This window comes from Enterococcus thailandicus (assembly GCF_001886265.1).
GTDB classification, from domain to species: domain Bacteria; phylum Bacillota; class Bacilli; order Lactobacillales; family Enterococcaceae; genus Enterococcus_B; species Enterococcus_B thailandicus.
Map to the genome: position 1 here is coordinate 1 of NZ_JXLE01000005.1, position 57,671 is coordinate 57,671.

General features: G+C 35.6%; 52 protein-coding genes, 1 tRNA gene, 1 pseudogene and 1 other annotated feature (1 of these 55 running past the window's edge). Of the genes and pseudogenes, 44 read left to right on the forward strand and 10 right to left on the reverse strand.

The features are described 5' to 3' along the window. From RV17_RS04395 to RV17_RS04410, 3 genes are all read left to right on the forward strand, one after another. Positions 1-647: replication initiation factor domain-containing protein (locus tag RV17_RS04395; RefSeq protein ID WP_143139924.1), on the forward strand; the 647-nt coding region annotated here is incomplete at its 5' end. A 141-nt stretch (positions 648-788) separates the two neighbouring features. Beyond that, entirely contained in the window at positions 789-992 is a 204-nt protein-coding gene (locus RV17_RS04405; protein ID WP_002295027.1) for a DUF3173 domain-containing protein, read from the forward strand. Between the two features lie 59 nt (positions 993-1,051). Then, a complete protein-coding gene (locus RV17_RS04410; protein ID WP_002295028.1) occupies positions 1,052-2,254 on the forward strand; it encodes a site-specific integrase in 1,203 nt (400 codons plus the stop codon). A gap of 668 nt (positions 2,255-2,922) precedes the next feature. On the opposite strand, the gene RV17_RS04415 is transcribed toward RV17_RS04410, so the two are convergent. Continuing rightward, the gene (locus tag RV17_RS04415) at positions 2,923-3,822 is read right to left on the reverse strand and encodes a helix-turn-helix domain-containing protein (RefSeq protein ID WP_071868636.1); all 900 of its coding nucleotides are present in this window, start codon (positions 3,820-3,822) and stop codon (positions 2,923-2,925) included. A 408-nt stretch (positions 3,823-4,230) separates the two neighbouring features. On the opposite strand from RV17_RS04415, the gene RV17_RS04425 reads away from it, so the two are divergent. The 9 genes from RV17_RS04425 (at position 4,231) to RV17_RS13805 (ending at position 13,735) form a co-directional block, all read left to right on the forward strand. Next, positions 4,231-4,932: a thioredoxin family protein gene (locus RV17_RS04425; protein WP_071868637.1), complete on the forward strand. Its 702-nt coding sequence runs from the start codon at positions 4,231-4,233 to the stop codon at positions 4,930-4,932. A 260-nt stretch (positions 4,933-5,192) separates the two neighbouring features. Further along, on the forward strand, positions 5,193-5,441 hold the full coding sequence (locus tag RV17_RS04430; protein ID WP_071868638.1) for a hypothetical protein: 249 nt from the start codon (positions 5,193-5,195) through the stop codon (positions 5,439-5,441). Positions 5,442-6,096: 655 nt separating this feature from the next. Beyond that, on the forward strand, positions 6,097-7,236 hold the full coding sequence (locus RV17_RS04435) for an ArgE/DapE family deacylase (RefSeq protein ID WP_067481560.1): 1,140 nt from the start codon (positions 6,097-6,099) through the stop codon (positions 7,234-7,236). Positions 7,237-8,016: 780 nt separating this feature from the next. Next, entirely contained in the window at positions 8,017-8,838 is an 822-nt protein-coding gene (locus tag RV17_RS04440) for a PRD domain-containing protein (protein WP_071868639.1), read from the forward strand. A 101-nt stretch (positions 8,839-8,939) separates the two neighbouring features. Then, a complete protein-coding gene (locus RV17_RS04445; RefSeq protein WP_071868640.1) occupies positions 8,940-9,704 on the forward strand; it encodes a carbohydrate deacetylase in 765 nt (254 codons plus the stop codon). Positions 9,705-9,763: 59 nt separating this feature from the next. Beyond that, on the forward strand, positions 9,764-11,137 hold the full coding sequence (locus RV17_RS04450) for a PTS transporter subunit EIIC (protein ID WP_231885377.1): 1,374 nt from the start codon (positions 9,764-9,766) through the stop codon (positions 11,135-11,137). A gap of 14 nt (positions 11,138-11,151) precedes the next feature. Then, positions 11,152-12,480 carry a family 4 glycosyl hydrolase gene (locus tag RV17_RS04455; RefSeq protein ID WP_071868641.1) on the forward strand — a complete coding sequence of 443 codons (1,329 nt, stop codon included), beginning with the start codon at positions 11,152-11,154 and terminating at the stop codon, positions 12,478-12,480. An 11-nt stretch (positions 12,481-12,491) separates the two neighbouring features. Next, a complete protein-coding gene (locus RV17_RS04460) occupies positions 12,492-12,950 on the forward strand; it encodes a PTS sugar transporter subunit IIA (RefSeq protein ID WP_067481570.1) in 459 nt (152 codons plus the stop codon). Positions 12,951-13,648: 698 nt separating this feature from the next. Further along, entirely contained in the window at positions 13,649-13,735 is an 87-nt protein-coding gene (locus RV17_RS13805; RefSeq protein WP_353879443.1) for a putative holin-like toxin, read from the forward strand. Between the two features lie 1,035 nt (positions 13,736-14,770). On the opposite strand, the gene RV17_RS04475 is transcribed toward RV17_RS13805, so the two are convergent. After that, on the reverse strand, positions 14,771-16,384 hold the full coding sequence (locus RV17_RS04475; RefSeq protein ID WP_071868642.1) for an FAD-dependent oxidoreductase: 1,614 nt from the start codon (positions 16,382-16,384) through the stop codon (positions 14,771-14,773). A 578-nt stretch (positions 16,385-16,962) separates the two neighbouring features. Further along, positions 16,963-18,897 (reverse strand): ABC-F family ATP-binding cassette domain-containing protein, encoded by a 1,935-nt coding sequence (locus RV17_RS04480; RefSeq protein WP_067481574.1) that lies wholly within the window; start codon positions 18,895-18,897, stop codon positions 16,963-16,965. Between the two features lie 223 nt (positions 18,898-19,120). Here RV17_RS04480 and RV17_RS04485 point away from each other — a divergent pair, with 223 nt between their 5' ends. Then, positions 19,121-19,774, forward strand: a complete 654-nt coding sequence (locus RV17_RS04485) for a redox-sensing transcriptional repressor Rex (RefSeq protein WP_071868643.1) — start codon at positions 19,121-19,123, stop codon at positions 19,772-19,774. Between the two features lie 485 nt (positions 19,775-20,259). On the opposite strand, the gene RV17_RS04490 is transcribed toward RV17_RS04485, so the two are convergent. Beyond that, positions 20,260-20,619, reverse strand: a complete 360-nt coding sequence (locus tag RV17_RS04490) for a thioredoxin family protein (RefSeq protein WP_067481578.1) — start codon at positions 20,617-20,619, stop codon at positions 20,260-20,262. Positions 20,620-20,815: 196 nt separating this feature from the next. Here RV17_RS04490 and RV17_RS04495 point away from each other — a divergent pair, with 196 nt between their 5' ends. After that, complete coding sequence (locus RV17_RS04495) at positions 20,816-21,772, forward strand: permease (RefSeq protein ID WP_071868644.1); 957 nt, start codon at positions 20,816-20,818, stop codon at positions 21,770-21,772. 11 nt (positions 21,773-21,783) lie between these two features. Further along, positions 21,784-22,620 carry a TIGR03943 family putative permease subunit gene (locus RV17_RS04500; protein ID WP_071868645.1) on the forward strand — a complete coding sequence of 279 codons (837 nt, stop codon included), beginning with the start codon at positions 21,784-21,786 and terminating at the stop codon, positions 22,618-22,620. A gap of 209 nt (positions 22,621-22,829) precedes the next feature. Here the strand turns inward: RV17_RS04500 and RV17_RS04505 are convergent, their stop codons facing one another. Then, the gene (locus RV17_RS04505; protein ID WP_071868646.1) at positions 22,830-23,315 is read right to left on the reverse strand and encodes a threonine/serine exporter family protein; all 486 of its coding nucleotides are present in this window, start codon (positions 23,313-23,315) and stop codon (positions 22,830-22,832) included. Between the two features lie 18 nt (positions 23,316-23,333). Beyond that, positions 23,334-24,083, reverse strand: coding sequence for a threonine/serine exporter family protein (locus RV17_RS04510; RefSeq protein ID WP_071868647.1), 750 nt, complete (start codon positions 24,081-24,083; stop codon positions 23,334-23,336). Between the two features lie 124 nt (positions 24,084-24,207). On the opposite strand from RV17_RS04510, the gene RV17_RS04515 reads away from it, so the two are divergent. The 5 genes from RV17_RS04515 (at position 24,208) to RV17_RS04535 (ending at position 26,476) form a co-directional block, all read left to right on the forward strand. Then, a tRNA-Gly gene (locus RV17_RS04515) sits at positions 24,208-24,278 on the forward strand. A 138-nt stretch (positions 24,279-24,416) separates the two neighbouring features. Further along, positions 24,417-25,142 carry a DNA/RNA non-specific endonuclease gene (locus tag RV17_RS04520; protein ID WP_071868648.1) on the forward strand — a complete coding sequence of 242 codons (726 nt, stop codon included), beginning with the start codon at positions 24,417-24,419 and terminating at the stop codon, positions 25,140-25,142. Positions 25,143-25,448: 306 nt separating this feature from the next. Beyond that, positions 25,449-25,715 (forward strand): IreB family regulatory phosphoprotein, encoded by a 267-nt coding sequence (locus RV17_RS04525; RefSeq protein WP_067481587.1) that lies wholly within the window; start codon positions 25,449-25,451, stop codon positions 25,713-25,715. Continuing rightward, complete coding sequence (gene ruvX / locus RV17_RS04530) at positions 25,712-26,143, forward strand: Holliday junction resolvase RuvX (protein WP_067481589.1); 432 nt, start codon at positions 25,712-25,714, stop codon at positions 26,141-26,143. Before RV17_RS04525 ends, ruvX begins: the two co-directional genes overlap by 4 nt. A 21-nt stretch (positions 26,144-26,164) precedes the next feature. Further along, positions 26,165-26,476, forward strand: a complete 312-nt coding sequence (locus RV17_RS04535; RefSeq protein ID WP_067481590.1) for a DUF1292 domain-containing protein — start codon at positions 26,165-26,167, stop codon at positions 26,474-26,476. Positions 26,477-26,550: 74 nt separating this feature from the next. Here RV17_RS04535 and RV17_RS13640 read toward each other — a convergent pair. After that, a pseudogene (locus tag RV17_RS13640) lies at positions 26,551-26,736 on the reverse strand (tyrosine-type recombinase/integrase); the annotation flags it as partial. Between RV17_RS13640 and RV17_RS04545 the strand changes: the two are divergent. After that, positions 26,709-26,900, forward strand: a complete 192-nt coding sequence (locus tag RV17_RS04545; RefSeq protein WP_071868649.1) for a hypothetical protein — start codon at positions 26,709-26,711, stop codon at positions 26,898-26,900. The pseudogene RV17_RS13640 and the gene RV17_RS04545 overlap by 28 nt on opposite strands. Positions 26,901-27,120: 220 nt before the next feature. Here the strand turns inward: RV17_RS04545 and RV17_RS04550 are convergent, their stop codons facing one another. Further along, positions 27,121-28,020, reverse strand: coding sequence for a helix-turn-helix domain-containing protein (locus RV17_RS04550; RefSeq protein WP_071868650.1), 900 nt, complete (start codon positions 28,018-28,020; stop codon positions 27,121-27,123). A gap of 596 nt (positions 28,021-28,616) precedes the next feature. On the opposite strand from RV17_RS04550, the gene RV17_RS04555 reads away from it, so the two are divergent. The 6 genes from RV17_RS04555 to RV17_RS04580 all read left to right on the forward strand — a co-directional run bounded on the left by RV17_RS04555 (position 28,617) and on the right by RV17_RS04580 (position 35,717). Beyond that, positions 28,617-29,060: a hypothetical protein gene (locus RV17_RS04555; protein WP_071868651.1), complete on the forward strand. Its 444-nt coding sequence runs from the start codon at positions 28,617-28,619 to the stop codon at positions 29,058-29,060. A 185-nt stretch (positions 29,061-29,245) separates the two neighbouring features. Further along, the gene (locus RV17_RS04560) at positions 29,246-29,578 is read left to right on the forward strand and encodes a hypothetical protein (RefSeq protein WP_071868652.1); all 333 of its coding nucleotides are present in this window, start codon (positions 29,246-29,248) and stop codon (positions 29,576-29,578) included. 66 nt (positions 29,579-29,644) lie between these two features. Next, positions 29,645-31,789, forward strand: coding sequence for an ABC transporter ATP-binding protein/permease (locus RV17_RS04565; protein WP_071868653.1), 2,145 nt, complete (start codon positions 29,645-29,647; stop codon positions 31,787-31,789). Between the two features lie 690 nt (positions 31,790-32,479). After that, positions 32,480-33,394, forward strand: coding sequence for an N-acetylmuramoyl-L-alanine amidase family protein (locus RV17_RS04570; RefSeq protein WP_067481631.1), 915 nt, complete (start codon positions 32,480-32,482; stop codon positions 33,392-33,394). Between the two features lie 580 nt (positions 33,395-33,974). Further along, positions 33,975-34,955, forward strand: coding sequence for a hypothetical protein (locus RV17_RS04575; RefSeq protein WP_071868654.1), 981 nt, complete (start codon positions 33,975-33,977; stop codon positions 34,953-34,955). Positions 34,956-35,270: 315 nt separating this feature from the next. Further along, complete coding sequence (locus RV17_RS04580) at positions 35,271-35,717, forward strand: GNAT family N-acetyltransferase (RefSeq protein ID WP_067481636.1); 447 nt, start codon at positions 35,271-35,273, stop codon at positions 35,715-35,717. A gap of 446 nt (positions 35,718-36,163) precedes the next feature. On the opposite strand, the gene rnhC is transcribed toward RV17_RS04580, so the two are convergent. Beyond that, complete coding sequence (rnhC, locus tag RV17_RS04585; RefSeq protein ID WP_067481638.1) at positions 36,164-37,078, reverse strand: ribonuclease HIII; 915 nt, start codon at positions 37,076-37,078, stop codon at positions 36,164-36,166. Positions 37,079-37,279: 201 nt separating this feature from the next. On the opposite strand from rnhC, the gene zapA reads away from it, so the two are divergent. The 8 genes from zapA to RV17_RS04625 all read left to right on the forward strand — a co-directional run bounded on the left by zapA (position 37,280) and on the right by RV17_RS04625 (position 48,029). Next, a complete protein-coding gene (gene zapA, locus RV17_RS04590) occupies positions 37,280-37,717 on the forward strand; it encodes a cell division protein ZapA (RefSeq protein WP_067481642.1) in 438 nt (145 codons plus the stop codon). A 46-nt stretch (positions 37,718-37,763) separates the two neighbouring features. Continuing rightward, positions 37,764-38,312, forward strand: coding sequence for a CvpA family protein (locus RV17_RS04595; RefSeq protein WP_067481644.1), 549 nt, complete (start codon positions 37,764-37,766; stop codon positions 38,310-38,312). 601 nt (positions 38,313-38,913) lie between these two features. Beyond that, positions 38,914-41,274, forward strand: coding sequence for an endonuclease MutS2 (locus RV17_RS04600; protein WP_071868655.1), 2,361 nt, complete (start codon positions 38,914-38,916; stop codon positions 41,272-41,274). 87 nt (positions 41,275-41,361) lie between these two features. Continuing rightward, positions 41,362-41,676 (forward strand): thioredoxin, encoded by a 315-nt coding sequence (gene trxA / locus RV17_RS04605; protein WP_067481710.1) that lies wholly within the window; start codon positions 41,362-41,364, stop codon positions 41,674-41,676. A 143-nt stretch (positions 41,677-41,819) separates the two neighbouring features. Continuing rightward, on the forward strand, positions 41,820-43,598 hold the full coding sequence (gene uvrC / locus RV17_RS04610; RefSeq protein ID WP_067481712.1) for an excinuclease ABC subunit UvrC: 1,779 nt from the start codon (positions 41,820-41,822) through the stop codon (positions 43,596-43,598). A 188-nt stretch (positions 43,599-43,786) separates the two neighbouring features. Continuing rightward, complete coding sequence (locus RV17_RS04615; RefSeq protein WP_067481714.1) at positions 43,787-44,686, forward strand: ABC transporter ATP-binding protein; 900 nt, start codon at positions 43,787-43,789, stop codon at positions 44,684-44,686. Next, positions 44,679-45,941 carry an ABC transporter permease gene (locus RV17_RS04620; protein WP_067481716.1) on the forward strand — a complete coding sequence of 421 codons (1,263 nt, stop codon included), beginning with the start codon at positions 44,679-44,681 and terminating at the stop codon, positions 45,939-45,941. The genes RV17_RS04615 and RV17_RS04620 overlap by 8 nt, the downstream gene beginning before the upstream one ends. 189 nt (positions 45,942-46,130) lie before the next feature. Next, complete coding sequence (locus RV17_RS04625) at positions 46,131-48,029, forward strand: fructose-1,6-bisphosphatase (RefSeq protein ID WP_071868656.1); 1,899 nt, start codon at positions 46,131-46,133, stop codon at positions 48,027-48,029. A 421-nt stretch (positions 48,030-48,450) separates the two neighbouring features. On the opposite strand, the gene RV17_RS04630 is transcribed toward RV17_RS04625, so the two are convergent. Further along, positions 48,451-49,170, reverse strand: a complete 720-nt coding sequence (locus RV17_RS04630; RefSeq protein WP_067483712.1) for a gamma-glutamyl-gamma-aminobutyrate hydrolase family protein — start codon at positions 49,168-49,170, stop codon at positions 48,451-48,453. A gap of 203 nt (positions 49,171-49,373) precedes the next feature. Beyond that, positions 49,374-49,422, forward strand: a sequence feature (sodium ion sensor (DUF1646 type); this cis-regulatory element may regulate processes involved in with the transportation of sodium ions). 110 nt (positions 49,423-49,532) lie between these two features. Between RV17_RS04630 and RV17_RS04635 the strand changes: the two genes are divergently transcribed. The 9 genes in view from RV17_RS04635 to RV17_RS04675 are tightly spaced (at most 21 nt apart) and all read left to right on the forward strand, a layout consistent with a single transcriptional unit that may run on beyond the window. After that, positions 49,533-49,853, forward strand: a complete 321-nt coding sequence (locus tag RV17_RS04635) for a hypothetical protein (RefSeq protein WP_067483714.1) — start codon at positions 49,533-49,535, stop codon at positions 49,851-49,853. Then, positions 49,840-51,837: a V-type ATP synthase subunit I gene (locus tag RV17_RS04640; protein WP_071868657.1), complete on the forward strand. Its 1,998-nt coding sequence runs from the start codon at positions 49,840-49,842 to the stop codon at positions 51,835-51,837. The genes RV17_RS04635 and RV17_RS04640 overlap by 14 nt, the downstream gene beginning before the upstream one ends. Positions 51,838-51,858: 21 nt before the next feature. Continuing rightward, a complete protein-coding gene (locus RV17_RS04645) occupies positions 51,859-52,329 on the forward strand; it encodes a V-type ATP synthase subunit K (RefSeq protein WP_067483716.1) in 471 nt (156 codons plus the stop codon). Between the two features lie 19 nt (positions 52,330-52,348). Continuing rightward, positions 52,349-52,933 carry an ATPase V gene (locus tag RV17_RS04650; RefSeq protein ID WP_071868658.1) on the forward strand — a complete coding sequence of 195 codons (585 nt, stop codon included), beginning with the start codon at positions 52,349-52,351 and terminating at the stop codon, positions 52,931-52,933. Positions 52,934-52,944: 11 nt separating this feature from the next. Then, on the forward strand, positions 52,945-53,931 hold the full coding sequence (locus tag RV17_RS04655; RefSeq protein WP_071868659.1) for a V-type ATPase subunit: 987 nt from the start codon (positions 52,945-52,947) through the stop codon (positions 53,929-53,931). Further along, positions 53,921-54,232 carry a V-type ATP synthase subunit F gene (locus tag RV17_RS04660; protein ID WP_071868660.1) on the forward strand — a complete coding sequence of 104 codons (312 nt, stop codon included), beginning with the start codon at positions 53,921-53,923 and terminating at the stop codon, positions 54,230-54,232. The genes RV17_RS04655 and RV17_RS04660 overlap by 11 nt, the downstream gene beginning before the upstream one ends. Positions 54,233-54,253: 21 nt before the next feature. Continuing rightward, positions 54,254-56,035: a V-type ATP synthase subunit A gene (locus RV17_RS04665; protein ID WP_071868661.1), complete on the forward strand. Its 1,782-nt coding sequence runs from the start codon at positions 54,254-54,256 to the stop codon at positions 56,033-56,035. Further along, on the forward strand, positions 56,028-57,410 hold the full coding sequence (locus tag RV17_RS04670) for a V-type ATP synthase subunit B (protein ID WP_067483724.1): 1,383 nt from the start codon (positions 56,028-56,030) through the stop codon (positions 57,408-57,410). The genes RV17_RS04665 and RV17_RS04670 overlap by 8 nt, the downstream gene beginning before the upstream one ends. Beyond that, positions 57,410-57,671: the 5' end (the start) of a V-type ATP synthase subunit D gene (locus tag RV17_RS04675; RefSeq protein WP_067483725.1), read on the forward strand. The gene runs 377 nt beyond the window's last position; 262 of the gene's 639 nt are visible here — the first part of the coding sequence; it begins with the start codon at positions 57,410-57,412; the stop codon falls past the right edge of the window. Before RV17_RS04670 ends, RV17_RS04675 begins: the two co-directional genes overlap by 1 nt.

Here is a 57,671-nt window from a genome sequence, read left to right on the forward strand (position 1 = left end):
ATGTGTGGACCACTTTTCAAGTGAGTGAATCCCATGGCGGGACGGATATCACAAATAATGAATCAAATGGCGAGACCTTGTATTTAGGCTCAAAGAAGAGTCAATGTCGCTTTTGTTTTTATCAGAAGGATTATGAACAACGAAAGCGACGAGGAATTCCTTTAGAAGAGGCAGAAGTGAAAAATCGCTTTGAACTACGGTATCGAAAAGAGAAAGCGCAAAGCTTAGCAAAGATTATTTCAAGAACCCATGATTTAACCAAACTGTTCTTTGAGTTACTTAATGGAGCAATTTGTTTTTATGACCGTGATCCAAATGATCCAGGGGCAAAAGTTGATAAAAAATGGGCAGCCTTTATTGGCAATCATGGCGCAATCACCATTTCTTTAGAGACAATTCCTCAAAGCTTTGAGAAAAGTATGAATTGGTTAATTCATGGTGTTTCGCCATCGCTAGCTTTTATTGCACAAGTGGATCAAACGTTTCATTCTTCCTTGTTGTCTTTGATTATTGAACAAGGAGAAATGAATCCAAGACAGATTAAACTTCTCCAAAATATGAAGGCAGACCCAGAATATTATCAGGAGGAGGTTGAGTATTATGAACGAAAACTACAAAGTATATCAAATGAGAAAACAAGCTACTAAAAAAGCAAAGTACTGCTTACACAACAAGTTGTGCAACGTACTCCGCCTCGACAAGACGAGTATAACACAACCATTGAATGAGAAACAATTGATTATAAAGAGGATTAATTTAAAAGGAGTAAAGTATCAGGGGGTGAGAGATTGGAAACAAAATGTGATTTCATGGTAAATCGTGCAATTTTGATAGAAATGGGCTTTAAACCTAGTCAAGCTGCACGAATGATTAAAGAGAGCAAAACGTATCTTGCACGGGTTGAAGGAATAGATTTTTATAATAATCGCCAAGTTGGTGTGGTGCCATCTCGAGTAATTGAACATCTTTTTCACATTCAAGTTGCGGAATAAACAGTACAAGCGCGGTACTATTAAAGTAGCTTTTCTCAAGCACAGGGAGGAATGGTACGATGCCAAAAATTAAAAATATTTACCAAGATAAAAAGACAAAAAAATGGTTCTTCCGAGCATATCTGGGCATAGATGAAGATGGAAGAAAGGTTCAGAAGACTAAACGAGGTTATGCTTCACAAAAAGATGCCAAAATTGCTTATGACAAGTATATGGAAACACATGATTTCAACAAGACAGTTCCTAATCAACTGTGTTCTACCAATCAAATGACTTTCGAAGAGTTTTACAAGGATAGGTTTGTAAAATGGTACGAGAGACAGGTGAAGAGTCAAACATATGAGAATGCGCAATTCATATTCGAAAAGCGAATGCAGTTTTTCTATCATTTTCGTGTTCGAGATATTACAAGTCACGATATTGAGGATTGGTTATTTGAACTAAGCCAGACAGAGTCACGCAATTCGCGGAAAAAAGTCAATGGCGAAACGTTATCAAAATCTTATATCAATCGGATTCGGGGACACTTAAAAATTGTATTGGATCGGGCTGTTAAAGAGGGGGTGATTGCTAAAAATCCCGTTGATGATGTTTCTTCACTTCCTTCTGATAATAAGAAAGTTGAGTTTTGGGAACACAGTGAGTTTCTAAAAGTGATGAATGAATTGAAGGACGATAAGATTCAAACCCACCATCGGAAGATTGTGTATGAAATGCTCTTTTATACTGGCATTCGGATTGGAGAACTTGAAGCTTTGTCTTGGTCGAATGTAGATTTCGAAAAAAACACGATAACGATTGAGAAGACACTAATTTATAATACAAAAGATGATTGGTACTTCTCGACTCCAAAAACGAAATGTGCTTATCGAACGATTGGGATGGGAAAGAAACTTTCATTAAAGCTCAGACAGTGGTATGACTTGCAAAAACGTATTGGAAATTTTGAATATGTTGCTCAGTTGGACGGAACATTTACGCCACCTTATTCTTTCGCAAACTGGTTAAAAGAGGCTGCCAAAAAAGCGGGTGTCAAACCGATTAAACTTCACGCGCTACGACATTCTCATGTTGCATTTCTAATTGAGCAGAATATTCAACCGCTATCTATTCAAGAACGATTGGGCCATGCGAATATTCAAATTACTTTAGGAACTTACGGTCACTTATATGCGAAGTCAGATCAACAAGTGGTAAATGCGATTGATAATGTTCAAGAGGGCGCTATTCTTTCGAAAAATGACGATTTATTGCCAGTCTGAGTTTTCCACTACGCTACCAGAAGACATATAAATACTTTCGTACCAGTGTTTTTGGTTGAGTTGCTCCTGTTGAAGATGTACCGCAAATGATGACAAAACTCAGTAAAACTGGCGAAAACTCAAGGCTCAAAAGCCTTTGTTTACGTGCTTTTAAAAGCTCAGTTTTCCAATTTTCTACCAAAAGCGTCTTTTTAGGCGCTTTTTTGTGTTATTTTATTTTTTCTATCACAGTTTTCTACCAGAGAAAAGTGGCTAAAAAGGCTATGATGTAGGGGATAGTTCGATAAATAAAAAAACAATAATCAAAGTTGAATTGATTCTCTCTGAAAAGATTGTAGCAAATATCGTTACAGCTTTTTTATGTATCAGTTGGCGGGGAACCTTAAGACAGAAATACAGACTTAATAAACAGAACTAAAGTCTCTAAATTTTTAGCTTTAGTTCTTCTCTGGCATCCAATTGCTTAGTTCAACTCAAAATGCAGTATATTTTAGTACCTTTCAGCTCATTAGTTTTGTTGATTTTAACAGAATTTATTTCCACTCGGACATTCATTATCTTCTTTTAATTCATTTTTGTTGTTTCAAAGCTTTTATACGTACTTAGTAACTAGCGTAACTGTTTAAATTCACAGTAATCGATCCTATTTTACTATTCACTTTCAATGATTAATCCACAAAAATTATTGGTGTAGTATTGTAAATAAGTTCAAATTTCCTTAAGTCAACTTTGAAGCGTTTAGATAGGCTATGAGAACCTATCATTTTTAATCCTTCAAAATACTCTATTAACTCATTTACTCGTCCAGATTCTTCCGTTAAATGTTTAAAAAGTAATTTATAAAAATTACAGTAAACTTCTGTATCGCCAAAAAATAGAAGTTTGTGACGAACGTCAGTCATCTTCTCTAAATATTTTTTTGCTAAAGTAGTTTCTTTACGTTCGAGCATTAATAAAAAGGCATTGTTATACATACCAATCAATATGGAATGAAAAATCTCATAATCTTTATGTTTTTCTATTTTTTTTTCAACGCCTGATAATCTACCGTTTATGTAATTTGTTTCAAAAATAAATAAAAGCGTAGTAAAGGTTGCCATTTCAAATCGGCCCCACTCATCAACAACTTCCAAATATTTTTTTAACTCGGCTAAATATTTTTTGTCAGAATTATTTAGTTTTCTTTCACTATCTGCTAGTTGATACCAATCAATCGTCTTAACAACTAAGTAATTTCTGATATCTACAATATTGTTTGTCTTTCTAACTTTTTCTCGAAGTGTTCGTAACGTACGTTGGGAATTTGGTTTATCTTCTCTGATTTTCTTTATTAATTTCTTTAAACGCCAATTCTTTTCTCTTACGCTATCTTTGTCTAAATAAAAAACAAATTCATCTAAGCTTAGATTCATTCTTTCCAATAATTCAATTAAAACAAAAAATGGAATCTTTGTTTTGCCATTTTCATATTTTACAAACGTTTCTCTAGTCGTTATTCCTTCTGATAGCTCTTTTTGATAAATTCCTCTTTCTACCCGAAGTTTTCTTAGTAGCTCATGAATTTCCATAGACTCTCCGTTATTTTATTTTTTATGATGTGAAAATTTTGACCATAATTTAAATTCTTTTTTCTTAGTTACTATAATAGAATAGCACATGTGAAGAACAAAACAATGAGGTGATAAAAATATGTTTGTTTTTTAGTGCGACCATTCAAAGAGTAGTTTATTGGTGTTTGTTATTTTTTTAAAAGGGTAAGGAGAATTTTTTTGATAAATAAATAGTAAAGAAAATCCATTATCGCAAATTAGCCTTATAATGGTTTGCGTGCTTGGCTTATTTCCGATTACATATTTAATCAATCGCTTTAATAGCTATTCTAATATTGTCCAAATCACGTTATTAACAATTTTTATTGTTAGTGGCTTTATCATAACAAATCATATATTTAATACTAAATGGGAGAAAGAACGACTATGAAAAAAACAATTCTTGACATCTTTAAATATAGTGGTATTTCATTTTTTGCAACATTTTTAATTCTAGTTGCTTTGATAATTCCAAATGGAGTAAATAGTTTTTTAAACGGAACAAGTTTTCAGGTACCATTGAACATGTTAACCATAGCGGGAGTCGCAAACGGCTCTGAAAATTCATTAGAAATACATTTCACACAAATCTTTTTTTGGCAAATATTACTTTTATATACTTGTTTAACTTTCATAATTTTTGGAATAGTTTATGCTAAAAAAAATAAAAAAGCCCTTTATTTGGTAATATCATTGTTAGCAATGGGGACACTTGTGTTAGGCTCGGCTCAATTATCAAGACTTCAACAAGAACCTCTAAAGACAACTACAGTTCAAGATATAGACTCTATCATCAATAGTAAGGGAAATAGTATTATTTACGTTGGCAGAGAAAATTGTCCAGATTGTATACTATACAAACCTAAGTTGATTTCTTATTTGGAAAAAGAAAAATTAGAAATTAATTACCTAGATACTACTGGCAATAAAAACGATGTTGATGATTTCAGAAAATATTATAATAAATTAGGTGTTGAAAGTATTCCTGCGGTTATTTTTATAAAAAATGGTGAAATAGAGCAAATCTTGTATGGAGATAAGGAAGCTAAAAATATAGAACATACCATAAAATTTTTTGAAACCTCGTGAATTTGTTGTCACAGTAGCGATGAAATGTAGGTAAACATACGGCGAAAAAGGTTAGTCTATTACCAGTTTGGGTTTATCAATTTTCTACCATAGAAAAATATTGATATGTTGGGAAAGATAGTCGAGTCTATAAAGTAAACCGTCGATATAAATAACCAGATAGGTGTTAGAATTAGGAACACTAAATTTAACGAGGTAGAGAAAAAAAGATTAAAGTAGTTTTCACGTATAAAACAGCTAAAGAGAATTTACCTGAATTAATGGGTGAGCTTGCTGAATCTGCAAGCAATCCTAAATTTGTATCGAACGTGACAAACGAAAAAATTGATATGTTTAAAAGGATAGTTGGAGATGATGTTTATATTGTTTTAGATATTTATTATAATTCAAGAGAAGATTATGAAATAAGAACAGATTTTGAATGTATTATGGTGGAATGGAACGATATTTGGTTTTCTCCGAATAATAAACATGAAGAAGTTCGCGTGGGAGTATTTGATGTTCTTTGAGACGAGTGTATGTAGTTGAACAGCGACGATGGAGAGGTTTATACTTTTAATCATTACTTTTTAATTTGGACTAAGTGTGCTTAATTATGAACTCGATTTCTTTAGGATAAAAACATTAATAATGTTGTGTATAGTTAGTTGCGTTAATAGATTTTAATGTAAAAAACTACATTATTATTCTTGAACTAAAATTTTATGTTAATAAAAAGAATCAAAAATACTGTACAATAAATTTAAGTATCAATAAAAACAAACTAGAACAGTTTTTAACAGATGGATGAAGTTAATACTTGAGTGGAGGTGCTAGTTCTGAAGAAAATAAATAGCAAAACAACTATTTTAGTTAGCCTTGTGAATTTTTTATTAGCAATCTATTGGTTAGTTTTTCATTTCAATAACATGCATTTAGTAGATGTTTTTATCATTGGCTGGCTTATAGTAAATTTTATTTTACTTTTCAGTAGTGCTGTCAAAAAATAATAAAAATTTGGACATTAGATGTTCTACCAAAAGCGTCTTTTTAGGCGTTTTTTTCTTTTTTTTCCACAATAAAAATGGGTTCTAACATAAATTTTTCGAAGCATTTGCAATGGAAGTTTAAAAAATGAATTGTGATACAATGTGGATAAAAGAAAATGGGATGGGAGAGAGTCAGATGAAAAAAGAAGAAAAAATTTCCATTTTGCAAGACCTTATTCGTATTAAATCAGTGAATGGCAATGAAGCTGAGGTAGCATCCTATTTGAAAAAACTTTTGGCTGAGCATGGAATGAAAAGCGAGATAGTTTCTTATGCTAAAGGACGAGATAATTTAGTTGCTACTTACCAAAGTGGCAATGCAGGAAAAGTTCTAGGTTTATCAGGGCATATGGATGTTGTTTCTGTAGGTGATGAAGCTGCTTGGACTTATCCACCCTTTGAAGCAAAAATTGAAGGAAATCGGTTATACGGTCGTGGAGCAACAGATATGAAGAGTGGACTTGCAGCAATGGTTCTTGCGATGATCGAGTTAAAGGAAACTGGAAAACCATTTAATGGAAAAATCAAATTATTAGCTACGGTGGGTGAAGAAGTAGGGGAACTAGGTAGTGAACAATTAACCAAAGCAGGCTATGTCGACGACTTGAATGGATTGATTATTGGTGAACCAACCAATTACAATTTGCTGTATACTCATATGGGTTCAATCAATTATACTGTCGCATCTTACGGTAAAGAAGCACATAGTTCTATGCCACAAGAAGGATATAATGCAATTGATCACTTGAATGAATTCATGACAAAAGTTAATGCAGAGATGAAGTGCATTGCAGAAATAGTTGAAAATCCTGTTTTAGGTCGGACGATTCATAACGTAACAATTATTAACGGAGGGAATCAGGTTAACAGCATTCCTAGTTATGCACAGCTACAAGGAAATATTCGTTCGATTCCAGAATTTTCAAATGATAAAGTCATTGAAACGTTGCAAAAGATTGTCGATGTCTTGAACCAAGGGAATGAATATCAACTTAAGTTAACAATTGATTTCAATAAAATTCCGGTAAAAGCGAATCCCAAGTCTTCTTTGATCCATAGTATTCAAAAACAGTTTGAAGAGCCATTACCATTATTTGGTGCTGCCGGAACAACTGATGCAGCTGAGTTTACCAAAGCAAGACAGCCATTTGATTTTGTTGTATTTGGGCCAGGAGTACCAACCTTGCCACATCAAGTGAATGAGTATGTTGAAATTGATAATTATTTAGCGATGATTGATAGCTACCAATCAATTATTCTTGATTATTTAGCATAACATCATTATTTTTTTGTGAAGTGTGCTTTGAATTTTTACGTTGTAGAAATTTTCTAGCAGTTTGTAAAGGCTTAGAGGCTGGTTAGTGAATGACTAACGAGCCTTTTTTGTGGCGCTCAGTTCAATTTTTTTCTTGTTAATAAATAGCTGATGTTGACACTCATTAATTTCATTAAAATCGTGATACTCTTGATGTAAAAATAAATATCATTCAATTAGACAGCGTACATATAAAATGAGAAACCTATCAAAGCATGTAGAGGTGAGTGATAGTAAATGGCAAACAATTGATTTAATACGGTAGCTAGAGAGACTGTATCTTTTTTATTTCTTAGGAGCGCTGTTTTTGCAATGCTACTTGATCTGTTGAGTTAGCTATTTTTTTGCATAGGGAGGATGTTTACTTTTTCTTAAACAAATCCAAAAAAAAGACAAGGTTTCAATCATAATTTCTTCACAATTAAGTTCTATTATAAATACATACCAACAAACAACCCTATACTTTTTCATTTTTACTCCTCAAGTAAAAATAACTCCTAAGGCCGCGGCTACCCACCGCGGTCGTTTTTTTGCTATTTTGCTAGAAAACTGGTTTCATAATGAGAGTGGTTAAAAAAACATTGACAGCGTTTTCTTTATTTGCTATATTGGGCGTATAAATAAAGAGGGTGCAACTATTAAATTAGGCACGACCTAGGAAAAGTACTTTTCTTAGGTCGTTTTTTGTTGTTTTAATAGTAGATCACATAAAATTATTCTTTAGAGAGGATCCGTGCAGCAATGAAAGTTGTAAAAAAAATCAATCATAATGTGGTGCTAATTGATGATGAAGGAATAGAGAAAGTTGCGATGGGAAAAGGAATAGGTTTTTCTACTTCTGTCAATGAACTATTTGATCCGACTGTTGCAGATAAATTTTTTACTTTAGATTCTAAAGAAAAAACGAAGATGTTTACGGAAATGGCTGCTCAGATTCCAATCGAATTTATTGAGTTTTCTGAAGAGGTGATTCAATTTATTTCAAAAAATATCTCATCTCAGCTGGATTCAAATATTTATATCGCGTTGACAGATCATATTTATTTTGCAATCCAAAGACAAAAGGAAGATAGTCAAGTAACAGCTATTATGTTGCCTGAGATGAAGTTGCTTTATCCTGATGAATATGACACAGCAAAAGAAGTCGTTGCTCTTATCAATCAACGGTATGGGACACAATTAGGTGCTAATGAAGTTGGGTTTATTACAATGCATATTATCAATGCGGAATTGGGTGAGCCCAATAGTTTTAATAGCTTGAAAATATTGGAAATGACCAAAGAAATCAGCTTGGCATTGGAAGAAATTTATGGCTATCGCTTTGATACAGACTCCTTGATCTATTCCCGGATGATGATCCATATCAAATTTTTGGCAAAACGGTTAGTTTATCAAGAAGATTCTTCAAGTAAAAATATTGGTTTTTTTAGTAATGCTTTTAAGGAAAGCGAGCCATATCGAGTCGCTTTTGCAATCAAAAAAATGATTGAAGAAAAGTTTCATTTAAACGTTCAAGAAAATGAAGTGACTTATCTCGCAATCCATTTAGCAAGAATTCAATAATTAGGGCGTAACTATCAGGTAGGCGTAACCTTTTGAAACACAAAATTTTTTGTGGTCATGAGGTTGCGTCTATTTTTAGTGAAAAAGAAAGGAAGGAAGAAATGGGAAAAGTAATAATTAATTCAGATGATTTTGGTTATAGCAATGGCGTAAATTATGGAATTGTTGATGCTCATCAGCAAGGGATTCTAACTTCAACAACTTTAATGGCAAATATGCCAGGATTTGATCACGCAGTAAAGTTGAAAAAAGAATTACCAGATTTAGGGGTTGGCGTTCATTTAACGTTGACATGTGGAGAACCACTTTTGAAAAATGTAGATAGTTTGATGGATGGAGCAAACTTCAAAAAATTAGCTTTTTATCAACGGCCTTTTGAAATAGATGGTGACCAGTTATATGAGGAATGGAATGCACAAATTCAAAAGGTTTATCACGCTGGAATCATTCCGACTCATTTAGATAGTCATCATCATACGCATACTTTTGGAATGAATCAGGAAGTTGTTGTGGCATTAGCAAAAAAATATGGGTTACCTGTTCGTGGAAACTTTGAAAAAAGAGCAGAAGTTCGGCACGTTGATTATTTTGAACCACATTTTGATGATGTTGGAGAAATGATTGTAGAAAAACGTCAGATTAATTGTTCAGTAGAAGAGTATTTAGAAGGACTACTAGAAATTTTACGTGAAGAAAAAACTGTTGAAATCATGTGTCACACAGCTTATATTGACCAGTTGCTGTTAAATGGATCAAGTTTTATTTATCCACGAGTCAATCAAGTTGAATTTTTAATTCACTCAGCTTTTGCGAAACAAGTGAAAGAAGATGAATTGATTGAACAAATCACGTACAAAGAATTATAGATAAGGGGGAGAAAAAGTTGCAAAATTTTAAAGAAAGCGTACAAAAACTTGGTAGAGCAATGCTGTTACCGGTCGCTGCAATGCCGTTAGCTGGGTTAATAATGCGTCTCTCAGCTGATGATATGTTAAATATCCCAGTGATTGGGGCTGCCGGAAATGCTGTGTTTGGAAATTTGGATATTCTATTCGCAATTGGGGTAACGATTGGATTTGCGAAGACGAAAGACAAAGGGATTCCAGCACTTACAGGTTTCTTGGCAATTGCCACGTTGAAAAAAGGATTGGAAATCATGAATCCGGCAGTCAACATGGGGATATTTGGAGGGATTATTTCTGGTTTGATTGCGGCTTGGACGTATAACCGGTTTAAAGAGCAACGCTTACCAATGGTGTTTTCTTATTTTGCTGGTGAAAAATTTCCATTGACGATGGTTATGATTTTTCAGACGATCACTGCAGTTATTTTTGGCATTTTATGGCCATTTGCACAAGCGGGAATCGACAGTTTTGCTCGATTATTGGTCAATATGGGCGCTTTTGGTGTCGGAATTTTCATGTTCTTGAATCGGCTACTGATTCCTTTTGGACTGCACCATGTGCTTAACACGTATGTCTATTATGATTTAGGTAGTTATACTGCGCCCAATGGCGAGGTTTTTCGAGGAGAAATGACCCGTTTTATCAATGGTGACCCACAAGCAGGCTTGTTTTTATCTGGATTTTTTGTGGTTATGATGTTTGGGGTACCAGCGATTTGTTTAGCTATTTATCGAGCTGCGTTTAAAGAAAATAAAAAGATGGTGAAAGGGATCATGGGGAGTGGAGCAGCTACTTCTTTTATCTCGAATATCACAGAACCAGTAGAATTTAGTTTTATGTTTATTTCACCAATGCTATACGTTGTTCATGCGGTATTTGCTGGTTTGGCTGGAATGGTTTGCTACTTGTTGAATATTAGGATTGGTTTTACATTTGGTGCTTGTATCGTAGACTATCTAATCAATTTTAAGATTGCGACGAATGCGATTTTGATTCTTCCAGTTGGCCTCGTATTTTTTGGATTATACTATTTTACTTTTTATTATTTAATCAAGAAACGGGACATTCCAACTTTAGGAAGAGAAGTGGCAACGGAATATGGCGCTGAGGCAGTAACTGAGGAAAATGAGTTGGTTTTAGCAAGTAAAAATTATGAATACATGGCAAAAAAAATGTTGCAAGCTTTTGGTGGTTCCGAAAATATTTCTGATGCGTTTAGTTGCAACACACGTTTAAGAGTTGAAGTGGAAAAACCAGAAATCGTTGATGAACAACGTATCAAACAGTTGGGCATCAGTGGTTTGATAAAACCAACAGAAAAAAATTATCAAGTCATTATTGGGCTAGAGGTTACGTATGTAATGGCGGAATTCAATAAATTATTAGAGCAATAGAAAGGAAGAAAAATATGACAAAAAAACAAATTATTACAATTGCTGGTGGAGGTAGCACTTATACACCAGGAATCATTCAAGCAGTATTAAATAATTCAGAACGCTTACCACTCTCAGAAATTCGGTTGTATGACATTGATGCACAAAGAAATGAGGACATGTACTTGATTATTCAGTATATGTTGGAGAAAGAAGGTTTTTCAGATGTCGTAATCTCATCAACAGAAGATCCAGAAGTAGCTTTTACTGGTTGCGACTTCATTTTCTCGCAAATTCGAGTTGGTGGTCTGAAAATGCGTGAAAAAGATGAAAAAATTCCTTTGAGTCATGGTTTGGTTGGTCAAGAAACTTGTGGTTTGGGTGGCTTTGCTTACGGGATGCGTTCAATGAGCGGGCTCTTGGAAATCGTAGGATATGTACAGAAATATGCACCTGAAGCATGGATTTTGAATTATACGAATCCTGAATCAATTGTTTCGGAGGCTGTTCGTCGACGCTATCCAAAAGCGAAAATGATTAATGCTTGTGATATGACAATCTCAATTGAAGAAACAATTGCGATCAACTATGGGTATGATCGTAAAAACTGGATTCCGACATATTATGGATTAAACCATTTTGGTTGGTACACAGCTATTTATGACAAGAAATTGAAGCGTGATGTTATGCCTGAAATCATCAAAAAGCTGAACGGTCAGGAAATGCAGGTTGCAGACTTTAATGCTGGAGATCAAACATGGCAAGAAGCATTTAGTATGATGTCTGTAATTACAAAGAACTTTCCACAAAATATTCCGAATAATTATTTAGAGTATTATTTATATCCGGATATGGTTATTGAGCATTCTGACAAAAACTATACTCGTGCTAATATGGTGATGGAAGGGCGAGAAAAAAATACCAAAGAAATGGCGAAAAAAATTCGGAATGGTGTGACCAAAGATGTTTTAAACTTTAACTTTGGTGAACATGGTCAATATATCGTTGACATGGCAACCTCTTTACTAAACGATGAGCGCCGACGTTTTATGTTGATTGTTCCGAATCAAGGTGCTATTCCTAATTTACGCCCGGACGCCGTGGTAGAAGTTCCTGCTTATGTCGGAGCAACAGGTGTGGAACCCATTTCCTTGAGAGAACCAATTTGTGATTTTCATAAAGGTATGATGGAAGCACAAGTAGCAGCAGAAAAACTATTAGTTGATGCTTATTTTGAAGGTTCATATCAAAAAGCATTACAGGCATTTACACTAAATCAAACAGTTCCTAATGCCAGAGTTGCGAAAAAAGTTTTGGATGAAATGATTGAAGCGAACAAAGAATACTGGCCAGAATTAGTTTAGGAGATGAAAGAATGCTTTTTTTTAAAACGAAGAAGATGTTGAAGTCTGTTGCGAACGGCTATGTTATCCCATTAGAAGAGGTTGATGATGAAGTTTTCTCTTCAAAAATGATGGGTGAAGGCTATGCCATAAAACAACATGATGGTAAGGTTTACGCACCGGTTGAAGGACGCGTGGAGAGTATTTTTCCAACGCTTCATGCACTCACGATTGCATGTAAAACGGGTGAGAAATTATTGATCCATATGGGAATAGATACTGTGGAATTAAAAGGTAAACCTTTTTCAATTCAAGTAACCAAAGACCAGAAAGTAAAGGCTGGAACATTGTTGGCTATTATCGATCTTCCACAATTAGAAAAAGCACAAAAAGAGGCTACACTTATGGTTGTTTTTCCGGGAATGACTAAGGGGAAAATTTTGAAAGAAAAACAAAAAGTTTCCTTACAAGATGAGTTGTTCCAATTTTAGAGCAAAAAGAATATCATTTATTTTTCTCTCATCCGAAGTAAGGAGCATCGTGTACTATAAGGAATTGATCCAACAAACTGAGACAAATTAAAAAAGCACCTCTTGTTGAATTCAAATAAAATGAATTTAACTAGGAGGTGTTTTTTTGGGGGGAATCGAGTCGCTTATCCGATTTCACCTCAAAGAAATGGCTATACAGATGAAACAAAATNTCTTGTTGAATTCAAATAAAATGAATTTAACTAGGAGGTGTTTTTTTGGGGGGAATCGAGTCGCTTATCCGATTTCACCTCAAAGAAATGGCTATACAGATGAAACAAAATGAAATTCCTGTAAAAACGATAATGGGAGAATTAGGTATTAAGAACAAAACACAAATAGAAACGTGGCGGCGGTGGCTTACTTTTGTTTTTTTTAGGAATGTATTTTTATAAAAAAGTGGTATTTAAAAATATTGCAGAGTTAGAGGTATTAGAATATTTAAAAAAATCTGTCGTTATTGAATCAAGTGATCCATTTTAAAGCTGGAAATAATTATTTAGTATTAAGAATGAGAATTTTATATAAACTATCGAAATTATTCAGCAAAGAGATATGCTATAATTAAGAGGTAGAAAAGTGAAAAGATGGTGGCTAATCTCTTGAAAAAGGGGTGATGCCTATGGTTCATAGCTTTATCCCTAGAAGGGAGTAGGCACGTGTCAAGTTTTGAAGCAATTCAACTGATGATCGCTTTCGCGACGTTAGTTTTGCTGATTATTGACCATAAAGACCAAAAAAAATAACCATCTAAAACACTTTGGCGAGTAGTTAGATGGTTAAAAAATCAAAACAATAAAAGCCACCGTCTTTTTAACGGTTCTACATTGGAGCTATGTTAGAGCATAGTTCCTTTTTCTTGTCTTTAGTATATCATAATTCTTTTGAAAAATACAAATACTAGATTGCTAGTAGAAAAAATGTCCGCTAGTATGTTTAATGATTATTTAGAAAAATGGTTGAAAGAACCTAGATTTAAAGTGATGTTTGAAGCTGAAAATGATAAATTGACTAGTGTACTTGATTCTCAAAAAGAATGGACAAAGACTCTGATTTAAGAGAACAGGGTCGAGTAGACACTGATTATTATATTAGGAAAAATGATAACAATATCATTAGTGATAAAGAATTTGAGAAATTGCTAAAAGATGATAGTAATAATTTTGAATTGATTTATGAAGTAAAATAATCAAAGACTAGTTAGCGTATGGAAGTGCAACTACTTTTTGATACAAAATAAAAAGAGCAACTCAATTTGATGGAACTGACCCAACAAACTGAGACAAATTAAAAAAGCACCTCTCGTTGAATTCAAATAAAATGAATTTAACTAGGAGGTGCTTTTTGGGAGAAAAATCGAGTCGCTTATCCGATTCACATCAAAGAAATGGCTATACAGATGAAACAAAATAAAATTCCTGTAAAAATGATAAGGAAGAATTAGGTATTAAGAACAAAACACAAATAGNCTTTTTGGGAGAAAAATCGAGTCGCTTATCCGATTCACATCAAAGAAATGGCTATACAGATGAAACAAAATAAAATTCCTGTAAAAATGATAAGGAAGAATTAGGTATTAAGAACAAAACACAAATAGAGACATGGTGGCGGTGGTATCCTAACGATGAGAATCACCGACTGGTCCAATTGGGGCCACAACCTAATTCGCGGTGTTCCCAAAGCAACTCCTCAATATAGCTTGAAGTCACTTCAAAATATGAAGAGCTATCTTAAGTGACTGCTTGCTATCATGTCGGAGCTGAACGCTTAGCGCCACAACCTTATTCCTCAATCATCATTGCCTTAATACCAAAACCTGCCAAAATTCGAGCAGAAGTATACGTATTCAACCCTTTTCTAAAAGTAAGAAAGACTTGTCGATCTTTAGGAATTTCATCAATTCGATCACGTAATTCGTTCATCGGAATATTTTTGGTTGCTTCGATACTACCAGATTTTGGCTTATCTGTTTCGCGGATATCTAAGAAGAAACCATTTTTTAATTCTTCTTGGGTTAATTCACTTGCTTTGATTGTTTCCACTGTATTATTCAGTTGATTGATTGCAACGTAACCAGCGATATTCAATGGATCTCTAGTAGTTGAATAAGGTGGAGAGTAGGGCAACTCAAGATCTGGTAAATCAAAGACAGTTAAGTTTCCTGTAATGGCAACAGATAATTCCCCAATTCGTTTATCGACACCATGTTCACCAACTGCCTGCCCACCCAAAATTTTACCAGTTTCTTCTTCAAAAATCAGTTTGAGATTTAGTCGAGTAGCACCTGGATAAAAATTAGCATGATCAAAAGGTGTAATGAAAATTGTTCTATAGTTAGTGATACCTGTGTCTTTTAATTGGTGTTCAGTAAGACCAACATAACTTGCAGTATAGTTAAAAATTTTTGCTACACCTGCACCAATATATCCACGATACGTAAATGGCGCACCATTTACGATATCTGCTAGTAGATGGCCTTGCCGATTTGCCGCACTTGACAACATGCTTGGTGTTGGCTGATGCGTAATAACACTAGTTGTTTCGATAATATCACCAATGGCAAAGATATCAGGAAGATTTGTTTGTAATTGATTATCAACGATAATTTGGCCATGCTCATTCATTGAAATACCAGCAGACTGAATGATTTCATTATTTGGTGCTACACCAGTGGCAAATAAAATCATGTCGGGATGCAGAAGATCTCCATCTGATAAGTGGACTTCGCTTCCGTGTTGTCGAATTTCATTGATGTGCGTATTTAAATGAACCGTTAAGCCTTGTTCAATTAGTTTATCATAGACTAAATCGGCAATCTCATGATCGTAAGGAAAAGCAACTTGATCTAGCTGATCGACTAAAGTCACTTCCATACCGCGATGCTTAAAGTTTTCAGCTAGTTCCAATCCCATGACTCCAGCACCTAAAACTAAAACATTTTTCGGAGCATTGTTTTGAATGAAGGATTGGATTTTGTCGGCGTCAGTCACACTACGCAAAACAAAACCATTTTCGGCTTGGTCTGCACCAGGGATTGACGGTAAAGTAGGACGAGCCCCCGCAGAAATAATTAGATAATCATAATTTGTTTGGCTGACTTGGCCAGTTGTTAAGTCATGGATGGTCAACTCTTTTTTATCTGGGTCAATCTTTGTGACTTCGTGTTTTGTAAAGACATCAATATTGTTTTTAACTTTTAAAATTTCAGGTGTCCGCTCGATCAATGAATCACGATCATCAATTACTTGTCCGAGATAATAAGGAAGTGCACAACTAGCATAGGAAATGTGTTCACCTCGTTCATAAATCACAATTTCATGTTCTTCATTTAATCGGCGTAAGCGAGTCGCAAAGGAAGGACCGCCAGCAACGCCACCAATGACTACAAATTTCATAAAAACAACTCCTTTTCTAATTTGAATAGTACTATTTTATTTGTAATCCAGCAAAGAATTGTGCCGGAAGCAAAGCAAGTAATGGAACTGAGCAAAAAGAAAAAAGCATGTGAGACGAAAAAAAGTCGCAACATGCTTTTTTGACAAGTAAATAATTGTTTTATTTTGTGGTGAAGATTTTTAATTTTTGTGTCAGCTTAATGTTGTGTGTCACAACTTTAGCTATAGTGTTCCCAAAGCAATTCCTCGAAATAATTCATAACTGTTCAAAAATATGAAAAGCTATTTTGAGTGCCCGCTCACTATCTTTTCGGAGCTGACCGTTTTGCGCCACAACCTTATTCACGGTTTTCCCAAAACAATTCCTCGATATAGTTTGCATTCACTTCAAAATATGGAAAGCTATTTTGAGTGTCTGTTCACTATCTTTTCGGAGCTAAACGTTTTGCGCCACAACCTTATTCACGGTGTTCCCAAAACAACTCCTCCATATAGCTTACATTCACTTCAAAATATGAAAAGCTATTTTGAGTGCCTGCTCGCTATCTTTTCGGAGCTAAACGTTTTGCGCCACAACCTTATTCATACTCTTCCAACTCAATACTCAAGTTTTCCCAATCAACTAGCTTTTCTTCTTGCTCAACTCGCGCATTTTCCAACTGCTGGTTCAAGTCGTTTAATTTTACATGATCGTCAAGAACATCAGGACGAACCATTTCGGCCTCTAGCTGTGCAATTGTTTCGTCCAATTGTGCCATTTCTTCTTCGACTTGCGTAATTTTTCGACTTAAACTACGCATTAATTTTTGTTGTTCTTTACTTTGATAGTAATTTGATTTGCTAGTGGGTGTTTCAACGACTTCTGTTTGTTCTTCTTTTGCCAAGAGTTCTGCAATTTCTTCTTCTTCCTGTTTCTTTTCCAAATAATAATCATAGTCGCCAAGATACATCTTGCTACCATTTTCAGATAACTCAACAACCTTTGTTGCGATACGATTGATAAAGTAACGGTCATGAGAAACAAAGAGCAGGGTACCATCGTAATCTATCAGAGCATTTTCTAGAACTTCTTTATTATCAATGTCTAAGTGGTTTGTTGGCTCATCAAGAATTAAAAAGTTTTCTTGATTCATCGCTAGTTTGGCTAAAGCAACTCGTGCTTTTTCGCCACCACTTAATAACGGAATCGTTTTTTCAACATCTTCGCCAGAAAACAAAAAAGCTCCTAGCGCACTACGAATTTCTTTTTCCGGTAAAGTAGGATGTTCATCCCATAATTCTGCCAAAATTGTTTTATTTGTGTGTAAGTCTGCTTGTCCTTGGTCATAGTAACCAATTGTTACATTCGTTCCAAGGTGCTGATTTCCTCGAATAAACGGCAGCTGATGAATAATTGATTTAAGCAAAGTTGACTTCCCGATTCCATTTGGTCCAACGAGAGCAATCGCTTCTTGACGACGAACATCTAAATTAATTGGTTCGGATAATACTTCACCGTCGTAGCCAATAGCAGCATCTTCCACTTGTAAGACAACATTTCCAGAAGGTTTTTCTGCGTGGAAAAGAAAATGCGCTTGCTTTTCATCCCCTTGAGGACGATCTAGGCGGTCCATTTTTTCTAGCGCTTTCCGACGGCTCTGGGCACGCTTAGTTGTTGATGCTCGCACAAGATTCCGCGCAACAAAGTCTTCCAGTTTGTGAATTTCTGTTTGTTGTTTTTCGTATGCTTTCCAATCACTTGCAAGTTGTTCCGCTTTTAGGTCAAGATATTTGGAATAATTTCCTTTGTAATGACGCATCTTTTGACGGCTAAGCTCGTATACTTCAGTGACAACTTTGTCAAGAAAATAACGGTCATGTGAGACAATTAGTAAAGCACCTGTGTAGCCTTGTAAATAATTTTCTAACCATGAAAGTGTTTCAATGTCCAGGTGATTAGTTGGTTCATCGAGAATCAAGATGTCTGGATGTTGCAAAAGCATCCGAGCTAGTGCAAGACGGGTTCGTTGGCCACCTGATAAAGTATCGATTGTTTGTTCATAAAAAGAAGGATCAAATTTGAATCCATGCAAGACGGAACGAATTTCGTTTTCATAACCATAGCCGTTTTTGTCGGAAAATTCGTGTTGTAATCGATCATATTCTTTTAAAAAAGAGTCGTAAGCAGGTGTTTCAGGGACTCCTTCACTGATTGCAATCTCTAGTTCGCGCATGCGTTGTTCCATTTTGCGAACTTCTGCAAAAGCTTTTAGCATTTCGTTCCAGACGGTTTCATTAGAAGACAAACCGGTATCTTGCGCTAAGTAACCGAGTGTAGCTGTTTTATTTTTGGTAATCGCGCCTTCATCCGGAGCTTCTAGACCTGCAATTATTTTTAGTAATGTTGATTTCCCAGCACCATTGCGACCAACTAAGGCAATTCGTGCGCCAGTGCTGATTTCTAAATGAATATTTTGAAACAAAACGTCCGCACCAAAATGGCGGGCGACTTGGTTGGCTTGTAATAAAATCATCGAATCCTCTTTTCTACTTTGTGAATTCTTCTAGGAATAAAAAGTAATTTTCAACTTGTAGTCTACCATAAATTCATTAAGACTGCGAGATTAGCGACAATGATAAAAAGATGAATAAAGAGTAAAAATTCACAATATCCGAGCAATCAAATTGATTTTTTCTTATAGATACTGCTATGATGGGTAAATCAAAGAAAAATTAGAAACTCGTGGAGGTAAGCAAGTGAAAGATCATATAATTCCAAAGGCAACAGCAAAGCGTTTGCCCTTATATTATCGTTATTTGAGAATTTTAAATAATGCTGGAAAGAAAAAAGTTTCTTCAACTGAATTAAGTGAGGCAGTCCAAGTCGACAGTGCAACTATTCGACGTGACTTTTCTTATTTTGGAGAACTAGGAAAACGTGGCTATGGGTATGACGTGGAAGATTTAATGCACTTCTTTGCTAAAACGCTAAATGATGATCAACTAACAAACGTTGCCTTGATTGGTGTCGGAAATCTTGGAAGCGCCTTGTTAAAATATAAATTCCATCAAAGTAATAGTATACGTGTTAGCTGTGCTTTTGATGTCAATGAAGAAATCGTTGGAAGAATTGTTGATGGAATCCCTGTCTATCCAATGGATGATATGATGGAACAAATCAAGATCCAACAAATCGAAGTAGCTATTTTGACTATCCCAGCTTCAAAAGCGCAAGAAGTAGTAAACCGTTTAACTGAAGCAGGAATCAAAGGGATTCTCAACTTTACCTCTGCGCGATTAAACGCGCCAGCAGATGTTTTGATTCAAAATGTTGACTTAACAAACGAATTACAGACATTGATTTATTTCTTGCATTCAGATGCAACTTTAAACACAGTGGGTGAAGAATAAGTTAAAGAAGGTTGTAAAAGAAGTGTCTAGCTCCAATAAATAAGAATAAATTTTCAGAAATTGCTTCTAAATTTTTGTGAAATTTAGGCTTATTTTGAAGGAGTTACTTCTTGAACATTGAGAAAAAGGTTGTGGCGCAAAGCGTTTAGTTCCGACAAGATAGCGAGCAGGCACTAAAAATAGCTTTCCATAGTTTGAAGTGAATGTAAGTTATATGGAGGAGTTGCTTTGGGAACACCGCTGAAAAGGTTGTGGCGCAAAACGGTCAGCTCTGACAAAATAATGAGTAACTGACAAAAATAACCTTTCATATTTTTGGACAGTTGTGAATTATTTCAAGGAGTTGTTTTGGGAACACCGCTTATTCATAAAAAAGAACCTATGGTAGAACTAAAAATAAAACGTTTCTCAATTTAAAACCGCCTAAAATAATCGTTTATAAAAACGAATTTTAGGCGGCTTTTCTATTTGAGCTATTCTTGTCATTATCCCTTTTTTGTGTTGAAAATTTCTTCATAGTTTAGTGCGTCAGTAGTATGGGTTATTTGAGTTAAAAGGAACTCAATTTTTTCTAAGTCAATGAAACGTGCTTGACGTGCAATCTCTTTTCCTTTGTGAAAAATCAAAATCACTGGGACAGTCAAAACTTCAAATGTGCTAGCAACCTCAGGAATTTCGTGAGCATCCAAATGCAAGGCAGGAATATCGAATGAAGTGAGCAACTTCTGTAAACGTGGTTCAATTGCATGACAGACACTACAATGAGGCATGGAAAGAAAAAGGACAACCGTGTCTTCCGTGTCGATGAGTTGTAATGCTTCTGCTAGCTGAGTTGTTTTCTTCATTCAAACGGCCTCGTTTCTCTTTTTTATTTTCTGTGACTAATGTAGTTGGGAATGAGTGAATTGTCAATCAAGTTGCTTTTACAAAAAACAAACTAAAAGATAAGAGAATAGTAAACTTTTTTTCTGAACTTGTAATTTTTTAAGGAAAAGCGTATATTATTTTGGCAAATGACGTTGTATTAGAAGGAGAGACAGTATGTTTTCTTGGATACCCAATTCGGTTTTGCAAATGAGCACGATTTTTTTATCCATCGTTATCGAAGCATTACCGTTCGTTTTATTAGGTTGCATCATTTCGGGAGCATTACAAGTTTTTTTGACGCCGGAACGTGTTCGACGTTGGCTTCCTAAAAATAAATTTTTATCTATTTTAGTTGGCTCTGGATTAGGATTCTTTTTTCCTTCATGTGAGTGTGGCATTGTGCCAATCGTCCATCAATTTGTAAAAAAAGATGTTCCCGTACCAACTGCGTTTGCTTTTATGTTGACTGCACCGATTATCAATCCAGTGGTGATCTTTTCAACTTATATCGCATTTGGCAATTCTTGGAAAATGGCGGGCTGGCGTGTACTAGGTGCTTTTTTGGTTGCCCTAGTAGTAGGCATTTGGTTGGCTTATTTTCAAAAGGAATCTGTTTTGAAAGAAAAATTGATTCAAAATCACTTAAATGAACAGCAAAAACATTCACATCATCATCATGAGTTGCCGATTGAAGACCAGAAGATGAAAGAAAGAAGATTTGCCAACATCCATCGATTGGGTCAGCAAGTATGGCATGTTTTGACTCATGCGATTGATGAATTTTTTGATACAGGTCGCTATTTGATCATTGGTGGACTGATTGCGGCAGCGATGCAAACGTATTTACCAACACGAGTAATGTTGACTTTAGGATCAACTAAAATCTTAGCAATTGTCATCATGTTGTTATTAGCATTTACGATGTCGTTATGTTCTGAAGCAGATGCATTTATCGGTTCTTCCCTATTAAGTTTATTTGGGACAGCACCAGTCGTCGCTTTTTTAGTTTTTGGACCAATGGTGGATATCAAAAACTTGTTGATGATGAAGCGTTACTTTAAAAGTCAATTTATCTTTGCATTGATTTGTGTCATTGCAGTGGTTGTTATAGGTTATACATTACTCATCTAGGAGGGAAAGTGATGATCCGTTTTTTAATTTTATCAGGTTATTTTGAACTGATGATGTATTTACAAGTTTCTGGCAAGTTAGACCAGTATATCAATGTTCATTATCGGTATTTAGCAATCCTTTCGATGATTTTATCTGCAGTACTAGCATTAGTTCAACTCTATTTATGGGGAAAAAATGACCCAGAAAAAGGAACAGATGAGCATCACGATCATGACCACGGATTGACAAAACCAAGCCAGCGTTTGGTTGCTTATGTACTACTAGCTTTACCAATCATAGTAGGAACATTGTTTCCAACGGTTAGTTTGGATACCACGATTGTTGAAGCAAAAGGATTTAATTTTCCTGTTAGTAAAGAATCTGTGGGTGATCCGGAAATGCAGACGCAATATCTGAAACCTGATACAAGTATTTATTTCAATCAGTCTGATTATCAAGAACAGATGAACGAGTTAAAAGCAAAATATGGAGATAAACAAACTATTCAAATCACAGATGAAAATTATTTGGAGATGATGGAGCTGATCTATAATTATCCAAGTGAATTTATTGGGAAAACAATTAGCTATGATGGGTTTGTTTATCAGACGCCAGATAAAGAAAAACAAGATATTTTCTTATTCCGTTTTGGCATCATTCACTGTGTAGCAGACTCAGGTGTTTTTGGGTTATTGACGCAGATGCCAGAAGGAATCACGGTCAAAAATGATGAGTGGTATCATGTGGAAGGTGTGATTCAGTCTGAATATTACCAGCCATTCAAGCGGGATATTCCGACCGTACATGTGATGACAGCGAAAAAAGTGACCGCGCCAAAAAATCAGTATGTCTATCGTTCTTTTTAGGGAAGGAATATGAAAGGATTATTCCACTCTAAAAAGAAAAAAACTAGAAATGACTTCTCCCATTCTTGCGTAATTTGACTTTATTTTGAAGAATTACTGCTTGAACATTATAGACAAAGTCATGGCATAAAGCGCCTAACACTAAAAAAACAAGTGTAAAGGATTAAAGCAAAAGAAAACGTCGAGCCCAGTTACGCTCGACGTTTTCTTTATTTTTTTGTCAGGAATTTCTTTTTACGTTTGCTAATCATAGATTCACGCTTTAATTTAAAGTTTCGAATATTGTGATTAAAAACCTCAGATAAAACTAGTCCTAAAGCAATTGCACCAGCAATCATAATTGCTTGTACCGCGTATGTAATCGCGTCTTGATAAGAACCAGTGACTAAATTGCGGACAGCTTGATAAGCTAGCCCCCCAGGAACCAATGGAACCATTCCAGGAATATTAAAAATTGTGACCGGCATCTTGAATTTTTTTGAAAAAACATCGCTAATAAAGGCGACTCCCAGTGAACCAAGTAAGGAGCCAAATGCAGCATTACCACCAAAGGTAATCGTGACCCAGTAGATCATCCAGCCAAGTGCGCCAGAAAAACCACACCAAGTCAATGCGCTTCGTGGCACATTTGTGATAATAGCAAACGCGGCTGTTGCTAAAAAGCTAAAAGAAAATTGTATCAGTATCGTCCACATGGGTAAGCTCCTTTTCGATTAAAAAAGTTGAAAGATAAAAGCAATGGCAAAGCCAATCATAGTGGCTGTCATCATAGCTTCTGTTCCGCGAGATACACCTGAAAGGTAATGGCCAGCTAACAAATCGCGAATGGCATTGGTAATTTGAACCCCAGGTACTAACGGCATGACACAACCGATAATAATTAAATCTTGATTGATTCCGATATTTAGTCGAACACTAAGAATAGCCGCTAATCCAATAAATAAAGAAGAAAAAAATTCTGAAAGAAATTTTATTCTGAAAAATTTCAAGCTATATAAATAAATGGCGTATCCTATGCCACCAATGAGTAATGCAATGGGAAGGTCAGCTAATTCGCCACCAAATAAAACCATAATAGTTGCACTGATGATAGCTGCGCTAAAAATTTGTAACCAAACAGGAAAAAAGAAGCGCTCTTTATAAATGTCTTGTAAGGCATCGTAGAGTTCAGTCAATGTTAATTCCTTAGCTACGTATCGTCGAGATAGATCATTGACCTTTACTACTTTTTCAAGATTGATGGAACGATTGGTAATTTGTTCCATTCGAATAGTTGAAGTTCGATCAAGTCCAATAAACAATCCTGTTTGTGTGACATAACTAACTAAACGATAATTGCCAGAAGCTAGAGCAATTCGACTCATTGTATCTTCTACTCGGTACATTTCGGCGTTGCTTTCCATCATGATTTTACCTGCAAGTAAACAAGTATCAAGTAATAAATTCAATTCTTTTTCCGACATACCATCTTCTCCAATAGTTCATTTGTTGTTTTCATTCTACTACAAAAAACAGAAATGAAGTAAAAAACTGAATGAAAAAACACTTGAGCAATGAAAAAAAGAGGCGTATACTTTTTTTAGTCATGCGGGTGTAGTTTAGTGGTAAAATCCCAGCTTCCCAAGCTGATGTCGCGAGTTCGATTCTCGTCACCCGCTTTTATACAAAGGACGTGCTTTTATTGTCGTATAGACGATAACTGCACGTTCTTTTTTGATTGAAGATAAAAAGGGAGTTTCTAAAAAGGGGAACATATGTTAAAGTTTAGAAGAATTGGCAAGAAGAGGAGTAGATAGATGAGTAAGAAAACCACTAAGACTATTATGGGTGTTGTCATCGCAATTTTAGCCGGAGCTTTTGGGATTTCGACAACGCAAAACGATTCGGATATCTTTCAACAGATTACTGCAATTTTCGATTCAGCACCACAAGCAGCAAAGTTAGCAGATGTTCCTGAATACGATGGTAAGCATCAAGAAATAGAAATCAATAATAATCAGCCTGATTTTTCTCAATCAGATCTTAGTTTGGCCAACGGTGTTTGGGAAAAATATTCTGAGGTTGATCGTTTAAATCGAGTAGGTTCAGCAAATGCGATGTTAGGAAAAGAGTTATTTCCAACAGAAAAAAGAGAACCTCTTTACGTAAATCCAACTGGATGGAAGCAAAAAAAACTAACTGATGGTCAATGGTTGTACAATCGTAGTCACTTAATTGGTTTTCAGCTAACTGGTCAAAATAATAACATCAAAAATTTGATGACAGGGACTCGTTCGCTAAACACACCTTATATGTTGGCGCATGAAAATGATATTGCTGCATACATCAAAGAAACAAATCATCACGTGCGTTATCGAGTGACACCTTACTTTGAAGATAGTGAGTTAGTAGCACGCGGTGTTCAATTAGAAGCGCAAAGTATCGAAGACTCTAAGTTGAAGTTCAATGTTTTTATTTACAACGTTCAAGACGGTTACACAATCAATTACCAAACAGGTCAAGCTGTTAAGAGTAAAAAATAAGTAAAATGATGGTAAAGTACAAACTCTCCAGAATGATTTTTTGTACTTTGCCATCACTTTTTTTATTTGAAACAGAAAAACGTACATTTTATCTAAAATAACGTATAATGAACAACGAATGTTTTATTAAAGAAGCTTGTACAAATAAAAAAAGAAACAAAAAACAAATGGTAAATTTCCAATTGTTAAATGTTTTATTATTACTGAAAAAAGTACATAAGATTTATTTGTAGTTTGAGCGTTCTTCTAGTAAAATGAATGTGGATAAGGTAGAATAAATACCTTGCGGGAAAGAGGTGTAGAATCATGGGTTTTACAGATGAAACCGTACGTTTTGATTTTGATGATAATCGCAAAAAAGAAGTCGGTGAAACATTAGCAATCGTTTATCGGGCTTTGGAAGAAAAGGGCTACAATCCTATTAACCAGATTGTTGGCTATTTACTTTCTGGAGACCCGGCCTACATTCCTCGTTATCGTGACGCACGAAATTTAATCAGACGTCATGAGCGCGACGAAATTATGGAAGTAATCGTGAAAGATTATCTTTCAAATCATGGAGTGAATTTATGAGAGTAATGGGCTTAGACGTTGGCTCAAAAACAGTTGGTATCGCAGTAAGTGATCCATTCGGTTGGACTGCCCAAGGTGTAGAAATTATTCGAATTGATGAGGCAGCTGGTGAATTTGGTTTTGACCGTCTAAAAGAATTGGTCGCTGAATATGAAGTGGATCGATTTGTTGTAGGATTGCCCAAAAACATGAATAACTCAATCGGACCAAGAGCAGAAGCTTCCATGGCTTATGGAGAAAAAATCAAAGAACTATTTTCTTTACCGGTCGAATTTCAAGATGAACGGCTAACAACAGTTCAAGCTGAACGCATGTTAGTGGAACAAGCAAATACGTCACGAGCAAAAAGAAAAAAAGTAATTGATAAATTAGCCGCAGTCATGATTTTACAAAACTATCTTGACGGCTCGGGTAAACAACTATTTTAGAAAACGAAAAGAGGAATTGATATGACAGAACATAATCATTCACACGATCATGACCATGAAGGACATGAGCACATCACATTAGTTGATGATCAAGGAAACGAAACACTTTACGAAATCTTATTGACTGTTGATGGGCAAGAAGAATTCGGTCGTAACTACGTACTATTATACCCAGCTGGGGCTTCTGAAGATGAAGATGTTGAGTTACAAGCTTATGCTTACATCGAAAACGAAGATGGTACAGAAGGCGAATTGCAACAAATTGAAACAGATGCTGAATGGGATATGATTGAAGAAGTTTTCAATACATTCATGGCGGAAGAAGAAGAATAGTCCTTTTAAAGAGCAGAATCCTTATTATATAAGGGTTCTGCTCTTTTTCTTCTTTTTTGAATGCCATTAGATTATCAAGCATTAAGATGTTGAACAAATTTATCAACAGTTTGGACTTTTGTCTCTTTACTTAGATGACCATAAGTATCCATTGTAATTTTGATTGAAGCATGTCTTAGTCAATCTTGTACGTCCTTTAATGATGCACCAGCGTCTAGAAGAAGGCTAGCATGTGTATGTCTGGTTACATGGATACCTAGATGATGTCACCCAAAAGGTCACGACCGAAACCCAAATCGACGAAAATAGACAGGTCATTCTAGATCGAGAAAACAAACCTAGAAACTTCTATACCGATGAAATTATCGGGTACAAATATTCAATGACAATTCTTGAAGGACAATTCCGTAAAAAAGCAACGTAAGTCACCATCAAACACACTAGACCATTCAATTGACAATAACGAGATTATGAAGCGTGAGAGTGTCAAATGTCGGTTTAAGAATTTACGACCAAGCATGGCCTGATACCCGATGTATTACAAAGCAGAAAAAATTGTTTTGTTAGGGAATCAGAAATAAAAAAAGTATGGATAGGAAATACCAATTTTCCTACCCATTTCCATTAGACTTGTTTGAAAGTAATCAAACATCAATATCGATTCTGCAGAGTCCATATATTTTCTCATACTTTCTCAAGTCACTTCGAAATTCATCAATCAGACCTTCCGCACTTATCATTTTTAACCCTTTAAAAAATTGAATAAGTTCTTTTTCTTTGCCCGTACCATCAAATAAATAATCGAGTAATAGACTGTAAAAATTTACATAGATTTCCGTTTCTCTAGAAAAGACCATATTATTTCGTACATTACTGTATTTTTTTAGATATTTCACTGCGTGTAGATAATCTTTTCTTTCTAGCATTAGAAGAAAGGCATTATTGTAAAGAGCATACAGCGAGGTATGAAATATTTCATAATCTCTGTTTTTTTCAATTTTTTTTTCAATTTCATTCATACGCTGGTTTATGTAACTTGTTTCAAATAAAAATAGCAACGAGGTAAAGGATGTGATTTCAAATCTCCCAAACTCATTTACTCTATCCAAGTATTCTATAATCTGCTTGATATATATTTGATTACTATAGGTAAATTCTCTCTCGTTCCCTGATCTATTATACCAATTGAATGCCTTTGCAACTAAAAAGTTTCGAACATCTACAATATCACCTGTTTTATCAGCAATTATTTTTAGATTATGCAAGATATATTGGGGAGGTTTTTTCCCCTCATGAATACATCTAACTAGCTTTTTTAATTCTTTATTTTTGATTCTGATATTGTCAACTTGCAGATAAAATAGAAATTCATCTAAATTCACATTTATTTTTTCTAAGAGTTCTAAAAGAACAAGTAATGGTACCTGATTTTTGCCGTTTTCATATTTCACCACAGATTCTCTTGTTGTTATTTTATCTGCAAGTTGTTTTTGCGTGATTCCCCTGTCTATACGCATTTTGCGTAACAATTCATGAATTTCCATAGTATGTCTTCTCCAGTTAGTTTAATCATAAGTGAATATTTGTACCTAATAGCAGAGTGAAGCATTCTATCATATATAATCATAACCATAAAGAAATATATTTCAATAGCTATAAAAACTAGGAGGCGATTATTATGATTATTCTTCAATTATTCGATTGGTTGAATAATGGTTGGCAAATTGATGTTAGGTAAAAGGAGTCGCTTACAATTAATGTTTTTCTATTTATTCTACTAAAGAGAAAATATATTTCAATAACTCAGCAATTAGAATCAGAACTACTTTCACTATTATCAAAATAAAGCGATAACGTAAGAGAATTTTATTGGAAATATTGCTCTAATCAAGCTTAACGGAAAGTTTCACTCTATAATCTAGGGCTTCAAGGAAGAATATTATTAATGATATTATATTTGTGATAATATCACTGATAAAATATGGGGATAAACAGATTAAGATAATAATTTTGAATACATATAAAAAATATTATTGTTATTAATTCGAGTTGTATATCCAGTTTTATTTCAATTGATTCTCGAAGAATATGGCTATAAAATTCAAGTTGGTCTATAAAATTATTAGAGGGGTAGACTATTATGAAGAAGAAAAAGGTATTTATTGTTTTGCTAAGTAGCGTGATAATACTGATTGGCGGCTATTTTGGGTGGAAATTTTATCAAAATACGACTAGAACAATCATTCCCGTAGATGATTTAGATAAAGTCAGTATAAAAAAAGAAAATAATCAACTGATTCTTGTAGGGAAAGCAAAATTAGATCAATTCGAAAGAGTATCCAATTATGGGGCTGTTCAAATTAACGACACACTTTATATTTATGTTATGAAAACTAAGTCTTTGATTAAGGAAGATGGGATTAAAGAAAATATTACTAAAATTTCCGTTAGTGATAGCCCCGTTTCTCCTGAAAAAATTTACTTGGTTAGTGGGAAGCATATTGAAGTAAAAGAAAAAGATAAACCAAAAATGAATTATATGGATGTAACAAGATATTCTAAAAAAAGAGAATTAATTGAGTAAGTTTGTGTAACATTATTATGCCTAATATACTATAACTTTTTTGATTACTGGTATCTTTTGAAATTAAGTGTAGAAGTAGCATATTTTTGTTTAGATAGAGAAATTAAAAGAATGTTAGTTTTTCGTATTCATTTATTTGTGGCATTCTTTAATTTTAATAAAATTAGCGTTTAGGAGGAGAATCAATGAAGAAAAGATTGTTTGGTGTTTTGGCGGTAACATTATTTTTTGTTGGCGGTGCTACGACTGTATATGCAGCGCAAGGTAATTGGACTTCTAGTTGGCAATGGGATGCAAATAGTGTTTCTGGGGTCGGAACTGCAAATGCTCAAAACGAGACGGGACATTATAATCTGAGAGTTGTACGAGCTGGTGGGGCTTGGATTGGTGACAAGAGTGTAACCTTATCTCCTAACCAATCTGCTTCTGCTGATTTTTGGGGACAACCTCTTCTTGATCGTCAAGGTCAGGTTTTAATCGCCCCAAGATATTATCATGCTCCTTGGTTTAATGCTTAATTTTTTGTCACATGTAAGGATTTTTGAAAAGAGCCATTCCTATGGCTCTTTTTTAGGAGGTTTTTTATGATAACCATCAGAAATTTAACTAAAAAATACAAAAGCAAAAGTAAGAATAAACTGATTTTTGATCATATGTCGCTCGATATCGATGATCCAAGTAAGATATATAGCTTAGTGGGCGAGAGCGGTAGCGGAAAAACAACTTTGTTTAATATTTTATTCGGTTTGGATAAGGATTATTCTGGCAGCTATCGGCTTTTTGGAAAAGAAGCGTCTAACCTGAACAATGCTGAATGGACGATACTTCGGGAAAAATACATACGGCTGGTCTTCCAAGATTACAAATTGCTCGATAACTTCACAGTATATGAAAATCTAAAGTTAACTGGAAATTATCCAGATGAAAAAATCGACACAATATTAAATGATCTAGATATCTTAGTGGTTAAGCAAAATACTGTCTCAGAGTTAAGTGGGGGACAAAAACAACGAGTGGCTATAGCTCGAGCAATTATAGCAGAACCTAAAATCGTATTATTGGACGAGCCGACTGGAAATTTGGATGGGATGACCTCTGAAAAAATTATGGACTATCTTGATAAATTGAGGAATAAAGGAATCTTGATTTTTATTATTACGCATGACGTAGCGCTATCAAAGCTAGCTGATGTTGTATTTGAACTACAGGATAAGAAAATCACGAAAATAGCAGAGACAAGTTCAAGTGTCAATATTCCCCGGCCTATCGAAATAAACAGATTTAGTGAAAAAAAACCGATAGGGAACTATGTCTTGAACAGCTTAACAAAAACCAAAAAAAAGATTATTTATCTAGCGATTCCAACGATTCTGATTCTGACTTTTTTTATCTTAGGATTTAGTGCGTATCGGGCAAATTCAACGCTCTCTTTCAAAAAATTATTTGATGGGATTGGAGAGCGAATCATACTCTTAGATACACAAAGAGTGAATCAAAAGGAAGTTAAAAGCCTTAATGAACGTGGAATACAAAGTTCATTTGACGGAAATCGAATAGCGTTTTCTGAAGAAGATGTAAAAAAAACAGAAAATATCAAAAATGTTAAGGAGGTTTATCTTTCAGCTGGAGACGTTATATCTAATTACGACAAAGACCATAATACGTTGAATAGTAGTTATCAAAGTACGAGCTTTTCGGATCAACTTAAAAAATACATGAACCTTGGAAATAAGATCGATACTCTTTCCTTTAATTTTGTGAAGAGCCATGTACCTAAAGAATTGATAAGTGATTACAATAAAGATAATCTCGAATTACTTAGTGGAGAGTTTCCAACGGATAAAACCAATGAAATAATTGTCCCAGATGTTTATGTTCTTTTAGAAAAAAATAACGATGATTTTGACGGGATTATTGGAAAAAAGATTGTCTTAAGTATAAAGGATAAGGATAATCAAGAGAAGAAGAACGAATATATCGTGTCAGGTGTGTATAATACTAACTATAAGAATGCACTAAATATAACTTATCCAATCTATACTAGTTTTTTTCAAGAAGACTTGCTCTCCAGTTATCTAACTGAGGAGTCATACAATTTTTATAAAAATCAATTGACTGTGAACGAAGCGACCAAGAATTTCAACCGAAATATAATTCAAGATTATGAGTCATATAAAGAAGCTGTCGGAACAGGAAATCCAATGATGATTGTAAAGGTGAATAAGGGGCGTAACCTTTCTGAGGCATCCAAAAAATTAGAAGCGATGTATCCTTACTATCACTTGATATCTCAATATGATTTGAAGAATGGTGAGCTAGGTTCCATCTATTCCTATCTAGTTAGAATACTACTCATAGGTTCTGTGCTTATCGCCCTGATCACGGCGATTCTTATTGCCTTTTTGAATAAGGGGTATATCAACAATCGAAGCAAAGAATTAGCTATTTTGTATAGCTTGGGTTTTAAAAAAACAGAGATATTTTCAATTATCGCCTTGGAAAACACAATATTATTCTCCATATATTCCGTTATCGCCTGTATACTTGTATACATCTCGAACAGAATATATTTTAGCAAAACTGCGATGTTTCAGTTATTCGCGACTATTTTTGAACCATTTAATATAATGGTGATTTTTCTTTTGATTTTGTTAATGTTGGCCGTATCAATCATATGGGGGTTGAACGGGGTGAAACAATCAAACCTTAGGAAATATTTGAATGAGTAGGAATAAATTCTAGATGTTATTCCGTTTCCTTTATTATGCTGTAAACAATGACGGTCATCACATTAATAAGTTTAGGTACAGAAATGTGGAACGAGGAGGTACCGGAACATCTGTACAGAGGAAGTGTATGTCTGATAAAAAAATAGCTGCTTTCCGTTACACAGACAGATGATAGAAGAATCAAGGTCTAGTGGTTTGAGGTCTATAGAAATTTCAATTATCGTGGACTCAAATGATGAGGGCCCCTTTCTGTAGTTTGTTTCAACTATAAATATCACCGAAATAGAGGGGAATGAAGTAAATATCAAAGGCCATGAACTTTCGTTAAATGGTTTATACAGTATTTTTTCTCCGTCAGAAATTCGTTACTAATCAATATGTGAATAATGATTCATTACCTTTCCTATGTGCCCCAATTTTGAATGCCATTCTTTTGATTTTTAGTTTGATTTAGTAATATTTGTAGTTTTTTCTACTTCGTAAATTGTTGGTATTCCATAGAATGATGTTTACTGCTCCGTAGACATCATTCATGGCAGAAGAAGAATAGTCCAAAGTTGTTCCTGTTCTAGGAACAACTTTTTATTTTGCAAAAAATCAAAGGAAATTTATTAGCAAACCAATCATTGAACATTTAAGTTTCCTTTAAGCTTCACTTCTTACACTATCTGTAACGAGGTGAGTGAGAAGATGAAAAAAATATGTGGCTTATTTTTAGTGGTGGGTGTCTTGTTCATTGCTACAAATCATTTGGGAATCTTTGAACAAAAGACAACAGCTGAACAAACAGGAAGCACCCAAACAACTGAGATAAAAGCAACCAGCACAACGACAAGTAGTCATGAAACACGACAGCAAATCAAAATTGGTAAAGAAGATAGTACGTTATATGCCGATAAAGAATTAACGATAAAACTTGCAACGATTAATGGTGGGGAACTAACGGAATATCTTTCCGAAACAGACGACAGCTATCAAATAAAAACGAATGCAGGGACAACGGGTTATTTAGCCAAGACAGATGGAACAATGCTTGTGCAGAAAACACAAAATCAACCAGCTAGTTTGTCTGACGCAGTGATTGTACTTGATCCTGGACACGGTGGAGATGATGTCGGCGCATTGAGCAATGACGAACAGACGGAAGAAAAGACACTCACGCTGAGTACAGCTAAAAAACTAAAAGCAGCTTTAGAGGCGGAGGGAGCAACTGTTTATTTGACCCATACGACAGATGAATTTATCCAACTTGGTGACATTTGTACCTTCAGCAAAGAAAAATCAGCTGATGTCTTTATCAGTTTGCACGCTGATTCAACAGAAATTGCGAACGAAGCAACAGGAATCACTACTTATTATTATTATGAGAAAAATGAGGAGCTTGCACAAACAATTGCTGATGGCTTTTCTGAGTTGCCTCTGAATTCTCGCGGAATCATGTATGGCAACTATCAAGTGTTGCGAGAAAATCTTCAACCAGCCATCTTGGTGGAGATGGGGTATATGAATAATGATTCTGACTTGGCTGAATTAGTAACGGATGATTACCAAGAAAAATTTGCAGAAAGTTTGACAAATTCATTACTTGCTTATTTTAGTGAATAACAATTATCAATAAATAAAAATCAAATATAAACTGATTCATCGCGCGTTTGATTTAGACTGTAAACAAAGACTTTAGTTATCTTCGTTTTAAAAAAGATATCTGAAGCCTTTGTTTATTTTTCATAAAAAAGCAACAGGAGTACACATTTACTATAGGATTAGATTTATTGTGAGAAAAATAAGTATCGTATGTATGATTTTTCAAGTTTTGATATGAGATCTATCGGATGCTGTTTTTTATATCTGTCAAAAGCTGCTTAATCGTTTCTTCAGTTTTTGTATATCCTTAGACAAAAATTGTGCCTTGGATAAATCTACAAGTGTTGTTATTCTTTTTATATGTTTTCTATTTTGAAGTAGCATTGCTTTTGGTTTTTACAAAATTTGTCATTCACGTAAAAGGTGATACTTCATAATTGTTATACGCTATAATTTTTGTTCATCTTACTTATTAGGAACAATAGGTTTGATAGACAGATGATATCGGTTTTTTTAGAAAAGTTTAGAGAGAGTCCCCTTTCATGATACAATTATCTACTGCCACAATGACTTTAAATAAAAAATGAGGAGAAGAAAAACTATGACTAATCAAAGTTTGCTGAAGTTCGAGGACGCTTGGGAGGTTGTGAAGCAAGAACCAACGGTATGGGAATTTATAGAAATAAAAAATGATTCTTTCTACTACAAAATAAATCAGGAAGAATTGTTTCTAAGTAGTTTTAAAAGTAAAAATCTACCGTCATCTCCTTATACATTAACATTTTTGGGTGAAGTGCTAACAAAGTTGAGTCCTTTAGCTAATATCATGTCACGATGTCCAGGAACAGAAGAAGTTACTTTTTATGTTTTACTTAATACACCACAGTCGGGTTTTTTTTGGAAAAAAGTAGACAAAAAAATGTTAGAGGTTGCCGCTCCACCACTTGTTTGGAGGAGACAACAAATCCAAGAAGGAATAAGGCAAAAAATCAAAGAGTACATAGAAAAGAATGAATCTTTTTTCTTTCTTGATATTGGTTCAGGGGCAGGTTTTGATAGCCTTGAGATTGAGCGCCTAATACATAGAATCAACGACTTAACAAATAATTGCTTTAATAAACCTTATGAAAGTCTAAATATTGACATTGATTCAAAATGGTTGAAGAATAATCAACTATTAGCAGAAAAATTATTTGGTTTGAATCATTTTATAACAAGAGAAAATATTTCTATTTTTGATTTTTTGGAAAAATATCCAAGGGCCACGCTCGGGCAATATGATCATTTAATTATTTCTTGTAATGGATTTGCTGAATTTTTATCTGACGTAGAACTTCGAAATCTATATGAAAATATATTTCTGTTTACACAAACATTTGATGGGAATGTCGATATTATCTTACCTTTTGCGAATAAAAATAAAAAACAAGAATCTCTTGGACATAAGATTGGCTTTAAATTCAAAGCAAAAGAAAAGCAGGAGATAATCAATATGATCAAAGAAATTTTTATAAATTACAAAGTGACGTATTGCGAGAAATATAGCCACATTGTAATGAATGTGCAAAAAGATAGTGATTAATTGAATACGTCAACAGCATAAAATCCAAATCATAACTTAACAGATATGATCTGGATTTTATGCTTTTCTCAATTGTTGTAGCCAATTTTTTACACTCGATCTCAAGGTGGAAAATATCAGTGAGAAACAAAGGATGAACTTTCACAAATGTTAAATACTAGTTTTCTGAACATTGTTATCTAGCAAGATATGTAGCATTAAGCTCAAATAGCTTATACTTAAAGTAAGCATCAGAAACTCGCTTTAAGAAGAGGTGAAAAATTCAGTAGCTATAATAATTGCAAAAGGAAATATTTTTTGTGAAGGAGTGTTTGGATGAACTTATTACTTAAAGATGTTGACGAGTCTAATTGGCGGGACGTTATTGCGTTGTCTGTTTCAGATAATCAAGTAAATTTTATTGAAACGAATGCCACATCTTTGCTGGAAGCAGCCTATGATGTATCACTGGGGTGGCGACCATTAGCCATGTATGACGGTAAGAAACTTGTTGGTTTTTCGATGATTGGTGCTAAAAAGGAACAGGCTATGTGGTTAGACCGATTGATGATTGAAGCGAACTCGCAGGGAAAAGCATATGGCAGTTTATTTTTGCCTTTACTCATTCATTTGATGAAAGAACAATATGCCGTTGAACGAATTTATTTAAGTGTGCATGACGAAAATGAAAAAATCATACCTTATTATCAACGTTTTGGATTTGTTGATAGTCAAAGGTATGATCCAGAAAATGGTGAACGAATCATGTATTTAGATGTGTAGGTTAAGATCTTCGATTTTTATTTATTTTTTTGTTAGCTTTTTGATAACGAGTACCAATGTTAGAATCACTAACACAATTATCAGAAAGGCAAACAGCATTTCTGATAACACGCCTATCTTGACGATTAAATCACCCATGATTACTTTCCTCCTTTTGATAAGAAACGAATTGATAAATGAGTCTTCGTTTCTGTTCATATTCGAAATGCTAATATTATGTAAAAATCAAAAATTCTTGTTAAGTCAGTAGAAGACTACAAGGAAATTGATTTGTTTTTATCTTATCTTATCTTATCTTATCTTATCTATATTTTAGAAATTCAATCTATTTCGTTCTTTTTATTCTAAAGTTTCAATGTTGTCCCCGCAAAAGGCTGCTTAGTTAAAAGTAGTCATTGCGGGGATCTTTGTTTGTTCAGTATTTTTTCAACATTTTAAAAGGATAATCAAATGAGTTTTTGTGCTTTTTGCGTATTAGCAAAATGCAGCTTCGCATAATTGGCGAGTAGTGGTAGACCACCCTTTTTTAAGATGGTTGCTGCAACTGTATCTGATTTTGTGCCTGCACCAGATGGTAAAGTTATTCCAAGTTCAGCAGAAGCTTTATCAAGTTCTTCTAAAAAACTTGCACGGCTGATGATAGAAGCTGCAGCAACTGCTAGATGATATTGCTCACCCTTTGTCACAAAATAAAGTTTTTCTTGAATTTTATTTTTTTCTAGTCGTGCATACTTTTTGAAATTTGCTTCAGGGGTAAATTGATCAATTAAAATTGCTTCAGGCTTTGTTGGTGAAATTTTTTGTAAAAGCAAATGAATTGCTTGATTATGCAATGCTACCTTCATCCTAACAGCATTATATTCAGGTTGAATTTCATTGTATTTTTTTGGTGTAAGTACCAATAATTGATAAGGAATCGTTTCCTTTAAAACTTGCGATAGCTGGATAATCTGAGCATCTTTCAGTTCTTTTGAATCTCTAACTCCTAAGTTTTTCAAAGTTTTTAAGTGCTCTCGATCAACGTAAGCGGCGCAGACAGTAACGGGACCGAAGTAGCTTCCATTACCCACTTCATCACTACCTAATACAGACAGTTGACTGAGATTATTTGGAAGAGAGGCGGGGATTTTTGGTTTACTTGCTGTGGTGGTAGCTGCTGCATTTCCCCATCGACGTGCTTCCTGCTCAGCATTGGCACCTTGAAACATGACTTTTCCAGATGTATAGGCAGTGATTGTTGTCCCATTTTTTTTAGCAGAAAAATTTGTATAGGGAATTTTTTTTTGAAGCAGATTTGCTTGGTAAGCAGCTTTCATTTCATTCATTTTTGATTCAGAAACTTTGATTATTACATTACTCATTTTAGGCCTCCATTATTTGCTGTGATCATGAGGTTTTGATTCATTTGACAGGATCAAGGTATCACTGATGAGACATAGCATTTTTTCAAAGTTTATCATATAATAGTAAAGTATGTTTAAGAAAAATGTGCGAAGTACACACGTATAAAAACTTCGTGGTACACTATATAGGAATTTTATTATGGGAAGGAAATGGTTCGTATGGCGCATGAAAAAACACGCTATAAAGCAGTGATTGCTAATCAGACGTATACGATTATTGGTCGCGAAACGAAGCATCATATGGATATCGTTACAAAATTAGTGAATGACCAATTGATGGAGCTAAAACAATTATCGCCACAAATGGATAATGAACAAGCCGCAATTTTAATGGCGGTCAACGCGCTTTCGGATCAGTTGAAAAAACAAGAGCAACTCTTGGAATTAAATGAAGAAGTCGCGCAATTAAAGAAAAAAATGATTAAGTTTACTGAACTAGAAAATCGTGTGAAACGGATGGAAGCCATCGAGAACGAAGCACGTGAAGTTTTGAAAGAAAATGGTCAACCTGATCGTGAAATCAAAAATCATGTTGAAGCACAACAGATTTTGAATGAGAAGCGTAAAGGCCAAATCAAGCAGAAATCTGCTACTTAATCAAACAAAGTTTTTTGACTAAAGCTAGAAGAGAAAGGAACATGGCATGCTAAGTCTATTGATTATTATTTTTTTACTGATTGCCTTTTTTTCTGGTGCGAAAAGAGGATTTGCTTTACAAGTTGTCTATACTGTTGGCTATTTGGTATCTTTTCTTGTCGCACAACATTTTTATAAGCAGTTAGCGAATCATTTGGAACTATACATTCCTTATCCGGCCGTAACGCCAACATCGGATTTGGTCTTTTTCGATCAAACGATTTCTTTTAGTTTAGATCAAGCATTTTATGCAGGTATCGCATTTCTTCTTATTTTAATGGCTGGTTGGTTGATTACTCGATTTGTTGGTATCTTTGTACACAGCTTAACGTACTTGCCTGTGCTGAAACAAGTTGATTGGCTAGCTGGTGGTCTTTTGTCAGTTGTCGTAACTTTTGTCATGATTTTCTTGCTGTTGAGTTTACTTTCATTTGTCCCTTCAGATTTTATCCAAAACCAATTTAGAAGTAGCGGACTTGCTCGATATATTGTTGAAAACACACCAATATTAACGAATAAAATTTATGATTTGTGGATTACGAGGGTGATTGGATAAGGTTGTGGCGCAAAGCGTTAACTCCGACAAGATAGCGAGTGGTCACTTCAAATAGTTCTTCATATTTTGAAGTGACTGCAAGCTATATCGAGGAGTTGCTTTGGGAACACCGTGGATAAGGTTGTGGCGCAAAGCACTTAGCTTCAAGCAATAAGAATGCTTTTCTAAAAATAGTTTTCCATATTTTAAGAAAAGGGGATTTATTGCCGAAGGAGCTGCTTTGAGAACACCGTGTATGAGGTTGTAAAAGAAGTGCCCAGCTCCAATAAATAAGAATAAATTACCAGAGATTGCTTCTCAAATTTTTGAGTAATTTGGGCTTATTTTGCAGGAGTTACTTCTTGAACACCGTAAATAAGGTTGTAGCGCAAGGCGTTCAGCTTACATCAATAAAAATTTCCCTAAAACAGCATGCATAGTTTTGAACAATTCTGAGTTATTTCGAGAAAAAGATTGTGGTACAAGAACCATTCTTAAAGTGATAAGAAAATTACGAGTTTTTAATGTAGTTAGTAGTATGTGAGTTGAAAAATGTAAAAAGTCTGGGGTTTTTGTTTGATCCCAGACTCCTTTTTATAGTTAAAGTGAAGTAGGTGAAAAAATGAATAAACGAATTTTAGAAACATTAGAATTTGAAAAAGTAAAACAGATGATCCAACAATTTGTCGTGACGGCCCAAGGAAAAGAAGAACTTGCTCGACTAGTTCCAGACAATCAATTGCAAAAGATTACCAATGCTCTTCAGGAAACAGAAGACGGGTTAAAAGTACAACGATTACGCGGAAGGATTCCAATCCCTAAACTAGAAAATATTCGTCCGCATATGAAACGGATTGAAATTGGCGCTGACTTAAATGGCGTGGAACTGGCGCAAGTTTCTCGAGTGTTATCTACAACAAGTGAATTAGCTCGTTTTATCGACGATTTAAAAGACAGTGAGATAGAGTTTAATCGTTTATACATGTGGGCGGAGCAATTAGTTACAATCCCTGTTTTGAGTCGTCGACTAAAAGAGGCAATTGATGAAGATGGGCGAGTAACAGATGATGCTTCGCCAGAATTAAAAATTATTCGTCAAAATATTCGTCGCAGTGAACAAACGGTTCGTGAACAATTGGATAGCATCGTACGTGGGAAAAATGCGAAATATCTAAGCGATGCAATTATTACTATGCGTAATGATCGTTATGTTATTCCTGTTAAGCAAGAGTACCGCGGTGTTTTTGGCGGTGTTGTACATGACCAAAGTGCTTCGGGGCAAACGTTATTTGTTGAACCAAAACAAATTGTGGATTTGAATAATCGTTTACGTCAATATCAGATTGCAGAACGAAATGAAGTGCAACGAATCTTAAGTGAATTATCTGCAGAATTAGTCCCACATCGACAAGAAATCATTCATAATGCGTATGTTATCGGACAGATGGACTTGATGAATGCAAAGGCTCGATTTGGGAAAGAAATCAAAGCAATCGTGCCAACGATCAGCGAAGAAAACTATGTTGTCTTGAAGCAAGCACGTCATCCTTTAATCGATCAAGAAAAAGTGGTGCCAAATGACATTTCCATTGGTGAAGGGTATCAGGCAATTGTTATCACTGGACCAAATACTGGTGGGAAAACAATCACGTTGAAAACACTTGGATTACTTCAATTAATGGGACAGGCAGGTCTTCCAATTCCAGTTGATGAGGAAAGCCAAATCGGTATTTTTGAAGAAGTTTTTGCGGATATTGGAGACGAACAATCAATTGAACAAAGTCTTTCTACTTTTTCTTCTCATATGACAAACACGGTAGAAATCTTGTCAAAAGTAAATGAAAAAAGTTTAGTGCTTTTTGATGAGTTAGGTGCTGGAACAGATCCACAAGAAGGTGCGGCCCTTGCGATCGCCATCTTGGATGACTTGGGTAAAAAATCGGCTTATGTTATGGCAACGACTCATTATCCTGAATTAAAAATTTATGGGTATAATCGAGCGAACACCATTAATGCTAGTATGGAATTCAACGTTGATACCTTGAGTCCAACCTATCATTTATTGATTGGTGTTCCAGGACGAAGTAACGCTTTTGAAATTTCCAGCCGGTTGGGGTTAGCACAAGAAGTAATTGATGAAGCAAAACAACTAATCGACGACGAAAGCCAAGATTTAAACGAAATGATTTCTGATTTAGAAACGCGTCGAAAAATGGCTGAAACAGAATATTTAGAGATGCGTCATTATGTTGAAGAAGCGGAAGCACTTCAAGCAAACTTGAAAGAAGCATATAGTTATTTCTTTGAAGAACGCGAAAAGGAATTAGAAAAAGCAAAGAAAAAAGCGAACGAAGTGGTTTCAGAAGCAGAGGAAAAGGCAGAAAAAATTATTGCTGACATTCGCAAAATGCAGCAACAAATCGGTCAAACGAACGTGAAAGAGCACCAGCTGATTGATGCCAAATCACAATTAGCTGACTTACATCAAGAAGAGACTCTTAGAAAAAATAAAGTGTTACAAAAAGCAAAACAACAAAAAATCTTAAAAGTAGGAGATGAAGTTTTAGTCACTACTTATGGTCAAAGAGGAACTTTGTTGAAGAAAAATGGGAATCAATGGCAAGTTCAAATTGGTATTTTGAAAATGAATGTGTCAGAAGATGACTTAACACCAGTAGCACCTGAAAAAGAACCAAAACAACGAGTGGTTCATGCTGTTCGTTCTGAATCAAGTAGCCATGTGGCGAATCAATTAGATTTGCGTGGGAAACGTTATGAAGAGGCACTAAATGAAGTAGATCAATACTTAGATTCGGCGATTTTAGCCGGCTACCCACAAGTGACGATTGTTCATGGAAAAGGAACTGGCGCGTTACGTCAGGGAATCACTGAGTATTTGAAAAATCATCGTAGCGTGAAAAGTTTTGAATTTGCACCTGCAAATCAAGGTGGAAATGGTGCAACGATTGTGAAATTTAAGTAAGACTTACTAATGGTAAGCAAATTGTTCGATGGATTGAGTTGAAGGTGTTATACTAGCCAGAGATTAATAAAAACGGAGGTCTTTTTTATGTCACGTGAAATTACAGATCAAACATTTAGCCAAGAAACAGATAAAGGATTAGTTTTAATCGATTTTTGGGCAACATGGTGTGGCCCTTGTCGAATGCAAGCACCAATTTTGGAACAATTACAAGAAGAATATGATGAAGACGAATTTCGTATTGTAAAAATGGATGTAGATGAAAATCCTGAAACACCACAACAATTCGGAATCATGAGCATTCCAACTTTACTTTTGAAAAAAGATGGTCAAGTAGTCGAAAAAGCTGTTGGTGTTCATTCAAAAGAACAATTGCGTCAAATGGTTGACCAATACCTATAAGAAATAAAAATCAAAGAGCGCAATTGCGAGAGGTCGGCAACTAGTCGGCCTCTTCTTTTTGACGTTAATTAATAGAAGGGGAACCTTTGTTCTTGACAACCATGTTATAATAAATAAAAGAATAACGAAGAGGGGAGCACCCGATGAACGAAAGAATTAAGAACAAATTAGCTTTGCTTCCTGATCAACCGGGCTGTTACTTAATGAAAGATAAGAACGGGACGATCATTTATGTTGGTAAAGCAAAAATTTTGAAAAATCGAGTTCGTTCATATTTTACTGGTAGTCATAATACAAAAACAGAACGATTAGTCAGTGAAATTGAAGACTTTGAATATATCGTTACAGAATCAAATATTGAAGCATTACTTTTAGAAATTAATTTGATCAAGAAAAATGATCCTAAATATAATATTATGCTAAAGGATGACAAAACGTATCCTTTTATTAAAATCACAAATGAAAAGTATCCACGTTTGGTCATTACCCGAAAAGTTCTCAAAGATAAAGCAACGTATTTTGGTCCCTATCCAGATGTTGGTGCGGCTAATGAAACAAAAAAAATTTTAGATCGATTGTTTCCACTACGTAAATGTAAACCAAGTCAGACAAAGGAACCTTGCTTGTATTATCATCTAGGACAATGTTTATGTCCTTATTTCTTCCATGTTGATCCAGCTGTTTACACAGAAATTGTGGACGAAGTTAAACGATTTTTAGGTGGCGACTATGTAGCGATTGAGACAGAGATTCAACAAAAAATGGAAGTAGCAGCTGAAAATATGGAATTTGAAAAAGCTGCGGAGTATCGTGATCAAATTCGGGCAATTGATACCGTGATGACCCGCCAAAAAATGACAAATACTGACTTGAAGAATCGTGATGTTTTTGGTTATGCTGTTGATAAAGGCTGGATGTGTGTACAAGTGTTTTTTGTTCGTCAAGGAAAGTTGATTGAACGTGATGTTTCCATGTTCCCTTTTTATAATGAACCTGAAGAAGATTTCTTAACTTATATCGGGCAATTTTATCAAGAAAATGAACACTTCATTCCACAAGAAGTGCTCATTCCAGATACGATTGATAAGCCAAGTGTGGAAGCCCTACTTTCAACTAAAGTTTTGCAACCGCAAAGAGGAGAAAAGAAAAAATTGGTTGAATTAGCCAATAAGAATGCTCGAGTGGCATTAAATGAGCGTTTTGATCTCATTGTTCGAAAACAAGAACGAACAATTGGTGCTGTAGAAAAATTAGGAAATGCAATGAACATTCCAACACCGATTCGTATCGAAGCGTTTGATAACTCAAATATTATGGGAACATCACCCGTTTCGGCAATGGTTGTATTTATTGATGGAAAACCTGCCAAAAAGGAGTATCGAAAATATAAAATCAAAACAGTTCAAGGTCCAGATGATTATGCATCGATGAAAGAAGTGATTTATCGCCGTTATTCTCGCGTGTTAAAAGAAGGCTTACCACTCCCCGATTTAATTTTGATTGATGGTGGTAAAGGGCAAGTTGATGTTGCCAGAGAAGTGCTAGCAAATCAGTTGGGTGTCGATATCCCGATTGCTGGGCTGGCAAAAAATGATAAACATAAAACAAGTGAGCTTTTATTTGGTCCTGAACTTTCGGTGATTCCTTTAGAACGTAATTCTCAAGAATTCTTTTTACTTCAACGGATTCAAGACGAAGTGCATCGGTTTGCGATTACGTTTCATCGTCAATTACGTAGCAAAAACAGCTTTGCTTCTCGTTTGGATGGAATTGATGGGCTTGGACCTAAGCGAAAGAAAGCCTTACTTAAGGAGTTCAAGTCTTTAAAAAATATCACTGCAGCATCAATTGAAGACTTGCAAGCAATTGGTCTACCAAAGAATGTTGCACAAAATGTACACGATAAGCTAAGTCAAAACTAAGTTAGGGACACTTTACAAACCTTGTAAAGTGTCCTATTATTTTTTATATAAAGAAAAAATGGATTGAAACAAGTTTTTTTTGACCAATATCTTTAAGTCAAGAAAGCTTGTCTCTTTTTGTATCTGTTTCAACTATTTTTATGAATGAAATGAAGAGCAACAGTTTAGGGAAGAAAAGGAGTGAAGTGATGTTAGAGGTTACAGATTTAGTTAAGACATTTGGCGACTATACTGCAGTTGACCATGTATCTTTTCGAATACCAGATGGAAAAATCATGGGGTTGATTGGACAAAATGGTGCAGGAAAAACAACTACGTTTCGTTTGATTTTGGATTTCTTGACTCAAGATCAAGGAGAAATTTTGTGGAATGGTAAACCATTAGGGGAAAAAGAATATGATATTATTGGGTATTTGCCTGAAGAACGTGGGCTTTATCCAAAAGTTACGATTCAAGATCAATTGATTTATTTTGCAGAGTTACGTGGGAAAACACGAAAAGAGATTGAGCCCAAGATTGATTTTTGGATGGAAAAGTTTCAAGTTAAAGGAAAGAAAACAGATAAGGTAAAGTCTTTGTCTAAAGGGAACCAGCAAAAGGTTCAATTGATTGCTACATTGATTCATGAACCAAAACTGATTATTTTAGATGAACCATTTAGCGGACTGGATCCAGTGAATGCAGAACTACTGAAAGATGGTATTCTTGAGCTGAAAGCAAAAGGATCATGTGTTATCTTTTCCAGTCATAATATGGATAACGTGGAGAAAATCTGCGATCATTTGATTATGTTGCGAAATGGGAAAATGGTACTTGATGGTAAGGTTCATGAAATTCGTGAGTCTTTTGGTCGAACAAAAATATTTTTAGAATCAGATTTAACACAAGCTGAAGTTGCTGAAGTTGAAGGTGTTGAAAAAGTCGTTTCGCGTGAAGATGATTCACTTGAAATTACGTTGTCAGACCCCGAGGCAGGTAAAGAAATCTTTACTCGTGCAACACAATTTGGCTATATCCCAATGTTTAATCAACAGCCGCCAACTCTTGAAGAAATTTTCAAACTGAAGGCAGGTGAGTTCGATGCGTAAATTTTGGATTATTACAAAAGATGTTTATTTAAAAAATGTAAAATCAATTTCCTTTCTAGTGATGATTCTGGTTCCATTTATTATGATGGGAATCATGTATGTGGCGGGGAACTTTGCACAGAATAATAGTGAAGTAAATAAAATCGGTATTTTATCAGAGAATCCTCAACTGAGTGAACAGATGAGCCAACTAAAATCAGATGAATTTAGTTTTGAAAAAGTAGATTCTGAAAAATCAGCACAAAAGCAACTTGAAGATGAAAAAATTGATGCCTATCTAGTCGTTACAATGGCTAATAATGAAGTCAAAGGAACTTTATACAGTGAAAATTCACTGGGACAAAGTACTCAATTGTTGATTCAACAACAATTGACAGGTATTCAATCAACTGTTCGTGCTAGTCAACTTGGGCTTTCTGCACAAGAAGTGGCAAGTTTAAGTGAGATGGCTGGGTTGGATAGACAAAAAGTTAGCTTTGATGACCAAGGGAAGATGACTATTGGGGAAGATAATTCCCTTGTGCAATATGTGGTAAGTTATGTGGTCACTATTACGCTATTTATTATCATTTTGACGTATGCACAAATCATTGCTCAAGAAATTGCGTCGGAAAAAGGGACAAGAATCATGGAAGTTATTTTGTCTAGTACGACAGCACAAAAACATTTTTATGGGAAATTAACCGGTGTTTTGTTGGTCGCTTTGACACAGATGGGCTTATATGGCGTTATCTTTGGAGTAGGATATCAACAATTTAAGAATATGGACATGGTCAAAGAAATTTTGGCAGGTATTTCTTTGACGAATATCTTCGGTCCATTCTTGTGGTTCTCATTAGCGTTCATGATTTTAGGGATTCTGATTTTCTCTGTGTTGGCAGCTTTATGTGGCTCATTGGTCAATAAAGCAGAGGATACCGCAAAAGCTATTCTACCTGTAACTTATCTTTCATTAGGTGGTTATCTTTTGGGATTGATTCTTGGCGCATCAGATCCTAATAATATTGTGATTCGGATTACTTCTTATATCCCGTTCCTTTCTTCTTATGTTATGCCAATTCGTTTGGCGAATGATACAGTGGGATTGGGTGGTGCATGGATTTCGTTGATTCTCTTACTCTTGATTACTTTCTTCTTAACAGTCGTTTCAGCAAACATGTATAAATCGAATGTTCTTGTTTATAGTGAAGGTGGCATTTGGAGTTCATTGAAACAATCAATTTCGATTATGAGAAATGAACGGAAAAAAGGGTAAACTGCGTTTGTGAGAAAAAGCAGTTCATCTCTTTCTAACTGAATTTAAGTCAAAGACTCAGACAGTTTTGTCTGAGTCTTTTTTTGGATAGACCAATTATTTGTTTTTATCTATTTTGATTGTTTTAAACTTGTTTAAAAAGTTTATTGGTAATAGAATATGAACTATACCGATTAAGGAGGGTCATTGATGGATCCGTATTTAGAATTATTGTCAGAAAAATTTCCAACGACCGAAGCAGTTTTAACTGAAATCATTAATTTAGAAGCGATTTTACAATTGCCTAAAGGAACGGAATTATTTTTAAGCGATATTCATGGTGAATTTCCTGCTTTCGATCATATTTTGCGAATTGGTTCAGGAAACTTGAAGGAAAAAGTTCGCGAATTATTTGAAAATCAATTATCGGAAGAGGAAAGAAATCAGTTAACTTTGTTTGTTGCTTACCCAGAATATGTGCAACGAACAGCTTGGTACGTTCAACAAGAAAAGGAACAACTAGTCGTACAGTTGATTGATCTCTTGGGATTTACCTCAGTTAAATATACTCGGTCTAAAGTTAGAAAAAGTTTACCTAAAGAATACAGCTATATTATCGAAGAACTTTTGTACTTAGATAATCGGTTACAAGGAAAGAAAGCTTACGCACAAAAAGTGATTGAACAACTTGTACGGTTAGGAGAAGTCGATCGTTTTTTAGAAAAACTTGCGTTAACGATTCAAACGTTAGTGATCGATCATTTACACATTGTTGGTGATATTTTTGATCGCGGAACACAAGCGGCGAAAGTGATGGATCGATTGATGACACAATCATCAATTGATATTCAGTGGGGAAATCATGATATTTTATGGTTAGGTGCATTTTATGGTTCAAAAGCTTGCTTGTTGACTTTACTGCGTATTGCAACACGCTATAATTATTTGTTTGAGTTAGAAAAAGAATACGCGATTAATTTACGACCATTATTTTCGTTTGCCCATCAAACGTATAAAAAAAATGCTGTGTTTACACCAAAAAACAGCGAAACTATGACCGATTCTGAACAAAGTGAATTGGAACAAGTTCATCAAGCATTAGCGATTATGCAATTTAAAGTTGAAGAGCAGTTGCTCATGCGAAGACCAGAATTTGAAATGGACGAGCGCCAACTTCTACACAAAATTGATTATGAAAAAGAAATAATTACTTTAGAAGGAGCAAGCTATTCGATTAAAGGTGCCTGCTTTCAAACAATTTCCCCTGAAACACCTGAACAATTGACAAAAGAAGAGGAGCAAATAATTGATAGTTTGATGTATTCCTTTCAGCACTCGCTACGAATGAAGAACCACATGGAATTTTTATTGGAAAAAGGAGCGATGTATCTCGTTTACAATGACCATTTGTTATTCCATGGGTGTATTCCAGTGGATGAAAAGGGAAACTTTTTAGCGTTAGAGCAAGAGCAAGTTGTTGGAGGAGTTGAGCTGTTAACATTTTTTGAAGAAAAAATTCGTGAAAGTGCAAAGACACCAGATTCTGGTGAAGATTTAGCAACGGATTATATTTGGTATGCTTGGAGTGGGCGGGTTTCACCTTTATTTGGAAAAAGTAAAATGGCAACCTTTGAACGCTATTTTTTAGAAGAAACACAGACCCATGTGGAAAAAAGTAACGCCTACTATCGTTTGAGAAATGAGTTATGGTTTAGCCAAAAGGTCTTGTCCTCATTTGGTATAAAATCGACTGGTTCAGTGATTATCAATGGTCATACTCCTGTGAAAGTTTGTAAAGGTGAGTCACCAGTCAAAGCGGAGGGAACTGTTTTTGTGATTGATGGAGGACTGTCTAAAGCGTATCAGAAAACAACGGGGATTGCTGGCTATTCACTACTTTTGAATTCTTATGGTTTCCAGTTAGTCACTCATTATCCCTTTGTATCAATCGAACAGCAATTAGCGCAGACAGATGAGGGAACCTATGTTAAAAAGGTGATTGATCAACAGTTGCCACGTCGTTTAAATCGAACTACGACTAAGGGAAGAGTCCTTCAACGAGAGATTAATCATCTACATCAATTACTAGAGATTTATCCAACCAGATAATTGAATTAATTAGAAAAAGGAGATGTGACAAAAGTCTTGTCATATCTCCTTTTTTCTAACAAACGGTGTTCCCAAAGCAGCTCCTTCGGCAATAAGTCCTCTTTTCTTAAAATATGGAAAACTATTTTTAGAAAAGCATTCTTATTGCTTGAAGCTAAATGCTTTGCGCCACAACCTTATTCACGGTGTTCAAGAAGTAACTCCTGCAAAATAAGCCCAAATTACTCAAAAATTTGAGAAGCAATTTCTGGTAATTTATTCTTATTTATTGGAGCTGGGCACTTCTTTTACAACCTCATACACGGTGTTCCCCAAGCAGTTCCTCGAAATAATTCGTAACTGCCTAAAAATATGGCATGCTATTTTTGTCAGTTGCTCATTATTTTTTCGGAGCTAAACGCTTTGCGCCACAACCTCTTTTTTATAGTTCATTGACAAAGTAATCGAAGAGACTTTGATCCAGTGGATTGACTTGGTGTGTCAACTCAGGGTGCCATTGAACACCAAAAATTTTTTCTTCGGGATTTTTACTCTCGACTGCCTCAATGATTCCGTCATTTGCAATGGCGATTGCTTTCAATGAAGGAGCTAAATCTTTGATCGCTTGATGATGGTAGGAATTGACAAAATAAGATTCTGGTAACAAAGAACCAAGTAGACTATTAGCAGAGACCTTTACTTCATGAGTAGCAAAAGTTGGCACAGTTGGTTGTTGTTCGTGTTTAACTGCCCAATTGGGATAGAGGGAAAGATCCTGATACAAGGTTCCACCTAGTACGACATTCACTAATTGTGTACCACGGCAAACAGAAAAAATGGGTTTCTTTTGTTTGATTGCTTCTTTGATCAATGCTTGTTCAAAAAGATCTCGGTTCAAGTTAGTTTCTTGTAGCTTTGGATGTGGATCTTGCTGATATAATTGAGGGCTGATATCTTGTCCCCCAGCTAATAATAATTTATCGACACGGCTGATAAAGGCAGCTGCGTAGCTTGGTTCAAGTATAGGAAAGACGAGTGGTAAACCACCTGCTTGTTTCACTGCTTGAACAAATCCTTGTGGGGTATAAGTAACTTCATTTCCTTGAAAAGTATCTGTTGCTTTATTTAAATGATTACCGGCAATTCCAATAATAGGTTGCATAGTTGTTCCTCCAGACTGTAACTAAACTGATTGTAACAACTTTTGAAAAAAAGTGGAAATACTTTGAATTTTTTGTGGTACTGAAACCCTGATGCCATTAGGGTTGGCTAGACTTTTTTTGTAAGTCGCCATTAAAAAGCGTCCGAAAATGGTTGAACATTTACCTCATTTTGCTATAATGAAAGACAAATTCAAATAAAAAAGGTTGGGCGCAAGCTTTCAAGGATCAAGTTCTTCAAGGGGTGAGAAGAACAGTTGTTGAAAGTAGCTCGATTACCAGACAGATATCGTTAGAGGTAGCTGCTTTCAATGAACTTGAAAGGCAGTTACCTCTTTTTTTTTATCGAAAGGATGTGAACGATTTGTTAGAAATTTTGGAACAGATTCGTAAAGCGGAAGAAAAAAATGAACAACAGATGCAAGTTTTGCGTACTGAGATGCAACAGTTAACAAAGAAAAAAGAAGATGAGATTCACGTGATTGAGGAAAGAAAAAGACAAGAATTGACTCAACTTCTTTCAGAGAAAAAACAAATCAAAGAAGCAACACTTCAGACCAAACAAAAACAGTTAGATGAGGAAATCCAACAGGTTCAACAAACACTAGCTGAACAATATGCCGAACATCAAGAACATGCAATAGATCTAATTATTGAAAGGGTGAAAGAATATGTCCGTCACTAAGATGGAAAAAGTCACACTCATTTCAGATCAGAAGAACCAAGAAGCTGTTTTACAAGCTATCCAAGGAATTCAACAAGTTGAATTCCGCAATTTATTTCAAGAAACGACTAATAATCATTGGGTCGATACCTACTTTCCACAGACCAAAACTTTTACTGAGAATACGAGTCAACATGAATTAGAACAACGGTTACAATCAATTCGTGAAGCGGTTCAATTTATTGAGCATCATGGTCATTCTCAACAAAAGCTGGTTCATTTAAAACGAACGGAACTTTCTTTGCATGAATTAGAAGTTGCTTATTCAGAAGCTGATTTTTTGAAAAAATTACAAGAAATCTTGGAATTAAAAAAACAGTGGCAGAAGCTAAGTGAACGACGTAAAGAACTAACGGAAGAAGAGGAATATCTTTCAAATTGGCAATACTTGGATGTGATTCCTGCAACTTTTCATAGTCAAAAGACAGTTCTAGTTTTGGGAAGTATGGGAACAACTAGTTTGGAGCCTTTTCAAACAGCTGTAGCACAATTACCTGTTTATTTGGAAGAGATTTATTCTACACCAAAATCTGTTTACTTGGCGTATATTACTTTGCAAGACGCAGCAGAACAGGTAGCAGAACTTGCAGGTCGGCATGGCTTAACGGTGTGTAATTATCCCTATGATGAAGTGCCAAGCAAAGCTTTAACCAAAATCAAACAGCAATTGCTAGAAGTGCAAACTAACCAAAAGGAACTAGCTGCCAAGATTGGTTTGTATCGTGAAAAGATTCGTGAATTTGAATGGGTGGAAGAAGTGACCTTAGCGCTGATTGAACGTGAAAGAGTCAAGCAACAATTTGTGCGTTCAAAGCAACTGATTGTTTTACAAGGCTGGATTGGAATAGATACAAAGGAAGATTTGATGACAGCTTTAGCAGAAAAACTTCCAGCTTCGGCTGTTCATGTTCAATTTGAGTCACCAACAGTCGAAGAAATTCAAATGGAAGTACCAACAAAATTAACCAATCATCCACTAGTCGAGCCATTTGAATTACTAACAGAGATGTATAGTTTACCAAAATACGAAGAAGTTGATCCAACGCCATGGTTCATGCCGTTTTATCTTGTCTTTTTCGGTATGATGGTTGCAGATGTTGGGTATGGGTTATTGTTATTGATTGGTTCGATCTTATTACAAAAATGGGTCACTTTACCACGTGGACTTACAAGATTTGTTAAGTTTTTTGAGATTTTATCTATCCCAACGATTATCTGGGGCTTGATTTACAGTTCATTTTTCGGCATGGCGTTACCAAAAACAATCTTTGGTCTACCACTACCATTTCCTATTTTATCAACAACAGAAGATGTTAATACGATTTTGATTTTATCAGTTATTTTTGGTTTGATTCAAATCTTAGTTGGTCTATTTGTTTCAGCAAAAGAAAACTTGAAGAGAAAAGCGTACTTAAATGCGATTAGCGAAGGATTTGCATGGCAAGGTATCTTAATCGGAATTGTCTTAGCTGTAGTCGGAGCAGTTGTGTTAAAACAAAAACAATTTTTGTATCTTGGAGGCAGTATTGCGATTTTATCGGCGCTTTGTATTGTGATTATTCCAATCATTCAGTCTACTTCGAAAGCGAAAGGGGCTGCCAAGGGCGTATACAATCTATACGGATTAACGAGCTATATCGGTGACCTAGTTAGTTATACTCGTTTGATGGCACTTGGGATTTCTGGTGGAAGTATCGCCGCCGCGTTTAATATGTTGGTAGCATTTATGCCGCCAGTAGCGCGATTTAGTGCAGGTTTGTTTTTGATTGTTCTCTTACATGCATTAAATCTATTCTTAACATTATTGAGTGCCTATGTTCATGGTGCTCGGTTACAATATGTCGAATTTTTTGGCAAGTTTTATACAGGTGGTGGGCGAGCATTTCAACCACTTAAAACCGCAGAAAAATATGTCAACATCAATCATCGAAAACAAAAAAAGTGAATAATGGAGGAGTTTTAACAAATGATGGATTACTTAATTACAAATAACGGTGGAATTGTTTTTGCAGTATTAGCGATGGGCGTGGCTACGATTTTTTCAGGAATTGGTTCAGCTAAAGGTGTGGGAATGACTGGTGAAGCAGCAGCAGCACTGACAACTAGCCAACCAGAAAAATTTGGTCAGGCACTGATTTTACAATTGTTACCAGGAACGCAAGGACTCTACGGCTTCGTAATTGCTTTCTTGATTTTCATCAACTTGAGTGGCGACCTATCTGTTGTTCAAGGAATGAGCTATCTAGGTGCATCTTTACCAATTGCATTTACAGGATTATTTTCTGGTATTGCACAAGGTAAAGTGGCGGCAGCAGGTATTCAAATTTTAGCGAAAAAACCGGAACATGCAACGAAAGGAATTATTTTTGCTGCGATGGTTGAAACCTATGCGATTTTAGGCTTCGTGATTTCTTTCTTATTAGTTTTAAACGCGTAAACGTAAAGGAGGAGAATCAATGGATGCCATTGAACAAATCATTAAGCAAATAAATGAAGACGCAGCAAATGAACGTGCTGCTTTTGAGACAGCTGAACGTAAAAAGATTGAGCAAGTGTTCAAACAAAAATCAGAACAAGTAACGACTACTTTTCAGCAACAAGAGCGTAAGCAACTCGAGTCATTAGAGCGACACTATCGTCAATTAGAAAATCGTCAGCAAGTCGAAGCTCGACAAGATATGCTAAATCAAAAACAAGCTTTTTTAGATAAGTTATTTGATGAAGCAATTGAGAAAATGGAAGCGTGGAAACCACAAGATGTTCTCGCATTTGTACAGACAGCTTTAAGTCCATTGGCATTAAAAGGAGAAGTAATCTTTCGCGTAGGTGAAAAATCGGCAGATATTTTTACGGAAGAGCAAATAAAAGATTTCTCTCAAAAACTGCCCTTTACATTAGTTAAAGATCCAAAGGTAATCCCAAATGAAGCTGGTTTTGTCTTGGACAGTAAAGGAATTCAATACAATTTTTTGTTTAGTCGGTTAGTGACGGAGCTAAGAGGCTCGATGGGGTATGAACTAGCACAACAATTGTTTACTTAAGGAGGGGAACGATGAACTATCACGAATTAAATCCTTTGATTCGCGGGAGAGAGCTTGAATTATTGACGAATGAAGATTTTGAGCGTTTGATTCAAGCCCCTTCAATCGACGCATTTGGCGAACAATTGAAAACGACGATTTATCAACCTTATGTTTATGAGGGATTTGAATACGAATTGGAACAAAACTTAGCAAAGGAACAAAGTGAATTGTTTGCATGGCTAAAGGAACGAGTTCCTGAACCAGAGATTCTTTGGATTTATACGATGCGCTTTACTTTCCATAACTTGAAAGTTTTAACTAAGGCAGAGCTAACAGGCAAAAAGCTGGATCAGTTATTTATTGATGACGGCTTCTATTCATTAGATATGATGAAAGAAGCGGTTCGAACACAAGATTCTGCTGAATTACCGGAGACATTACTTGCCAGTATCCGTGAAGTGTTTGATTATTTTGAAGGGGCAACTATTTTACAGGGAATTGATGTGATTTATGATCGTCATTTTCTAACAGAACAGCGCCGACTTGGCGAGAAACTTGGGTACAAGGAACTGTTAACGGAAATCATTGCATTGATTGATCTCACAAATATTACAACGACGGCACGTGGACTGAGTCAAAATCGAACGAAAGGATTTATGACAACTGTTCTTTCAAGTGCGGGTGGCATCGAAAAGGAAATCTTTTTGTCTTTTGTTGGTCAAGAATTAGAAGCATATACTCGCTTTTTATTAACAACTGATTATGCAGAAATTATTCGCCCTGCACTAAAAGAAACAGAAATTGATCTAATTACTTTGGAACGTTTGAAGGATGATTACCTTTCCTCCCTTTATCAAGAGGCGCAAACACAGGCTTTTGGTCCATTACCATTACTTGCTTTTTTAAATGCAAAAGAAGTAGAAGGAAAAAATTTGCGTTTGTTAGCAGTTGGTAAACGTAGCCAATTTAGTACAGAACAAATCAGAGAGCGGGTGAGGACAGTCTATGGGACATAAAATTGGTGTAATTGGTGACAAGGCATCTGTCTTACCTTTTCAGTTAGTTGGTTTTGATGTTCACTTTGAAACAAATCCACAGAATGTACGTCGACTCGTGGAGCAAATGGCAAAAGAGGGCTATGGTGTAATCTATGTCACAGAACAATGTGCGACTTCCATCCCAGAAGTAATTGCTCGCTACCAAGAACAACTGATACCAGCAATCGTATTGATTCCTAATTATCAAGGAACAGAGAAGATTGGCTTAACTGAAATTCAAAACAATGTTGAAAAAGCCGTAGGTCAAAATATTTTATAGTAGGGAAAAGGAGCGAATGATTTGCAAATTGGAAGAATTATCAAAGTGTCTGGACCACTTGTTATGGCTGAAAATATGAGTGATGCTAGCATTCAAGATATGTGTTTAGTAGGAGAACTTGGGGTTATTGGCGAAATCATTGAAATGCGTGGTGATGTCGCTTCAATCCAAGTTTATGAAGAAACATCAGGAATTGGACCAGGTGAACCAGTACGTTCAACGGGCGAAGCACTGTCTGTTGAACTGGGACCAGGAATTATTTCTCAAATGTTTGATGGTATCCAGCGCCCGTTGGATACCTTCATGGAAATCACCCAAAGTAATTTTTTAGGTCGGGGTGTACAACTACCAGCTTTAGATCATGAGAAAAAATGGTGGTTTGAAGCAACAGCTGAGGTAGGAGAGTTTGTCGTTGCGGGGGATGTAATTGGAACTGTGGCTGAAACGAAAGTAATCCAACATAAAATCATGGTTCCAAATGGAATCAGTGGGAAAATCAGCCAATTAGCGTCAGGAAATTTCACGATTGATGAAGCTGTATGTGTTCTTGAAACTGAACAAGGAAGTCAAGAATTAACGATGATGCAAAAATGGCCAGTGAGACGAAGTCGACCAATTAAGGAAAAACGCAACCCAGAAGCGCCTATGATTACTGGACAACGAGTGATTGATACTTTCTTCCCAGTGACAAAGGGAGGAGCAGCAGCTGTTCCCGGACCATTTGGAGCTGGAAAAACAGTTGTGCAGCATCAAATTGCTAAATGGGCAGATGTTGATATGGTTGTTTATGTTGGTTGTGGCGAGCGTGGAAACGAGATGACGGATGTCTTAAATGAATTTCCTGAATTGATTGATCCAAATACTGGTGAATCCATCATGGAACGTACAGTTTTAATTGCAAACACATCAAATATGCCAGTTGCGGCACGAGAAGCGTCGATTTATACAGGCATTACAATTGCTGAGTATTTCCGTGATATGGGGTATGATGTGGCAATCATGGCAGATTCTACTTCTCGTTGGGCGGAAGCTTTACGAGAAATGAGTGGTAGATTGGAAGAAATGCCGGGAGACGAGGGGTATCCAGCTTATCTGGGCTCGCGTTTAGCAGAATATTATGAGCGGTCAGGGCGAGTAATGACTCTTGGTTCAGTGCCTCGAGAAGGTAGCATTACAGCCATCAGTGCCGTTTCTCCTTCAGGTGGAGATATTTCTGAGCCTGTGACACAGAATACATTGCGTGTGGTGAAAGTTTTCTGGGGGTTAGATGCTAACCTAGCACAACGTCGTCATTTTCCATCAATCAACTGGATGCAAAGTTATTCTTTGTATTCGACGGAAGTTGGTCAATATTTGGATCAAGTATTGCAAGCAGACTGGTCAAAAATGGTTACAGAAGGCATGCGTATATTAAAAGAGGAAGAACAATTAAATGAAATCGTTCGTTTAGTTGGGATTGATTCACTTTCTGATAATGATCGTTTGACTTTGGAAGTTGCAAAGTCAATTCGAGAAGACTATCTTCAGCAAAATGCTTTTGATGATGTTGATACATTTACTTCAAGAGAAAAACAGTTCAAAATGTTGCAACTGATTTTAACGTTTGGACAAGAAGCGCGTCGTGCGCTGTCTGTAGGTTCATATTTAACTGAAATTATGGAAGGAACGGTTGTCCTTCGTGACCGAATTGCACGAAGTAAATATATACCAGAAACTGAAATCCAGCAGCTTGATGCACTATTGGTTGAAACGAAAGAAACAATCCAAAAAATCATTGTGGAAGGAGGAATGACTGTTGATTAAAGAATACCAAACGATTGGTGAAGTAGTTGGTCCTTTGATGGCGGTAGAAAAAGTAGCAGGTGTAAAGTACGAAGAGCTGATTGAAGTTCGTATGCAAAATGGTGAAATTCGCCGAGGACAAGTGTTAGAAGTTCAAGAAGACAAAGCAATGGTTCAGATTTTTGAAGGAACTAGTGGTATTAATCTGCGAGATTCTGCTGTACGATTTCTTGGGCATCCGTTAGAACTTGGTGTTTCTGAAGACATGATTGGCAGAGTCTTTGATGGTCTAGGTCGCCCGAAAGATCATGGTCCAGAAATTTTGGCAGAGAAAAAAGTCGATATTAATGGGGAAGTTATCAATCCAGTTGCACGAGATTATCCCGATGAATTTATTCAAACTGGTATTTCAGCAATCGATCATTTGAATACGTTAGTAAGAGGACAAAAATTACCTGTATTCTCTGGTTCAGGACTCCCACATAAAGAATTGGCCGCTCAAATTGCTCGACAAGCAACGGTACTGAATGAAGCGGAAGATTTTGCTGTCGTCTTTGCCGCAATTGGGATTACATTTGAGGAAGCAGAATTTTTCATGGAAGACTTTCGTCAAACGGGTGCAATTGATCGAAGTGTCATGTTTATGAATCTGGCTAACGATCCTGCAATTGAGCGGATCGCTACACCACGAATGGCATTGACAGCAGCAGAGTATTTAGCTTATGAAAAAGGGATGCATGTCTTGGTCATTATGACAGACATGACCAATTATGCGGAAGCTTTGCGCGAAATTTCTGCGGCACGGCGAGAGGTTCCAGGACGTCGTGGCTATCCAGGGTATCTATACACGAATCTAGCAACGTTATTTGAACGTGCTGGTCGAATTCGTGGCGTAAAGGGTTCTGTCACTCAGATTCCGATTTTGACGATGCCAGAAGATGACAAAACGCATCCGATTCCTGATTTGACAGGTTATATCACAGAAGGGCAGATTATTTTATCACGAGAATTGTATAAGAGTGGGATTCAGCCGCCGATTGATGTGTTACCTTCCTTATCTCGACTAAAGGATAAAGGAACGGGTGCCGGCAAAACAAGGGTCGATCACGCAGCTACGATGAATCAATTATTTGCAGCTTATGCGCAAGGAAAGCAAGCGAAAGAACTTGCAATCGTATTAGGTGAGTCGGCGTTGTCTGATGTGGATAAAATCTATGCAAAATTTGCGAACCGTTTTGAAGAAGAGTACATCAATCAAGGATTTACCACGAATCGCTCAATTTTTGAAACCCTTGACCTAGGTTGGGAATTACTTTCGATGTTACCAAGGACAGAGTTAAAGCGAATCAAAGAAGAGTTGCTAGAGGAATATTTACCTGAAAAGGAAGTGCGCTAATGGCAAGACTAACGGTGAATCCAACGCGTATGGAGTTTACTCGTTTAAAAAAACAGTTAACAACGGCTACTCGTGGACACAAATTACTGAAAGATAAGCAAGATGAATTGATGCGTCAGTTTATTCTACTCGTTCGCAAAAATCATCAGCTTCGTCAAGAAATGGAAGCTGAGTTACAGGCTGCCATGGCAAATGTGGTTCTTGCGAATGCATCAATCAATGAAGCCTTCATTGAAGAATTGTTTGTGCTACCTGCCGAAA

Excerpts from the sequence above, each read along its gene's own strand:
- RV17_RS04410 (WP_002295028.1), top strand. The coding sequence starts at position 1,052 with ATGCCAAAAATTAAAAATATTTACCAAGATAAAAAGACAAAAAAATGG.
- RV17_RS04415 (WP_071868636.1), bottom strand. The coding sequence starts at position 3,822 with ATGGAAATTCATGAGCTACTAAGAAAACTTCGGGTAGAAAGAGGAATT.
- RV17_RS04425 (WP_071868637.1), top strand. The coding sequence starts at position 4,231 with ATGAAAAAAACAATTCTTGACATCTTTAAATATAGTGGTATTTCATTT.
- RV17_RS04430 (WP_071868638.1), top strand. The coding sequence starts at position 5,193 with ATGGGTGAGCTTGCTGAATCTGCAAGCAATCCTAAATTTGTATCGAAC.
- RV17_RS04435 (WP_067481560.1), top strand. The coding sequence starts at position 6,097 with ATGAAAAAAGAAGAAAAAATTTCCATTTTGCAAGACCTTATTCGTATT.
- RV17_RS04440 (WP_071868639.1), top strand. The coding sequence starts at position 8,017 with ATGAAAGTTGTAAAAAAAATCAATCATAATGTGGTGCTAATTGATGAT.
- RV17_RS04445 (WP_071868640.1), top strand. The coding sequence starts at position 8,940 with ATGGGAAAAGTAATAATTAATTCAGATGATTTTGGTTATAGCAATGGC.
- RV17_RS04450 (WP_231885377.1), top strand. The coding sequence starts at position 9,764 with ATGCTGTTACCGGTCGCTGCAATGCCGTTAGCTGGGTTAATAATGCGT.
- RV17_RS04455 (WP_071868641.1), top strand. The coding sequence starts at position 11,152 with ATGACAAAAAAACAAATTATTACAATTGCTGGTGGAGGTAGCACTTAT.
- RV17_RS04460 (WP_067481570.1), top strand. The coding sequence starts at position 12,492 with ATGCTTTTTTTTAAAACGAAGAAGATGTTGAAGTCTGTTGCGAACGGC.
- RV17_RS04475 (WP_071868642.1), bottom strand. The coding sequence starts at position 16,384 with ATGAAATTTGTAGTCATTGGTGGCGTTGCTGGCGGTCCTTCCTTTGCG.
- RV17_RS04480 (WP_067481574.1), bottom strand. The coding sequence starts at position 18,897 with ATGATTTTATTACAAGCCAACCAAGTCGCCCGCCATTTTGGTGCGGAC.
- RV17_RS04490 (WP_067481578.1), bottom strand. The coding sequence starts at position 20,619 with ATGAAGAAAACAACTCAGCTAGCAGAAGCATTACAACTCATCGACACG.
- RV17_RS04495 (WP_071868644.1), top strand. The coding sequence starts at position 20,816 with ATGTTTTCTTGGATACCCAATTCGGTTTTGCAAATGAGCACGATTTTT.
- RV17_RS04500 (WP_071868645.1), top strand. The coding sequence starts at position 21,784 with ATGATCCGTTTTTTAATTTTATCAGGTTATTTTGAACTGATGATGTAT.
- RV17_RS04505 (WP_071868646.1), bottom strand. The coding sequence starts at position 23,315 with ATGTGGACGATACTGATACAATTTTCTTTTAGCTTTTTAGCAACAGCC.
- RV17_RS04510 (WP_071868647.1), bottom strand. The coding sequence starts at position 24,083 with ATGTCGGAAAAAGAATTGAATTTATTACTTGATACTTGTTTACTTGCA.
- RV17_RS04520 (WP_071868648.1), top strand. The coding sequence starts at position 24,417 with ATGAGTAAGAAAACCACTAAGACTATTATGGGTGTTGTCATCGCAATT.
- RV17_RS04525 (WP_067481587.1), top strand. The coding sequence starts at position 25,449 with ATGGGTTTTACAGATGAAACCGTACGTTTTGATTTTGATGATAATCGC.
- ruvX (WP_067481589.1), top strand. The coding sequence starts at position 25,712 with ATGAGAGTAATGGGCTTAGACGTTGGCTCAAAAACAGTTGGTATCGCA.
- RV17_RS04535 (WP_067481590.1), top strand. The coding sequence starts at position 26,165 with ATGACAGAACATAATCATTCACACGATCATGACCATGAAGGACATGAG.
- RV17_RS04550 (WP_071868650.1), bottom strand. The coding sequence starts at position 28,020 with ATGGAAATTCATGAATTGTTACGCAAAATGCGTATAGACAGGGGAATC.
- RV17_RS04555 (WP_071868651.1), top strand. The coding sequence starts at position 28,617 with ATGAAGAAGAAAAAGGTATTTATTGTTTTGCTAAGTAGCGTGATAATA.
- RV17_RS04560 (WP_071868652.1), top strand. The coding sequence starts at position 29,246 with ATGAAGAAAAGATTGTTTGGTGTTTTGGCGGTAACATTATTTTTTGTT.
- RV17_RS04565 (WP_071868653.1), top strand. The coding sequence starts at position 29,645 with ATGATAACCATCAGAAATTTAACTAAAAAATACAAAAGCAAAAGTAAG.
- RV17_RS04570 (WP_067481631.1), top strand. The coding sequence starts at position 32,480 with ATGAAAAAAATATGTGGCTTATTTTTAGTGGTGGGTGTCTTGTTCATT.
- RV17_RS04575 (WP_071868654.1), top strand. The coding sequence starts at position 33,975 with ATGACTAATCAAAGTTTGCTGAAGTTCGAGGACGCTTGGGAGGTTGTG.
- RV17_RS04580 (WP_067481636.1), top strand. The coding sequence starts at position 35,271 with ATGAACTTATTACTTAAAGATGTTGACGAGTCTAATTGGCGGGACGTT.
- rnhC (WP_067481638.1), bottom strand. The coding sequence starts at position 37,078 with ATGAGTAATGTAATAATCAAAGTTTCTGAATCAAAAATGAATGAAATG.
- zapA (WP_067481642.1), top strand. The coding sequence starts at position 37,280 with ATGGCGCATGAAAAAACACGCTATAAAGCAGTGATTGCTAATCAGACG.
- RV17_RS04595 (WP_067481644.1), top strand. The coding sequence starts at position 37,764 with ATGCTAAGTCTATTGATTATTATTTTTTTACTGATTGCCTTTTTTTCT.
- RV17_RS04600 (WP_071868655.1), top strand. The coding sequence starts at position 38,914 with ATGAATAAACGAATTTTAGAAACATTAGAATTTGAAAAAGTAAAACAG.
- trxA (WP_067481710.1), top strand. The coding sequence starts at position 41,362 with ATGTCACGTGAAATTACAGATCAAACATTTAGCCAAGAAACAGATAAA.
- uvrC (WP_067481712.1), top strand. The coding sequence starts at position 41,820 with ATGAACGAAAGAATTAAGAACAAATTAGCTTTGCTTCCTGATCAACCG.
- RV17_RS04615 (WP_067481714.1), top strand. The coding sequence starts at position 43,787 with ATGTTAGAGGTTACAGATTTAGTTAAGACATTTGGCGACTATACTGCA.
- RV17_RS04620 (WP_067481716.1), top strand. The coding sequence starts at position 44,679 with ATGCGTAAATTTTGGATTATTACAAAAGATGTTTATTTAAAAAATGTA.
- RV17_RS04625 (WP_071868656.1), top strand. The coding sequence starts at position 46,131 with ATGGATCCGTATTTAGAATTATTGTCAGAAAAATTTCCAACGACCGAA.
- RV17_RS04630 (WP_067483712.1), bottom strand. The coding sequence starts at position 49,170 with ATGCAACCTATTATTGGAATTGCCGGTAATCATTTAAATAAAGCAACA.
- RV17_RS04640 (WP_071868657.1), top strand. The coding sequence starts at position 49,840 with ATGTCCGTCACTAAGATGGAAAAAGTCACACTCATTTCAGATCAGAAG.
- RV17_RS04645 (WP_067483716.1), top strand. The coding sequence starts at position 51,859 with ATGATGGATTACTTAATTACAAATAACGGTGGAATTGTTTTTGCAGTA.
- RV17_RS04650 (WP_071868658.1), top strand. The coding sequence starts at position 52,349 with ATGGATGCCATTGAACAAATCATTAAGCAAATAAATGAAGACGCAGCA.
- RV17_RS04655 (WP_071868659.1), top strand. The coding sequence starts at position 52,945 with ATGAACTATCACGAATTAAATCCTTTGATTCGCGGGAGAGAGCTTGAA.
- RV17_RS04660 (WP_071868660.1), top strand. The coding sequence starts at position 53,921 with ATGGGACATAAAATTGGTGTAATTGGTGACAAGGCATCTGTCTTACCT.